General features: G+C 56.4%; 53 protein-coding genes (1 of these 53 running past the window's edge). 3 read left to right on the forward strand and 50 right to left on the reverse strand.

Annotated features, from left to right (window positions below; genetic code table 11):
• Positions 1 to 99: 99 nt before the first annotated feature.
• A complete protein-coding gene (locus tag AC3WQH_RS09900; RefSeq protein WP_005836378.1) occupies positions 100 to 510 on the forward strand; it encodes a hypothetical protein in 411 nt (136 codons plus the stop codon).
• Between the two features lie 341 nt (positions 511 to 851).
• Here the strand turns inward: AC3WQH_RS09900 and AC3WQH_RS09905 are convergent, their stop codons facing one another.
• From AC3WQH_RS09905 to AC3WQH_RS09975, 15 genes are all read right to left on the reverse strand, one after another.
• Complete coding sequence (locus AC3WQH_RS09905) at positions 852 to 1,523, reverse strand: TetR/AcrR family transcriptional regulator (protein ID WP_005836380.1); 672 nt, start codon at positions 1,521 to 1,523, stop codon at positions 852 to 854.
• Between the two features lie 17 nt (positions 1,524 to 1,540).
• Complete coding sequence (locus tag AC3WQH_RS09910) at positions 1,541 to 2,680, reverse strand: ABC transporter permease (RefSeq protein WP_005836381.1); 1,140 nt, start codon at positions 2,678 to 2,680, stop codon at positions 1,541 to 1,543.
• Complete coding sequence (locus AC3WQH_RS09915; protein ID WP_025848357.1) at positions 2,677 to 3,438, reverse strand: ABC transporter ATP-binding protein; 762 nt, start codon at positions 3,436 to 3,438, stop codon at positions 2,677 to 2,679. The genes AC3WQH_RS09910 and AC3WQH_RS09915 overlap by 4 nt, the downstream gene beginning before the upstream one ends.
• Positions 3,435 to 4,625, reverse strand: coding sequence for an HlyD family secretion protein (locus AC3WQH_RS09920; RefSeq protein ID WP_327944549.1), 1,191 nt, complete (start codon positions 4,623 to 4,625; stop codon positions 3,435 to 3,437). The genes AC3WQH_RS09915 and AC3WQH_RS09920 overlap by 4 nt, the downstream gene beginning before the upstream one ends.
• 395 nt (positions 4,626 to 5,020) lie before the next feature.
• On the reverse strand, positions 5,021 to 5,350 hold the full coding sequence (locus AC3WQH_RS09925; protein WP_492332027.1) for a PrpF domain-containing protein: 330 nt from the start codon (positions 5,348 to 5,350) through the stop codon (positions 5,021 to 5,023).
• 21 nt (positions 5,351 to 5,371) lie between these two features.
• A complete protein-coding gene (gene yyaC / locus AC3WQH_RS09930; protein WP_492332008.1) occupies positions 5,372 to 6,013 on the reverse strand; it encodes a spore protease YyaC in 642 nt (213 codons plus the stop codon).
• A 110-nt stretch (positions 6,014 to 6,123) separates the two neighbouring features.
• Positions 6,124 to 8,322, reverse strand: coding sequence for a DNA topoisomerase III (locus AC3WQH_RS09935; RefSeq protein WP_290426230.1), 2,199 nt, complete (start codon positions 8,320 to 8,322; stop codon positions 6,124 to 6,126).
• A 195-nt stretch (positions 8,323 to 8,517) separates the two neighbouring features.
• Positions 8,518 to 9,252 (reverse strand): UMP kinase, encoded by a 735-nt coding sequence (gene pyrH, locus AC3WQH_RS09940; protein WP_310669982.1) that lies wholly within the window; start codon positions 9,250 to 9,252, stop codon positions 8,518 to 8,520.
• Positions 9,253 to 9,453: 201 nt separating this feature from the next.
• Entirely contained in the window at positions 9,454 to 9,972 is a 519-nt protein-coding gene (locus AC3WQH_RS09945; protein ID WP_007783978.1) for a ribonuclease FAU-1 family protein, read from the reverse strand.
• A 108-nt stretch (positions 9,973 to 10,080) separates the two neighbouring features.
• On the reverse strand, positions 10,081 to 11,490 hold the full coding sequence (gene bcaP, locus AC3WQH_RS09950) for a branched-chain amino acid transporter BcaP (RefSeq protein WP_026558002.1): 1,410 nt from the start codon (positions 11,488 to 11,490) through the stop codon (positions 10,081 to 10,083).
• 331 nt (positions 11,491 to 11,821) lie between these two features.
• On the reverse strand, positions 11,822 to 12,283 hold the full coding sequence (locus AC3WQH_RS09955; RefSeq protein WP_492332009.1) for a DinB family protein: 462 nt from the start codon (positions 12,281 to 12,283) through the stop codon (positions 11,822 to 11,824).
• A gap of 244 nt (positions 12,284 to 12,527) precedes the next feature.
• Positions 12,528 to 16,358 (reverse strand): helicase-exonuclease AddAB subunit AddA, encoded by a 3,831-nt coding sequence (addA, locus tag AC3WQH_RS09960; protein WP_492332010.1) that lies wholly within the window; start codon positions 16,356 to 16,358, stop codon positions 12,528 to 12,530.
• A complete protein-coding gene (addB, locus tag AC3WQH_RS09965) occupies positions 16,327 to 19,824 on the reverse strand; it encodes a helicase-exonuclease AddAB subunit AddB (RefSeq protein WP_429779516.1) in 3,498 nt (1,165 codons plus the stop codon). Before addB ends, addA begins: the two co-directional genes overlap by 32 nt.
• 15 nt (positions 19,825 to 19,839) lie before the next feature.
• Positions 19,840 to 23,490, reverse strand: a complete 3,651-nt coding sequence (locus AC3WQH_RS09970; RefSeq protein WP_492332011.1) for an AAA family ATPase — start codon at positions 23,488 to 23,490, stop codon at positions 19,840 to 19,842.
• On the reverse strand, positions 23,487 to 24,728 hold the full coding sequence (locus AC3WQH_RS09975; protein ID WP_197186751.1) for an exonuclease SbcCD subunit D: 1,242 nt from the start codon (positions 24,726 to 24,728) through the stop codon (positions 23,487 to 23,489). The genes AC3WQH_RS09970 and AC3WQH_RS09975 overlap by 4 nt, the downstream gene beginning before the upstream one ends.
• 169 nt (positions 24,729 to 24,897) lie before the next feature.
• On the opposite strand from AC3WQH_RS09975, the gene AC3WQH_RS09980 reads away from it, so the two are divergent.
• A complete protein-coding gene (locus AC3WQH_RS09980; RefSeq protein ID WP_492332012.1) occupies positions 24,898 to 25,623 on the forward strand; it encodes a hypothetical protein in 726 nt (241 codons plus the stop codon).
• Positions 25,624 to 25,710: 87 nt separating this feature from the next.
• On the opposite strand, the gene AC3WQH_RS09985 is transcribed toward AC3WQH_RS09980, so the two are convergent.
• The 32 genes from AC3WQH_RS09985 to coxB all read right to left on the reverse strand — a co-directional run bounded on the left by AC3WQH_RS09985 (position 25,711) and on the right by coxB (position 54,367).
• Positions 25,711 to 26,625 (reverse strand): COX15/CtaA family protein, encoded by a 915-nt coding sequence (locus AC3WQH_RS09985; protein WP_026558007.1) that lies wholly within the window; start codon positions 26,623 to 26,625, stop codon positions 25,711 to 25,713.
• A gap of 136 nt (positions 26,626 to 26,761) precedes the next feature.
• Positions 26,762 to 27,697: a heme o synthase gene (cyoE, locus tag AC3WQH_RS09990; protein WP_025848327.1), complete on the reverse strand. Its 936-nt coding sequence runs from the start codon at positions 27,695 to 27,697 to the stop codon at positions 26,762 to 26,764.
• A gap of 111 nt (positions 27,698 to 27,808) precedes the next feature.
• Positions 27,809 to 28,267 carry a DUF420 domain-containing protein gene (locus tag AC3WQH_RS09995; protein WP_005830753.1) on the reverse strand — a complete coding sequence of 153 codons (459 nt, stop codon included), beginning with the start codon at positions 28,265 to 28,267 and terminating at the stop codon, positions 27,809 to 27,811.
• Positions 28,268 to 28,301: 34 nt separating this feature from the next.
• Positions 28,302 to 29,192: a cytochrome c oxidase assembly protein gene (locus tag AC3WQH_RS10000; RefSeq protein ID WP_005830751.1), complete on the reverse strand. Its 891-nt coding sequence runs from the start codon at positions 29,190 to 29,192 to the stop codon at positions 28,302 to 28,304.
• Positions 29,193 to 29,556: 364 nt separating this feature from the next.
• Entirely contained in the window at positions 29,557 to 30,999 is a 1,443-nt protein-coding gene (locus tag AC3WQH_RS10005; RefSeq protein WP_005830750.1) for an NAD-dependent succinate-semialdehyde dehydrogenase, read from the reverse strand.
• A 25-nt stretch (positions 31,000 to 31,024) separates the two neighbouring features.
• Positions 31,025 to 31,528 carry a 1,2-phenylacetyl-CoA epoxidase subunit PaaD gene (gene paaD / locus AC3WQH_RS10010; RefSeq protein WP_005830748.1) on the reverse strand — a complete coding sequence of 168 codons (504 nt, stop codon included), beginning with the start codon at positions 31,526 to 31,528 and terminating at the stop codon, positions 31,025 to 31,027.
• A gap of 15 nt (positions 31,529 to 31,543) precedes the next feature.
• On the reverse strand, positions 31,544 to 32,377 hold the full coding sequence (gene paaC / locus AC3WQH_RS10015; RefSeq protein ID WP_025848321.1) for a 1,2-phenylacetyl-CoA epoxidase subunit PaaC: 834 nt from the start codon (positions 32,375 to 32,377) through the stop codon (positions 31,544 to 31,546).
• Between the two features lie 17 nt (positions 32,378 to 32,394).
• Complete coding sequence (gene paaB, locus AC3WQH_RS10020) at positions 32,395 to 32,742, reverse strand: 1,2-phenylacetyl-CoA epoxidase subunit PaaB (RefSeq protein ID WP_005830744.1); 348 nt, start codon at positions 32,740 to 32,742, stop codon at positions 32,395 to 32,397.
• Positions 32,743 to 32,752: 10 nt separating this feature from the next.
• Positions 32,753 to 33,721, reverse strand: a complete 969-nt coding sequence (paaA, locus tag AC3WQH_RS10025) for a 1,2-phenylacetyl-CoA epoxidase subunit PaaA (RefSeq protein WP_005830742.1) — start codon at positions 33,719 to 33,721, stop codon at positions 32,753 to 32,755.
• Positions 33,722 to 33,836: 115 nt separating this feature from the next.
• A complete protein-coding gene (locus AC3WQH_RS10030) occupies positions 33,837 to 34,664 on the reverse strand; it encodes a methyl-accepting chemotaxis protein (protein ID WP_005830740.1) in 828 nt (275 codons plus the stop codon).
• Positions 34,665 to 34,766: 102 nt separating this feature from the next.
• Positions 34,767 to 35,966, reverse strand: coding sequence for an ABC transporter substrate-binding protein (locus AC3WQH_RS10035; RefSeq protein WP_005830738.1), 1,200 nt, complete (start codon positions 35,964 to 35,966; stop codon positions 34,767 to 34,769).
• A gap of 36 nt (positions 35,967 to 36,002) precedes the next feature.
• Positions 36,003 to 36,746, reverse strand: a complete 744-nt coding sequence (locus AC3WQH_RS10040; RefSeq protein WP_005830736.1) for an ABC transporter ATP-binding protein — start codon at positions 36,744 to 36,746, stop codon at positions 36,003 to 36,005.
• 11 nt (positions 36,747 to 36,757) lie between these two features.
• Positions 36,758 to 37,525 (reverse strand): ABC transporter ATP-binding protein, encoded by a 768-nt coding sequence (locus AC3WQH_RS10045; RefSeq protein ID WP_005830734.1) that lies wholly within the window; start codon positions 37,523 to 37,525, stop codon positions 36,758 to 36,760.
• Positions 37,522 to 38,550: a branched-chain amino acid ABC transporter permease gene (locus AC3WQH_RS10050; protein WP_005830733.1), complete on the reverse strand. Its 1,029-nt coding sequence runs from the start codon at positions 38,548 to 38,550 to the stop codon at positions 37,522 to 37,524. The genes AC3WQH_RS10045 and AC3WQH_RS10050 overlap by 4 nt, the downstream gene beginning before the upstream one ends.
• Positions 38,551 to 39,429, reverse strand: a complete 879-nt coding sequence (locus tag AC3WQH_RS10055) for a branched-chain amino acid ABC transporter permease (protein ID WP_005830731.1) — start codon at positions 39,427 to 39,429, stop codon at positions 38,551 to 38,553.
• A 137-nt stretch (positions 39,430 to 39,566) separates the two neighbouring features.
• Positions 39,567 to 40,394 carry a phenylacetic acid degradation operon negative regulatory protein PaaX gene (gene paaX / locus AC3WQH_RS10060; RefSeq protein ID WP_005830729.1) on the reverse strand — a complete coding sequence of 276 codons (828 nt, stop codon included), beginning with the start codon at positions 40,392 to 40,394 and terminating at the stop codon, positions 39,567 to 39,569.
• Between the two features lie 165 nt (positions 40,395 to 40,559).
• On the reverse strand, positions 40,560 to 40,973 hold the full coding sequence (locus AC3WQH_RS10065) for a thioesterase family protein (protein ID WP_025848315.1): 414 nt from the start codon (positions 40,971 to 40,973) through the stop codon (positions 40,560 to 40,562).
• A gap of 30 nt (positions 40,974 to 41,003) precedes the next feature.
• On the reverse strand, positions 41,004 to 42,203 hold the full coding sequence (locus tag AC3WQH_RS10070; RefSeq protein WP_025848310.1) for a thiolase family protein: 1,200 nt from the start codon (positions 42,201 to 42,203) through the stop codon (positions 41,004 to 41,006).
• A gap of 36 nt (positions 42,204 to 42,239) precedes the next feature.
• On the reverse strand, positions 42,240 to 43,439 hold the full coding sequence (locus AC3WQH_RS10075) for a thiolase family protein (RefSeq protein WP_005830724.1): 1,200 nt from the start codon (positions 43,437 to 43,439) through the stop codon (positions 42,240 to 42,242).
• Positions 43,436 to 44,191, reverse strand: a complete 756-nt coding sequence (locus AC3WQH_RS10080) for a 3-hydroxyacyl-CoA dehydrogenase family protein (protein ID WP_007782935.1) — start codon at positions 44,189 to 44,191, stop codon at positions 43,436 to 43,438. The genes AC3WQH_RS10075 and AC3WQH_RS10080 overlap by 4 nt, the downstream gene beginning before the upstream one ends.
• Positions 44,175 to 45,032, reverse strand: coding sequence for a 3-hydroxyacyl-CoA dehydrogenase family protein (locus AC3WQH_RS10085; RefSeq protein WP_005830720.1), 858 nt, complete (start codon positions 45,030 to 45,032; stop codon positions 44,175 to 44,177). Before AC3WQH_RS10085 ends, AC3WQH_RS10080 begins: the two co-directional genes overlap by 17 nt.
• Before the next feature lie 23 nt (positions 45,033 to 45,055).
• On the reverse strand, positions 45,056 to 45,832 hold the full coding sequence (locus tag AC3WQH_RS10090; RefSeq protein ID WP_025848308.1) for an enoyl-CoA hydratase-related protein: 777 nt from the start codon (positions 45,830 to 45,832) through the stop codon (positions 45,056 to 45,058).
• 9 nt (positions 45,833 to 45,841) lie between these two features.
• Positions 45,842 to 46,615: an enoyl-CoA hydratase-related protein gene (locus tag AC3WQH_RS10095; protein ID WP_026558012.1), complete on the reverse strand. Its 774-nt coding sequence runs from the start codon at positions 46,613 to 46,615 to the stop codon at positions 45,842 to 45,844.
• Positions 46,616 to 46,663: 48 nt separating this feature from the next.
• Positions 46,664 to 47,992 carry a phenylacetate--CoA ligase PaaK gene (paaK, locus tag AC3WQH_RS10100; RefSeq protein WP_221842465.1) on the reverse strand — a complete coding sequence of 443 codons (1,329 nt, stop codon included), beginning with the start codon at positions 47,990 to 47,992 and terminating at the stop codon, positions 46,664 to 46,666.
• A gap of 46 nt (positions 47,993 to 48,038) precedes the next feature.
• Entirely contained in the window at positions 48,039 to 48,821 is a 783-nt protein-coding gene (locus AC3WQH_RS10105; protein WP_238502991.1) for an enoyl-CoA hydratase-related protein, read from the reverse strand.
• Positions 48,822 to 48,861: 40 nt separating this feature from the next.
• A complete protein-coding gene (locus tag AC3WQH_RS10110) occupies positions 48,862 to 49,251 on the reverse strand; it encodes a PaaI family thioesterase (RefSeq protein ID WP_005830712.1) in 390 nt (129 codons plus the stop codon).
• Positions 49,252 to 49,347: 96 nt separating this feature from the next.
• Positions 49,348 to 49,809: a hotdog fold thioesterase gene (locus AC3WQH_RS10115; RefSeq protein ID WP_005830711.1), complete on the reverse strand. Its 462-nt coding sequence runs from the start codon at positions 49,807 to 49,809 to the stop codon at positions 49,348 to 49,350.
• 3 nt (positions 49,810 to 49,812) lie between these two features.
• Complete coding sequence (locus tag AC3WQH_RS10120; protein WP_005830709.1) at positions 49,813 to 50,112, reverse strand: EthD family reductase; 300 nt, start codon at positions 50,110 to 50,112, stop codon at positions 49,813 to 49,815.
• A 382-nt stretch (positions 50,113 to 50,494) separates the two neighbouring features.
• Positions 50,495 to 50,812, reverse strand: a complete 318-nt coding sequence (locus tag AC3WQH_RS10125) for a cytochrome C oxidase subunit IV family protein (RefSeq protein WP_005830707.1) — start codon at positions 50,810 to 50,812, stop codon at positions 50,495 to 50,497.
• A gap of 3 nt (positions 50,813 to 50,815) precedes the next feature.
• Positions 50,816 to 51,442 (reverse strand): cytochrome (ubi)quinol oxidase subunit III, encoded by a 627-nt coding sequence (locus tag AC3WQH_RS10130; RefSeq protein WP_005830705.1) that lies wholly within the window; start codon positions 51,440 to 51,442, stop codon positions 50,816 to 50,818.
• Complete coding sequence (gene ctaD / locus AC3WQH_RS10135) at positions 51,442 to 53,289, reverse strand: cytochrome c oxidase subunit I (RefSeq protein ID WP_005830704.1); 1,848 nt, start codon at positions 53,287 to 53,289, stop codon at positions 51,442 to 51,444. The genes AC3WQH_RS10130 and ctaD overlap by 1 nt, the downstream gene beginning before the upstream one ends.
• A gap of 58 nt (positions 53,290 to 53,347) precedes the next feature.
• Complete coding sequence (gene coxB, locus AC3WQH_RS10140; RefSeq protein WP_005830702.1) at positions 53,348 to 54,367, reverse strand: cytochrome c oxidase subunit II; 1,020 nt, start codon at positions 54,365 to 54,367, stop codon at positions 53,348 to 53,350.
• Positions 54,368 to 54,703: 336 nt separating this feature from the next.
• On the opposite strand from coxB, the gene AC3WQH_RS10145 reads away from it, so the two are divergent.
• Complete coding sequence (locus AC3WQH_RS10145; protein WP_007782948.1) at positions 54,704 to 55,570, forward strand: SDR family oxidoreductase; 867 nt, start codon at positions 54,704 to 54,706, stop codon at positions 55,568 to 55,570.
• A gap of 94 nt (positions 55,571 to 55,664) precedes the next feature.
• Here AC3WQH_RS10145 and AC3WQH_RS10150 read toward each other — a convergent pair whose 3' ends face one another.
• The 3 genes from AC3WQH_RS10150 to AC3WQH_RS10160 form a co-directional block, all read right to left on the reverse strand.
• Positions 55,665 to 56,000, reverse strand: a complete 336-nt coding sequence (locus AC3WQH_RS10150) for a hypothetical protein (RefSeq protein WP_237716631.1) — start codon at positions 55,998 to 56,000, stop codon at positions 55,665 to 55,667.
• A gap of 94 nt (positions 56,001 to 56,094) precedes the next feature.
• A complete protein-coding gene (locus AC3WQH_RS10155; RefSeq protein WP_005830697.1) occupies positions 56,095 to 56,322 on the reverse strand; it encodes a hypothetical protein in 228 nt (75 codons plus the stop codon).
• Between the two features lie 20 nt (positions 56,323 to 56,342).
• On the reverse strand, positions 56,343 to 57,419 hold the 3' portion of the coding sequence (locus AC3WQH_RS10160; RefSeq protein WP_005830696.1) for a Ger(x)C family spore germination protein. Its footprint extends 105 nt past the window's final position; only the last 1,077 of its 1,182 coding nucleotides appear in the window; its start codon lies beyond the right edge, outside the window; the stop codon is at positions 56,343 to 56,345.

Consider the following 57,419-nt stretch of genomic DNA (forward strand, 5'->3'; position numbering starts at 1 on the left):
TCTTTGAATCATGCTCGTTGCTCCATTCGTTTTTCCTAAATCATACCACATTTTCTTTAGTTTTCAGACACGTCCTAAAATAGAAATGAGGAGATATTGATGAAGTTACAGGCTCTTTGTCTAATATTACTCTGTTTAATTGGATGTGAAACGAAAGATAACATCCATTCTTTGTCCTCTTCCTCCATCGTGGACCGTGATAAACTTGTAGATCAGTACCATCTCATTCACGATTTTAATTCTGGTGAGGAGTTCGACTCACAGAAACTAAGCGAAATACAAAATGATTCAAATCGGCAAGATTATAAAAAAGTGCTCGATGATTTCCTCACCCACCATTTAGAGAAAGAGATGGAGTCATTTCAAACGATTCATAAAAGCGAGCATGAACGCCACATTCTTGTTATAACAAAAGATCAGTGGTTATTCAGAGTGAGTTTAAAACAATGGCCAGATTATAAGAATATTTGGACAGTAGATATGTATGGTGGGTTCCCGTTGTCCCAGTAAAACGGTTCCTTTTGCTTGTTAGTTTACCTCCACTAATTCAGCCGGACCTGTACATAATTAATATCAAAATTGGTAATCCAACAATTTCCAAAGTAACGGCATTCACCACAAGTCCCGTATCAGCTGCGGAGGTTCCTCCACTTGGACGGCGACCGAGATCACAACAGCTTTCCGCTTTAGTGCCAACAAGCTTCCCCGGGCAGGGAAGCTTGTTGGCCTATTCACACACGGTTTTCTCTCCTCCACCAGCAAACAGCAGCAAGTTGGTTGGCGTTATACCATTCCTTCGCGGATTTTCACCAGGCCCTTCCGAAAGAAAATGCTCGCTTCTCTATAAACATTTATTTCCCAATCCCGTTCAGCAAAATATCGACGGTCATAGCAATTTGCTCTTCATCGCTGTAGGCTGCATAATCGTCCTCGTCCAGCACCTGGCGAAACAGCACCAGGCCGATCATCGCAGACAGCACGACGCGAAAGACCGCCTGGCTCGGCAGCGGACGCAGCTCGCCCTCAGCCACTTTTGCTTCGATCAGCTTTTGCGCCATCAGTTTGGCATCCTTAAAGACAGTCGCGATCAGCGCTTCCCGAATCTCGTCGTGGAAAAACGCCTCCTGGAGCAAGATGCGAATGTGCTTTTCGTTGGCGACGACCAGGTTCAGGCGATTCCGGTACAGCTCCGTGACGATTTCGCCAAACGGCTTTTGCGCCTGCTCCTTGAAGATCTCGCGCACGTCCTTCAGGATGAACGGCGCCGCGAATTTCACCAGCACGGGTGCCACGACGGCGAGCAAAATGTCTTTTTTCGATTTGTAATGGCGGAAAATCGTCCCTTCAGCCACTCCCGCCTCTTTGGCGATTTCCGAGGTAGAGCTGGCATGGAAGCCTTTTTCCGCGAACAGCTTGACGGAGGCCCGCAAAATATTGCGCTGCTTTTCCGTCATCTCGCTCTCGTCTTTCAGCTCTTCCACATATTGCAACAGGCCCTCTTCAAACGACGGCGGCTTGTTCATACGACGTTTACGCTCCTCTATTCGATCTTTTTGCGGAATCTGCCGATGGCAACGGCCAAAATGACCAGGCTGAATGCGCCCATCCCGACGATCTCTTTCCAGAGTGCCTCGGCGCCTACGCCTTTCAAAAAGATTCCCCGCAAAATTTCCAGAAAATAGGTCAACGGGACAAGCCCGCCTAACCATTGTATCACGACCGGCATCGAATCGCGCGGGAACATGAACCCGGACAAAAGCACGCTGGGCAGGATGAGCGCGAAGGCCATCTGCATCGCCTGAAGCTGCGTCTTCGCTACGGTCGAGATCAAAATTCCCAGCAGCAGCGTGGTCACGAGAAACAGGACGGACAAGGCGACCAACAGGCCGATGCTGCCTTTGACCGGAACCCCGAACCAGGCAGTCCCAACGAAGAGCACGAGGCAAAACGAAAACAGCCCGACGCCGACATACGGCGTAATTTTGCCAAGCATCAGCTCCAGCGGGCGAATCGGCGTCACGACGAGTTGCTCCATCGTGCCCCGTTCTTTTTCACGGACGAGCGAAAAGGCGGTCAAAATCATCGTGACGTTTTGCATAATCAGCCCGATCAGGCCAGGGATATTGAAGACGATGCTCTCCATATTCGGATTGAACAGCACGCGCGTCTCCAGCGCAAGCGGCAGCGTCAGCTCGCCCATTCCCTGCTTTTCCAGCTTCTTTTCCTGCAAGCTGATCGCCTGGTGCTGCACGATCAGTTGGGCGTTGGACACAGCCGTGCGCGCGATGTTCGGATCGGAGCCGTTGACGAGAAGCTGAATATGCGCTGGCTCGCCGCGGTCTTTTTGGCGCGTGTAGTCCGGCCCGATCACCAGCCCGACATCTGCCGTTCCCTCGTCCAGCATCGCCTCCAGCTCCCGGTAGCCGCCGACACTCGCCGTCGCCTGAAAAATTTTCGTGTGCACGAACTGATCGACCAGCTCCCGGCTTGCGGCTGACGGACTCTGGTTCCAGACCGCCATGCGGATGTCGTTCACATCCGTGTTGACTGCGTACCCGAACAAAAACAAAAGCATCAGCGGCATGACCAGCGCAATCGCCAGGCTGGGCCGATCGCGTTTGATCTGGATCACTTCCTTTTTGACGATGGACCAGTAGCGCCCCCAGACAAACCGTCTCATCGCGCTCCCCCCTCCGCTACCTGCCGCGCTTCTTCGCGCCGCACCAGCTCGATGAACACGTCCTCCAGATTGTCCGCGCCCATCTGCTCGATCAATTCCTGCGGGGTTCCTTCCGCAAGCAGGTTGCCGAAAAAAATGAACCCGATCCAGTCGCACGTCTGGGCCTCATCCATGTAGTGCGTCGTCACCAGCACGGTAATTCCTTGCTCAGCCAGCTCGTGAATTACTTCCCAGAAAATGCGCCGCGACACCGGGTCGACTCCGGCCGTCGGTTCGTCGAGAATCAGCAGCTCCGGCTTGTGCAAAAGAGCGCAGGACAAGGCGAGACGCTGCTTCCAGCCGCCGGACAGCGAGCCTGCGAGCTGCTTCTCCCGGCCTGTCAGCCCTGCCATTTCGATCAGCTCCGCCTTTCTTTTCCGCCGCTCTGCTGCGCCAAGCTGGTAGACGCCCGCGTAAAAATCGAGGTTTTCTTCCACTGTCAAATCTTCATACAGGCTGAACTTTTGCGACATGTAGCCGATGCGTTGCTTGATCTCTTCGCTCTGTGTCATGACGTCATAGCCGAGCACCGTTCCGCTGCCCGTCGTCGGCGTCATCAGCCCGCACAGCATGCGAATCGTCGTCGATTTTCCCGAGCCGTTCGGGCCGAGGAAGCCGTAAATCGAGCCTTTTGGCACCGTCAAGGTCAGGCTGTTGACGGCGACCCGCTCTCCGAAGCGCTTGGTCAGTTGCTGGCACGTAATGGCGGCGGCGCTCATCGGCCTCCCTCCCCGTCTGGCAGCAGCACATCGGCAGGCATGCCCGGCTTGAGTTTGTCCTGGCCTTTAGCGACGTCAATCGTGACGGCAAACACAAGCTTGGTCCGCTCGTCTTGCGTCTGCACATTGCGCGGCGTAAACTCCGCTTTGTCCGCGATGCGGCTGATCGTGCCTGTAAACGTCTCATCCGGGTACGCATCGACCTTGATGCCGACCTCCTGCCTTTTTTGCACCCGATTCAACTGCGCTTCCGGGATGTACACCACGAGCTTGAGCTGGTCTGCCTTCATCATCGTAAACAACGTAGCCCCCGGTTTGGCGACCTCTCCCTGCTCGATGGAGGAGCGCAGCAAAACGCCGTCTTCTGCGGCGACAATCCGCGTCTTTTCAAGCTGCAGCATCGCCTGGTCGAGCCTCGCCTGCGCCTGCTCCTCCGCTGCCAGCAGTGCCCGGATGGCGTAGTCCGTACTGCCTGCCCGCACCAGATCAAGCTCGGCTTGCGCTCCTTGCTGCTGGGCTTTTGCTGTGCCGACCTGGGCAGCCGCCGCAGCCGCGTCCTCCTGGGCAAAACGGTACGCCGCCTTGGCCTGCGCCACCTGTGCCGTCCACTGGTTCAACTGGGTAGTCGCCTGGCTGACCGCCTCTTTTTGCGTATCCAAATCTTTTTGCGAGATCGCCCCTTTTTCATACAAGGCCGTCGCCTCTTGCAGCCGCTTTTGCTGGTAGCGCAGCGTCTCCTCCGCTCCCGCGCGCTGCGATTCGGCCTGCGCCAGTTGCTCCTGCGCCCGGGCAATTCCAGCCTCTGCCTGGCTTTTTCTCGCCTGCGCCAAACGGATGCTGGCATTCGCCTGCTGAACGGCGGCCACTCCCTTCTGAATCGTCTGGTCGCGCGAGCCTGCCTTCGCTTCCTCCAGCCTGGCCCTCGCCTGCTCCCATGCGGCCTTGGCCTCCGCCACGCTGATCTGGTAGCTGCGCGGGTCGATTTCCGCCAGCACCTCGCCTTTTTTCACCTCGCTACCTTCCTCGGCGATCACCTTCGTCACCAGCCCGCCTACCTCGGCCACGATCGGCCATTCATCCGCCTCGATTGTCCCCGACAGTGGCTGCTGCTTTTCCCCGAGCAGGCCGCAGCCTGACAGAGCGAGAATCAGGCTGCCGATACTTACAGCGCGCAAGACACGTTTCATGCAGAACCTCTCCCATCTGTAATGAGTGAGTAATCACTTTATTTTTACGGCCAAAAAACGGGCAGTTTGCCCTCTTTGTGCAGATCATGATGCACGTCGCCGGATGAACTTCACGAAAAGCGAGTGATTACTCACTTCTTACTGTGAGTATATGCCCCCTGCGCCTAACTTGCAATTTTTATTTTGTGAACACGCGTCAACAGCCAAAAACGCTCCCGCCAGAACCAGGGATTCATCCCCAGTCCGACCGGAGCGTTTTTGGCTGGCGGAGGTTTTTTGGTAGTGGAGCGTTCTTTGTTGCTGCAGTGCCGGGACCTGGGATGCCACTCGACGAGCGCATCCGTCAGCGGCTTTCGCTGGCTTTCGGCGGCGTTCCGCGGGCTGCTCTCCCCCCATTACGCCAACTGGGACTGGGAAGCAAGCGCGTAATGGCTTTTCGTGTACACATTCCCTTCCAAAATCATCCGCGCCGTGCGCACGACTTTGATCGCGCTGATATGGCCCGCGACAAATTCGGCCTTCGTTTCGATGATGCCTCCGGGATGCGCGAGCCGCAGCACCTCCCGCTTGATGTCGATCAGCTCGGAGAGGACGGTGTCAGGCAGAAAAGCGGCCGCCGTGGTACAGATCGCTCCCGTGATCGCCAGCGCCTGGTGCGGCTTTTGCATCGACATCATGCGAATGGCGAGATCCATGTCCGCCGCTTTGCGACAAGTGCCAGTCAGATCGGTTTGAGACTCCCACGGCTAAAGCCGCAAGCCTTCCAGCTTGCGGTGTACGGGTGGGATTCTTGAATGACTAAGCGTTCGCAGTCCATTTCTGGGAATGTAAATTTTTTTGTGTAAATGGGTTTTTAACAGGCGGATGGTTACGTGGGCGGCTTTACATGGAGGGGCGGGCATGATAGGCTCGTTTGCCATGCGATAGTCCCCTACAGGCGGCAGCATTTTTTGCAAAGCCCGCCCCGGAAGCAGCGGACCTTCCTTCAAAATGACCGCGCCAACCTGCTCCTTCTCCCCCAGCCCGGCGTCAATGCCAATGATGAGCGGCTGCCGAAACTGCCGCTTGATCGCCTTCAAGGTCGGCTCCAGATTGAAGGCATGAACCGGCTCCTCCAGCGTTCCGTAAACGCGGTGGGTGACGCCCGCCTCCACCAGCATCGTGCCGACCAATGGCCCCAGCGCATCGCCAATCGAGCGGTCCGATCCGATGCACAAAAAGACAACCTCTTTTTGTTCCCGGATCGCTTGCTGGATGAGCGTGTTCAGAAACGCAGCCATCGCGGCGGTCTCCTGCCGGATGGTTCGTTCGTTGTCATGGACAGTCAACAGGACGCTTGCTGTTGCTTTTGCGTCTGTTTCTTCTTTACGGCTGCCGAAAAATCCCATGTCCATCCTCTTTTCTTTCACGAGCCTAGGCGCAGACTGGTTCGGAGCTGAAAAGCCCCCGGCCAAAACGGCTGGCCAGGGTTTTCGTCAGTTGCTGCGCACGTGCTTCCCTACTCGAATTTGAACTTGGAGAGCGCGTCCTTCAGCGCGAAGTTGATACCTTCGTCGCTCTCCTTCTCCTGCGATTTCAAATACTTGGCGACTTCCTTCTTGGACACTTTGCTGCCCTTTTCCTTCTCTCTGCGCTCCTTGAACGTCGAGAGCTTTTCCCTGTGCCCGCAAGCGCAAACGAACATTTGCCCTTCGCCCTCGCCGCGCATTTCCAGCCGCTTGTGGCATTTCGGGCAGCGGGCGTTCGTCTGCTTGGCAATGCTTTTGCGGTAGCCGCATTCGCGGTCCTGGCAGACGAGCATCTTGCCGCGCTTTCCGTTTACCTCCAGCAAAAGCTTGCTGCACTCCGGACATTTGCTTCTCGTCAGGTTATCGTGGCGGAACGTCTTGTCGCTGTTTTTGATCTCCTGTACGACTTCTCGCGCGTACGCTTTCATCTCTTCGATAAAGGCGCGCTTGTTCAGGCTTCCTTTGGCGATGGCGGCGAGCTTTTGCTCCCATTGGGCGGTCAACGTCGGTGATTGCATCTCGTCGGGAACAAGCTCCAGGAGCTGCTTGCCTTTTGCCGTGACGAAAATATGTTTGCCGCGCTTCTCCAAAAGGAAGCTGTTAAACAGCTTTTCCATGATGTCGGCGCGCGTCGCCACAGTACCGAGTCCGCCTGTCTCGCCGATCGTTTTGATTAGCTCCTTGCTTTCGTTTGCCATGTATTTCGCCGGATTTTCCATCGCGGACAACAGGCTGGCCTCTGTAAACGGCTCCGGCGGCTTCGTCTCGCCTTTCGTTTGCGCGATGCTCTGGATAGCGAGACGATCGCCTTTTTCGATCTTCGGCAGCCACTGCTCCGCCAGTCCGTCCTGTCCTTCCTCGTCTTCGACATCGTGGTCGTAGGCTTCCCGCCAGCCTTGGGCCAGCACGGTCTTGCCTCTGGCCAGGAACAGCTCGCCGCCGATTTTCGCCTGGATAGTCGTCTGTTCGTATTCAAAAGGAGGCAAGAGCACAGCAAGGAAGCGCTTCACGATCAGGTCGAAAATTTTGCGCTCCTTGTCGCTCAAATCTCCGAGAAACACCGCTTGCTCCGTCGGGATGATGGCGTGGTGGTCGGAAACTTTGCTGTCGTCCACAAACGACTTCGCCGCCTTGATCGGCGACCGCAAAATTCTCGCCGCGAGCGGCGCATACGGCTTCATCTGCACAGCCTTGATCCTGTCTGGCAACGTCTCGACGATATCGGACGAGAGGTAGCGGGAATCGGTCCGCGGATACGTCACTGCCTTGTGGTGCTCGTAGAGGCTTTGCATGATGGACAGCGTCTCTTTCGGCGAATAGCCAAACATCCGGTTCGCGTCCCGCTGCAACTCGGTGAGATCGTAAAGTTGCGGGGCGTACGTCTTTTTGTGCGTGCGGGTCACATCCACGACCTCTGCGCTTTTTTCCTGCTTCAAGGCAGCGAGAAGCTGGTCCGCCCGCTCTTTGGAAAACGTTTTGACGTCCTTCGTCTTCTGGTCCTGCCATTGCAGCGAAACCGACTGCTCTGCCACGGCGCGCAGGCCGAAAAACGGCTTGGGCGTAAAGCGGCGAATCTCTTCTTCTCTCGCCGCGACGATGGCCAGCGTCGGCGTCTGGACGCGCCCGCACGAGAGCTGGGCGTTGTGCTTGCACGTCAAGGCGCGAGTAGCATTGATTCCGACGAGCCAGTCCGCCTCGGCGCGGGCGGCCGCAGAAGCGTACAAGTTTTCGTACTGCTTGCCGTCCTTCAGGTTGCGGAAGCCGTCGCGAATCGCCTTGTCGGTGACAGACGAAATCCACAGTCGCTTGATCGGCTTTTGCACATGCGCCATCTCGATGATCCAGCGGGCGACCAGCTCGCCTTCGCGCCCGGCATCTGTCGCAATCACAATCTGGCTGACGTCGCTGCGCCGCATTTGCTGCTTCACGGTCTGAAACTGTTTATTGCTCTCGCGGATGACGACGAGCTTCAACGGAGACGGCATGATCGGCAAATCCTCGATTCGCCACGAGCTGAACTGCTGCCCGTAAGCTTCCGGATCGGCCAAGGTCACGAGATGCCCCAAGGCCCACGTCACAATGTATTTATCTCCTTCCAGAAAGCCGTTCCCTTTTTTCTGGCACTGCAATACTTTCGCGATATCGCGGCCGACGGATGGCTTTTCCGCCAGCACAAGCGTTTTGCTCATCAGTGACACCACCTTACATCTGCTTCACATTCCTGCTATGTGTTCTCATCCATTGTAGATGAGAACGCGGGTTACGCCAAATCTTTTGCAGCATTTGGCAATGGCGGCGGCTGTGACCCGCTGTCGCTTTCGGGCAAAAAGAAGAGCGGCTCTGCGCCGCGCCCCAGTAAGCGGTTGGGCCAAACTCATCCGCTTTTATTTGAAGACAGGTTCCAGCTCCCGGCTGATAAAAGTCCCTGTCTGCTCCCCACGGCAAATTTGCGCCATCGCTCCGGGCTGGTCGAAGTTGAACACATGCAGCGGCAAGCCGTGGTCCCGCGCCAAAATCATCGCGGACTGGTCCATGACGCGCAAGTCTTTTCTGACCACCTCGTCAAAGGAAACCTCCACGTACTGTCTCGCCGTCGCGTCCTTGCGCGGATCGGCCGTGTAGACGCCATCTACCCCGTGTTTCGCGACCAAAAGAGCGTCGGCCTCCACCTCCAGCGCCCGTTGCACAGCCGGATAGTCTGTCGTCACATACGGCTGCCCGTTTCCGCCCGCGAAAATGACGACGTAGCCCTTTTCCAGATGGTGCACGGCGCGCAGGCGAATGTACGGCTCCGCGACGGCATTGATCGGCACGGCTGTCATCACTCTGACTTCCCGGTTGACGCGCGCCTTCAGCACGCCTCGCAGCATCAGGCTGTTGATGACAGTCGCCAGCGTCCCGATGTTGTCTGCCTCAACCCGCTCGATCCCCCACTGGTCCGCCATGTTGCCGCGAAAAATGTTTCCCCCGCCAATGACAATCGCTACCTCGACGCCCATGTCGAGCAAGGAAAGAATCTCCCCCGCGATATGCTCCAGTTGTCCCGGGTCAAATCCAAACCCGTTCTCCTGCGCGACAGCCCCGCCGCTCAATTTGACCAACACCCGCTTATACTTCATGGCGCCTCCTCCTCGATCGTTGTCTTTTACGTTTTCGAAATCTTTGGTTCCCTCTACCAAAAAAAGAACGAGGGCAGCAGTTGCCTTCGTTCTTGAAAAAACAGGGGAAATCGGCTGGCATCCTCTTTTTTTGCATCCCGCTTCCCCTCCTGCATGTGGATTCATTCCAAACTCTTCCTCATTTTATGCAAAGCACCCACTTTATGCAAAGAAATTTGGAAAGTCAAAGGTATCCCGCTTGCCTGCCAAAATATCCCGCAGGAGCTGATCGGCCACCTCCGTCGCGAAGCTGTGCTCGTCGCTGTCGATGACTCCTTTTTGCAGCGCTTCGTCCAGTTCGTCCTGGTCGAGCAAATAAACCTCGCCCTGCGGCAGCACCACAATGTCGAGGTAGAGATCGTCATACCAGATATGGCCGTTCTCATCTTTGCCATGCGCCTTGCAAATATCAATGTACCACTGCACGGTGTTGCCAAGCTCGTCCATCATTTTCGTGACGGCATAAGGCTTCTGATCCGGAAAGTATTGCAGGTACACATACCCTCTGTCGCCTACGCACAACAGTTTTTCACCAACAGGCATGTAGGCGGGCTCGGTTACTTCGTCCAGGGTCAAACGGACAGCGTACCCGGAAAAAGACAAAGCCTCTACCCACTTTTCCTGATAGCCCATTCGCTTGACGCGTCTCCACCCAGGTCGGTCTGCTCGTTTTCGCTTCATGGCCTGTTCTCCTCGTCAGTTTGGTTCCTTTTACTCTACCATGAATTGGATGGTTTTGTCAGATGCAAACAAAGACATGTCCCCAGGAGAACATGCCTCGTTTTTTTGCTATTTGCCGTATTCGCCATCCCGCAAATGGCTGTGCCTGCGTCCGTACAGGAAGTAGACGACAGCGCCTGCAGCCAGCCAGCCGAGAAACCCGATCTTCGTGACAGCAGGCAAGCTGTAGACCAGGTATCCGCAGAAAAGCACGGCGAGAATCGGGACGAGTGGAACGAACGGCGTGCGAAACGCACGGCGCAATTCCGGATTCGTCCGGCGCAGTACGACGACGCCAATGGAGACGAGAATAAACGCAAACAGCGTCCCGATATTCGTCAGCTCAGCCAGCTTGTTCAACGGCAGCAATCCGCTGAAGATCGCAACCAAAATGCCGACGATGAGCGTACTTTTTCGCGGCACCTGCGTGGTCGGATGCACCTGCGAAAAAACGGCGGGCAACAGACCATCGCGGCTCATCGCGAAAAACAGCCGCGTCTGTCCGTACATCATCACGAGCAATACAGTGGTGATGCCCACGATGGCCCCGAGGGAAATGAATCCCGCTACCCAATCTTGTTTCACGTAGTTGAGCGCAAAGGCAACCGGATTTTTGACATTGAGCATGTCGTACGGAACGATCCCGGTCAGCGTCAAGGAGACGGCGATGTAGAGCAGCGTGCACACCAGCAGCGATGTGATGATGCCAATCGGCATGTCGCGCTGCGGATTGCGCACTTCTTCTGCGGCCGTGGAAACCGCGTCAAATCCGATAAAAGCAAAAAAGACTGTCGCAGCGCCCGTCGCGACCCCGGCAAAGCCAAACGGCATGAAGGGACTCCAGTTTTCCAGCTTCACATAACCGATCCCGACGATGAGAAACAAAAGGATCACCGCGACCTTGATAATGACCATCAGCGTGTTAAAGCGGGCCGACTCCCTTGTCCCTTTCATGAGCAGAAGCGTAATAACAAAAATGATGACAACAGCAGGCAAGTCAATGATCGTTCCTTTAGAAGCGTCGAACGCATTCGTCAAAGCGACAGGCAGATGAATGCCGAAGCCTGCAAGCAAGCCTTGCGCATAGCCCGACCAGCCGCTCGCCACCGCTGCGGAAGCCACCCCGTACTCCAGGATCAGGTCCCAGCCGATCATCCACGCCACCAGTTCGCCAAACGCGGTGTAGCTGTATGTGTACGCACTTCCGGACACGGGGACGGTGGAAGCAAACTCTGCATAGCACAGCGCCGCAAATACGCAAGCGAGCCCCGACAGGACAAACGACAGCACCAGCGCAGGCCCCGCATGCTCGGCCGCAGCGACTCCAGTGAGAACGAAGATGCCCGTCCCGACAATCGCGCCGATGCCAAGCATGGTCAAATCAAAAGCGCCCAACGTTTTTTTGAGCTGCCTGCTCTCAACCTGTGCCATCAAGCTGGCAACCGATTTTTTTCTCAACAACTGTTCTTTTAACGACATATTGTGCGTACCTCCCGCCCGGACATTCCAACTCCAGCAGCTTCAATCGAAACAGTCGGAGTATGGGCAGGCAAGAGGAAAATTATGCATGGGGGATCAAGTTGGATGGTTGCAGTCGCGCGAAGGTGTGGACGGCGTGGCCTTTGTTGCGGACTGGCACTGGCAGGGGCATGTGTTGCTTTGGTGCACACCAGCGAAGACGCGAATCGCGTTGCCTTGTTACAAACTGACTCTGGCGTGGCGGTTCCTTTTTGCCGTGCCTGCATTCCGGTGCAAAATTACAACGAAGCAGTCCTGGGTGATGCGCCCTGTCCGCGCAAAACTCGCTGCCTTACACCAAGTTCCTGCCAATAAAATTAGCGGAGACTGGCGTATAGCCAAGCTCCCTGGCCCAGATCGACAGTTGCCCCATATGGTGAATCTCGTGCGCGATCACATGCCGCATGATCTCCCCTTTGGCGTACTCCTTGTCGCTCCATGCCACGCGCACAGGCTCCCGCTCCCAGTCGTCTGTCCAAGCCTCGATAAAATCGCGCAGCTCTTCCCGCCATTGAGCCGCCAGCGCCTTTACCTGCACAAGCGACTGGTGTTCCTCGTAAGGCACTTGCACATCCGGCTTCCCCTGTACGCCCCGCAGCCAACTGTACTCCACATCTGCAATATGAAACAGCGTGTACAAAATCGTCCCGGCGCCTCCCACTCTCGTTTTCAGCAGTTCTTCTTCCGGCAGCTTTGCACACCAGGCAAACCATTCATCCCGCACCATCCAGTTGTACGCCAACAGCTTTTTCACCCTGAATCCTCCCATAGACTGAAATGTCAATATTTTCTATACATTAACACGTACGTTCGCCATTATCCAGCCTGCTTGCCGCTTTTGTTATCTGTTGTCCTGAACTTCACCCGCTCTCCCACAACTTCATCCATTCCCCCGACTTTGCAGAGGGAGCGTTAGCGTGTTTTCGCACATGACAAAGAGCGCCGTTTTCGATTCGCTTCAAAAACGGCGCTCTTATGCTCGGCAGTCCTGTCTGCCTTTACGTAAACCGGATGGAGAAGCCGCCGGAAAGCAAATACAGATAGCTCTCCACTTCCTGAGACGGCTTGATGATCTGCCTGATCGCCCGAACGTACAAGCTGATCTGGCCGCTGTACCTGCGCTCCATCTCTTCGATTGCTTCGGCTGAGGCTTCCTTGGCCATCCAGTCAGTCTTGAAATCAATCAAGACCAGCCGATTGTCGTCTTCCTCCAGCAAACAGTCAATCACACCCTGGACGATAATCCGCTCCGAAGTTGCTTCGCCCAGCTCCGGCTCCACTTCATGCGCGGGCAGCACCAGCGTAAACGGCAGCTCGCGGTGAACCGCCTTGGCCCTTTTCATCCGCTGCCCCAGAGGGTCGGCAAAAAACGTGGCAATTTGTCCGGCATCCACCGCCTGCACCTGCTCCTCTGTCAAAAAGCGGCGCGCCGCAAGCTCTGCCACCTGCTCGCGTATGTCGGCCTCATCCAGCGGACGCTGCAAATCGAGATGCTGGAAGACCAGGTGCGTGATCGTGCCTTTCTCGGCTGCTGTCAGGCGGTGCGATTTTTGTTCCGCCAAAAACTTCGGCTTTTCCGTAATCGAAGGCAGTGTGAGCGCCTGCCCGCTTTTGCTGACCTTGGCATGCCGCTTCAGCTCGCTGACGCTCCATTTGGCCGCCACGCGCGAGGCAACCGGGTGCGGGTCGGTCCAGCCCAGTCTCGCTTCTACCAGCTTGCGCAGCGCTTCGTCGCCTGGCCGTTCTGCAATCTCCTCCCGCCTGGTCGCGCGCTCCCACAGTGCCATGTCATCGCTCATGGCCTCCTGCTGCGCCTTCAGCTCGTCCGCCTGATGAAAATGAAACGACCAGACGGAGTCATCGGGAACGGTTCTGACTCGCACTTCTTCGCCTGCGCCTTGCTTCGCAGGATACGCGCGCAGTTCGCCTGCTGCCGGATGTCGCAGCAAGGCGCGGCCTACCCAGTCAAAATAGCCTTTGGCCTGGATCAGATCCTCGTCGCTGAGCCGCTCGCCATCACCTTGTCTGCCCCAGTCCATGACGCTCTTCGCCAAGTCTTTGGCTGAACCGACGAGAATCAGCTTCTCGCGCGCACGGGTCAAGGCGACGTACAGCACGCGCATTTCCTCTGCCAGCATATCCCGGCGCAACTGCTGCCGAATGCCCAGCGCCGCGATGCTCGGGTAGCGCAACTGAATGGACGGCTCCACGGCCATCGGCCCGAAGCCCAGGTCCTTGTGCAGCAAAAACTGGCTTTTCAAATCCATCGTGTTGAACTGCTTGCCCATGCCCGCGACGAAAACGACGGGAAACTCCAAGCCTTTGCTCTTGTGGATCGTCATGATCCGCACGACATCCTCGTTTTCCCCGATCGTGCGCGCTTCGCCCATGTCATTGCCCGCCTCCTGCAGCCTGTCGACGAAGCGCAGGAAGCGGAACAGCCCGCGATAAGAGCCTGCCTCATACTGTCTTGCCCGGTCGTACAAGGCACGCAGGTTGGCCTGCCGCTGCTGTCCGTTTTCCAGGGCAGCGACGTAGTCGAGATAGCCCGTCTCGCGGTACAGCACGGAAAGCAGCTCAGACAGCGCTCCCCTGCGCGCATGCGTCCGCCACCCTTCCAGCTTCGCGAAAAACTGGCGCAGCCGTTTTTCCCACGACTCCTGCGGCGGGCGCTCCTTCACGTACTGGATGACAGCGAGATGAAAAGGGCCCATCGGATACTGGATGCGAATTTGGGCAAGCTGTTCCTCGCGCAAGCCGACGATAGGCGAGCGCAGCACCGCAGCGAGCGGAATGTCCTGCAACGGATTGTCGATCACCCGCAACAGCGAGAGCATCGTCTCTACTTCTGTCGCCGCAAAATAGCCTGCCGTCTGCTCGGCGTACACGGGGATTCCCGCCGCATGCAGTTCCTCCTGCATCGTCTGCCCCCAGCCGGACGTAGCCCGCAGCAAAATGACGATATCCCGGTAAGCGAGCGGGCGCATTCCCCCTGCCTTTTTATCGAACACGAGCAGCGGCGACTCGCCCTCGCCCGGCTCCATCCAGCGGCGAATCCGGCTGGCAATCAGGCGCGCTTCCAGTTGCGCGACGCTCGCTTCCTCGCCCGATTCGCCCGTCGCCTCGGGGATTCCCGCCAGCTCTGCCTCTTCCGTTGCCTCTGCAGACGCCTCCTGCCCCGCTTCTTGCTCAACGTTGCGGTTAATCAGGTGCACCTCTGCCTGCAGCCTGCCCGGCTCTGCCTCGGGATAAGAGGCGCGGTTAATCAGCTCGGCCGACGGATCGTAGTCGATCTCGCCCACGCCCGGCGACATGATTTGCCTGAACAAAAAGTTGACCGCATCCACAACCTCGCGTCTGCTGCGGAAGTTGGCGGCAAGGTCGATCCGCCGTCCCGGAGCGTCATCGTCCGCATCCTGCTCGCCTGCCGCGCCTTTTTGATAGGTCAAGTACTTTTCCAGAAACAGCTTCGGCTCCGCCAGACGGAAACGGTAAATACTCTGCTTCACGTCACCGACCATAAAGCGGTTGGCGCAAGCACCGTTCGTTCCGTCGCGGGAAACCATGCGCAAAATCGTCTCCTGCACCAGATTGATATCCTGATACTCGTCGACCAGCACTTCTGCGAACTGTTCGCGAAGCTGCTCCGATATCGGCGAAGGAACCGCCTCGCCCGCTTCGTCCGCTGCCGTCAAAATGCGCAAGGCCAGATGCTCCAGATCGCCAAAGTCGACGATTCCGCGCGCCCGCTTTTCCAACTGAAACGCGTCGGAAAACTCGGTAACGAGCCGGGCCAGCGTCTTCATGTGCGGGGCCAGTCGCTGCAAATCAGCGGCATATTGCTCGGCCGTCATCGAAAAATACTGCTCGATCTGCTCCGCCAGCTCCTTTTTCACGCCGTTTCTGAGCGCCTGAACCTGCTCCTTGATCTCGGGATCGGTTCCTTTGACTGGCGGCAGCTTGGCAAAAGCAACGCCACGGATAGCCTGGCTCGCTGCCTCCCAACCTTCCTTGCAAGCCGCAGCGGCCTGCCTCAAAGCCGCTGCTTCCGCTTCCAACATCGGCAAATAAGCCGCCGGACCTTCCGGGGAGGCTGCCAGCTCTGCCGCCCTCTGCAGCTTGCCAGCCATGCCGACGAGCAAAAGCTCCACAGACCGCAGCACGCTTTTCGCCCAGACGAGCCCGTCCAGACCGGCCCCAGCGCGAATGTCAAACATGTCGGCTGCTTCCGCAAGCCAGCGCTCAGGCGACGGATGACTGCGGGAAAACTCGTACAGCCGCAACAGCAAAGTCGCCAGCGCCTGATCGTCCTGTCCGTCCAGCATGATGTCGGCCAACGCCTGGAAGTCCGGGTCGCTTTCGTACCAGCCCTCCAGTTGCTCCTCCAGTACGTCCTGCCGCAGCAGCTCGCCCTCCATCTGGTCGGCAATGCGAAACTCCGGGTCGAGGTCGATCAGGTAGTAATACTGGCGCAAAAGGCCCAGACAAAACGAGTGCAGCGTCGTAATGGTCGCTCGCTGGAGCAGGGCGAGTTGCCGCCGCAAATGGGCAGAATACGGGTTTTCTTTCAGCGCTTTGCTCAGCGCATCGCCAATTCTGTGCCGCATCTCTGCCGCCGCCGCATTCGTAAAGGTCACGACCAGAAGCTGGTCGACGCCGACAGGCTCGCTCTCGTCCATGATGCGCCGGATGATCCGCTCGACGAGCACCGACGTTTTCCCGGAGCCTGCCGCAGCCGCTACCAGCAAGTTGCCCCCGCGCTGAATAATCGCTTGCCATTGTTCATCCGTCCATTGTTCAGGCTTGGCCTGCACTTGTTGCTCCGCCATCGGTAGCACCTCCCTCTCCTGCCAGTTGCTGCTCGGCCAGCATGCTCCAGATTTGTTTGTTGTTCCATTTGGAAAGCTGTCTGTGCTCGTTGCCGCCTGTCTCCCCGTCGAACTGGCACACAGGCTTGTACGAACAGTAATCGCAGGCAGTCATCGTCCCGTTGGAATACGGCTTGATCTGGATTTCCCCTTCGGTCATGCGCGTGCTGATTTGCTTCACCGTGTCGCGCACATACGTCGTCAGCGTCTGGAACTGCTCGGCTGTAGCGACAGAGGAACGCGAAGAAAGCGTCCCGTCCTTTTTCAGTTCAAACGGAACCAGCTCGGACGGCCCCTGCTCTACATACCCGTCCATCATTTTCGCCAACTCGGGATCGGCGAGCATCAAGCCTTTCATCCGCAGGCGCTTCGCCCGCTCCTTGGCTGCCTCGTCGGACGTCAGCAGCCGCTTCGCCGTCACAAACGGATCGGCCACCTGATAGTAAAAGACGCCGCCCATCTCGGCTTTTTTGCCCAGCCATTCCTCCGCGTTTGCCACGACGACGTCCAGGTAGACGAGCAGTTGCAAATTCAAGCCGTTCCACACGTCTGACAGCGACAGTTGCTTGGGGCTTGACTTGTAGTCGATCACGCGCAAATACGGAACCTCGCTGTCCAGCGACTGGTCCACCCGGTCGATGCGGCCGATCAGTTGCAGCTCCACGCCGTTGTCGAGGGTGAGCACGAGGCCCGGCAAGTCGGAGTTTGGTCCGAAAGAAACTTCCAATCCAACCGGAGCGAAGCGGCTGCGCTTGGCGTGCTCGCCCAGCACGTAGATCGCCCGGCCAACCGCCCGCATCAGCTTGCCCGCCAAAAAGCGATAGCGCGCTGTTCGCGTGAGAATGCTGCTTCTGGTCTGCGGCACCAGCTCGGACACTACCTCGCTCGCCAGTTGCATGCTGTGGTCTTCCGTCAGCTTGCTCCACTCCAGATGTTCCTCGTTCATTTTTTCGACCGCGCGCTTGAGCGAGGCGTGGAACAGCTCGCCCACATCGAAGCGCTCCAGCTTGTACATCGTTCTCTCCGACAGCCTCAGCCCGTGCGAGGAAAAATGCGAGAACGGGCACGCCTGAAAGCGCTCCAGGCGCGACACGCTCATTTTCAGTTGCTTGCCGTACAAGGTCGTGCTCGTCTGCCTGTCCAGCCCGTCCGGGAGATTCCGGTAGCGCAAGCCGGACAGCAGCCATTTTTCCCGCAATGCTTCTGGGGAGGAACGGACGAACCAGTCGTACACCTCCCACCAGAACACCGGCAGCTCGCCTGTCTTTTTCATCGCGCGCAACAAGGTCAGCAAGTGGCGGAACACCCTTCTCGGCTGTCCGAGCAAAAAGGCATCTGTGTCCGCCTCGCCCGTCGGCTCGTTGTAAAACATCTGGTGCGAGATGTCTGGCAGCACCTCCTTGATGCGCGAAAACACCGAGGAAGGAAGCAGCGCCTTGCCTTCCTCATCGGCCAGGGCACAGCTCAGCATCAGCCGCTCGGACGGCCGCGTCAGCGCCTGGTACAAAAGGTACGGCTCCGCCATCAGCTTCTGCTTGGCGCTTGGCGCGAGCACCTGGCCCATCTCCGCCAGCCGCTCGCGCTCCGCCTCGTCCAAAATGCCTTCTTCCTTCGGGCGCAGAGGAATGATGCCCTCGTTCACCCCGAGAATAAACAAAGCTTTGACATCAGGCTGACGGGAGCGCTCCATCGCCCCGACCAGCACCTGATCCAAGGCCGGAGGGACAAGCCCAAGCTCAATCGTTTCCAGACCGCTGTCGAGCACGCGGGCAAACGTAGCCAGCTCCATGCTCTCGTCGCCCATGACCTCCACGACCTGGTCCATCAGCTCGACCAGACCCGTCCACACCTGGCCGTGCACCTGTGCCGCATCGAGGTCGCCCTCCTGCTCTGCCTTGCGTTGCCAATATTCCAGCTTGCCCGGCACGTCCAGGGCGATCAGCAGATTGTACAGCGCCACCGTCATTTCCCGCACGTTTTTGCCTGCCGCCTGCTTCATCTCTTTTTCAAAAGCGAGCAAGGGAGCCGCGTATTTGCGCCTCAGCTCGTCTGCTTCCGCATCCTCGGCGGCACCGGACGGCCCGCGAAAACGCCAGGCCGATTCCTCCGCCCACTGGTAGCCGAAGACGCCGTGAGCCAGCACGTAGTTTTCCAAGCGGTCGATCTCCTGGCGGGACGTGCGCTCATGGGCGAGGTCTGGCGTAAGCAGGTCTGTCTTCAAACAGCGAAATACTGCGTCATACCGCCATCTGGTGACGATGACCTCCAACGCCGAGCGCACCAGCTCCACCAACGGATGGTTCATCACGGTCCGCTTCTGGTCCAGGAAGTGCGGAATGCCGTAATCGGTAAAAACGGCGGAAATCTCATCGGCATAGGTGCCAATTTCCCGCAGCAAAATTGCCATGTCCCGCCAGCGGTAGCCTTCCTCTCGGGCAAGGGCGAGAATTTTCAGCGCGACGGCCTCTACCTCAGCCCGCCTGTTCACGGCAGAGAGCAAGGCAACCTCATCATTGCGACGAGGCTCGCCGACTGCGGGCGGCGCCCCCCATTGAAAATAAACCTGTTCGAGCTGACGCAGCCACGGGCTGTCGGCAAAACGGCGCGTCTCGGTCAACAGCAGCGGCTTGGCAACGGAAACGCCCGATTCCCGCGCCATCAGCGACAGCGCCTGGTACGTGCGCAAAGTCGGGTGGAACAACCCAAGCTCGTCGACAGACGCGTCGCGCTCGTCCGGGTCCAGGGTGAGCGCAATCGTCACCTGTTTGGCGTGCAGCATCAACTGTTCGATCAGTCGCAGCTCCTGGTTGGTGAAGCCCGTAAAGCCGTCGATGAAAATTTCCGCCTGTCTGATGTAGGCCGAGTCGCGCACCATGACAGCGACCCGGTTCAAAATATCGTCAGCATCGCAGTACCCTTCTGCCATGTACCCTTCGTAGGCGTTCATAATCAGGCGCAGGTCGCTGATTTTTTGATTGAGATTGGCTCCGCCCCAGTCCACGTTTTCCGAATCGGCAAAAGAGACGCCGTACGACTTGCACTCGCTTATCAAACGTCCAAGCTGAGAGGCGAAGCCCGGCTGCATGGCCGAACGGCCAAACACTTGCAGCTCTTCCTTGTGCCGCTCCAGAAGCATGCGCAGTACCATGTGCTTCCCGAGATCGTCGACCACCACCGTCGTCAAATCGCCCAGCTCCTGCAGCAACCGATGAGCCAGCCGGCCGAAGCTGAGCACTTGGGTCCCTATCACGCCGCCCAGCCCGGGCAGGTTGGCGAGGGCGTATTCCTCCTGAAAGCTGGCCTGCTCCGGCACGAGCAAAATCATCGGGGAGCCGAGCGGCGTATCGCGCAGCCGCTTTTGAATCTGCTGATGAATCTCCTCCGTTTTTCCCGTGCCTGCCCGTCCCAGTATGAATTGGACTGCCATGTTTTTTCCCCTTCCCTACTCCATCTCCAGTTGCAGCGTGCTGCCTTTGCCCATCGGCTCTGCCGGCGTCACGACCAGGCGGCGCGGCATGCGCACGCGTATTTCCGGGACGTGACTGATGACGCCGATCGTAAAATCGTCCATCCGCAGCCGCTCCAGCGCGTCCATGACGACCTCCAGAAGCTCCGGATCGAGCGTTCCAAAGCCTTCGTCCAAAAAGAAAAACTCCAGTCGGCCGCCGCGCATCTGTATCTCCATCGACAGGGCGAGCGCAAGCGCAAGCGAGGTCAAAAACGTTTCGCCGCCGGACAAGGTGCTGACCGGACGGCGCATCCCGCCCGCGCCTTCATCGCGCAGTACGAATTCGCCCTCGTCGCCGATTTCCAGACCGTAGCGATTTGCGGTCATCCGCTTCAGGTGATAGGATGCATCCCGTGCGATGGACACGAGCTTTTCTTCTGCAATAAACTGGACGAACGCCTTCGCTTCGAACAGCTTTTTCAATTCTTCCAGGCGGCTCTGCTCGTCTTGCAACTCGACGATTTGCTGATGCAGCTCCTGCCACCTGCTATGGTTTTTCTCCATGCGCTCGACGTGCTCTTTGGCGACGGCGACTTGCTTCTGCGCCTCCGCAAAAGACTGCTCCCACGTCTCCCACGCTTCTTTGGCGCTCACAAGCTCCTCGTGCGAGATCGTACGGCCTGCAATGGCTTGCAGCAGCCTGTCTTCCTCGTAGCGAAGCTGTCCCAAAACGCGCGCATACGCCTCGACCTGCTCCTTCGCCTGAGGCAGCTTGCCGCGCTCTGCGTACTTTTCACGCACTTGCTCCAAGGCGGCAAAGCCCGTCTCCTGCAGCCCCTGATACAAAGCCTCATGCGCCTCTGTGCGCTGTCTGGTCAAAACGGCCAGCGTCTCCGAATGCTTGACCAAATCGTTTTGGGCTGCCTGTCTCGCCTCTGCCGCTGCCTTGCGCTTCGCCTCGGCCTCTGTCAGCGACTGGCGCAGCGAGTCTAGCGTCTGTTCTATCTGAGCCAGCCCCTCCTGCGCAGGAATGCCGCCGGTCCGCTCCAGCCACTGGGCATGCTTTTGCTCCCACATCCGTTTTCGGTCGGCCAGCTTTTCCCCGAGAGCGGATTCACGCGATTTCCAATCGGCTTTTCGCGATTTGGCAGCCTCTACTTGTGTCATAAGCTGGCTGCGCAAAGCTTCCTGCTCGGCGCGCATGCGCTCTAGCTCTGCCAGCTTCCGGTCCAGGCGGCCGATTTCCTCGTAGCGCTGTTCAATTTCCTCGATCAACATCTCTTGGCGCACCGCATCCAGCTCTTCGCCAGACTGCTTCGCCGCTGCCACAGCAACGGCAACGCGGGCAATGCTCTCATCCAGTGCCTTTTGCGCATGTTCGAGCAGCAGGCCGCTTTTTTCCATCAACCGCTTCTTCTCGGCTTCTTCCTCGCGCAGCACTTCCAACTGCTTTTGCAGGCGCTCCCGTTCTTCCCTGGCCTGCTCCCGCTCGGCGTGCTTGGCCGCCAGCTCCTTTTCCTCGCGCTGGTAGACGGCAATCAGCTCTTCAAACGTCTCTACCAGCCAAGGCTGCCCATGTCCGTGACACTCCGCCTTGACGGCGGCCAGCCGCGCTTCCAGCTCTTTGTACTCGGCCTGCGCCGCGGCTGCTCTCTCTTCGGCAGCAGCCAGTGTCCCCCTGGCCGTCACCCACGCTTCTTTCGCCTGCGCTGTCTTTTGCTCGGCTGCCTTCACGGCTTCTTCGGACGCTTTGATCCGGGCGCGCAGGTCGTCACCCGCCGCTTTTGCTTCGCCGTCTGCCGGATGACCCTGGCCGTCCAGCGGATGATGCAGCGAGCCGCACACCGGGCATTCCTTGCCTTCTTCCAGCCGCTCGCGCAAGTAGCGGGCCATGTTTTCCTGCTGCCAGCGCTCCCACTCCTGGCGCAGCCCTTCGCGTTCGGCAAGCCGCGCAAGAGCCTCGGCTTCGCACGCCTGAACCGTCTCAGCCAGCTCCTGGTAACGCTTCGCCGCTTGCTGCCGCTCCTGCTCGATCTGCTGCCACTTTTCCTGCCAGCTCGCGATCGCCGTCAAGCCTTCGCGCCATTGGCGGCCTACCTGCTTCATTTCCGCCAGCACATTGCGCGACCGCTCCCATTCCTCGTCGCTCATGAGCGGTTTGTCCACCGCTTTTGCCAGCCGTTCTTTGAGCTCGGCCAGCCGGTTTGCGGACTGTTCCCAATCGCGTGTGTCCACACTGGCTCTATCCGTCGCCGCCTGCAGGCGAGACACGGCCGTTGCCTGCTCCGCTTCCAGCTCGCGCAGCTTCTTTTCTTCCCGCTCCCACTGCTGCTTCGCTTCCCGCGCCCGCGCGACGCGCTCTCGCCACTCCGGAGCCACCATCGCCTGCCTGCTTTCTTCCGCAAGCTTGTTCCACTCCTGCTCCCACTTTTGCAGAGCGGCTTCGTCCCGCTCAAGCTGCACCTCTGTCTGCGTCAGGCCAAGCGATACTTCCTGCCATTCGCGCTCCAGCACAGACTGCTCTTCGCGAATCGCTTTCAGCTCTGCTTCCCATTCCTGGGCCTGAACCAGCCTGCCTTTTTGCTGGATCAGTTGCGGCTCCTGCGCCGCCAGCTCCGCCTGCGCCCGCGCGTACTCGGCTTCTGCCGCTTCCAGGGCAAGCCGTGCTGTCTCCTGCTGTTCCCGGCTTTGCTCCAGCGCCTGCCCGGTCACGCTCCATTCCTGATCGAGCCGCTCGTACTGCTGCACCAGCGGCCACAGGCGAATGCTCGCCTCCCACTCGCGGATGTTTGCCGTGAGCAGAGCGATTTCCGCCTCCTTCGCTGCCTGCTGCTGCAACTGCTGCTGGACTTGGGCAAGCTCCCCTTGCCACTGGGCGAGCTGCTCCAGTTCCTTGAGCTTTCCGGCCAGCTCCTGCTTTTGCTCCGTGAACGACCGCTCCATTTGCGCTGCTTCCTCAAAAGTCTGTCGCGCCTGCTCCAGCGCTTCCGGCCCCGCTTCTCCCAACGCCGCCGTCTCGAGCTGCAGACGGTGCATCTGCTCCTTTGCCTGGTCGAGAGCGTGCCGCACGCGCTCGCTCAGCTTTTCCCCGTAGATGTGCAGCCGGAACATCCGCTGCAGCATCTCGTTGCGCTCGCTGCCTTTGAGCGTCAAAAAGCGGGAAAACTGCCCCTGCGGCAAAACAACCGCGCGGGTAAAATCTTGCAAAGTCAGGCCAATCAGTTCCTCGACCGCCGCAGTAGCTGCCGTCGCCTTCGATTCCAGCACGACATCCGGCTCTCCGCTCAACGCGCCGGACTGAATCAGTCGCACCTCGGGTTGGCGTTTGTTCCCTTTTTTATCCAGACCAAATTCCCGTTCAATCGTATATCGCTTGCGCTCATTACCTGTGCCCAGCTCAAACGTAAAGGAGACGAAGACGCGCCGCTCCAGTTGATTCAGCACTTCCTTGGGATGGTTCCCGCCGCCGAGCCGGACGACCTGTCCGTACAGCGCCAGCGTGATCGCATCCAGTATCGTCGATTTGCCGCTGCCCGTCGGTCCGAAAATGCCAAACAGTCCCGCCTGGCACAAAATTTCGAAGTCAACCTCTTGCATTTCCCGATAGCTGTGCATCCCTGCCAGCTTCAATCGAATCGGCCTCACGCTTCTTCCCCCTCTCCCCCGGTTTCCGCCAGCAGCCGCTGGAACAAGGCAACGAGCCGCTCATCCGGCGCCGCTCCCTTTTTGCGCTCATAAAAACGCCGAAACAACTGATCCGATGTCAGCTCCGTCAATTCCACCCGCTGCGCCTCTTCCTCGTCGCGCTCTTCGCGAATGACGACGCGCTGGATTTTCAAAAAGTCGTCCGAGAGCTTCCGTACACGCTGAAACTCCGCCGGGTCGATCACGTCTGTCACGTGCAGTTCCAGGTCGATCCAGGAGCCTGCGTCCCGTCCTTCGGCAAGCCAGCGCTCGACCTGGGCGATTCCTTCTGTCGCCTTCCAGCGCGCCAACGGACGGCCGCTCGTCAAATAAATGATTTCCTCCCGCACGTCCTGCCCAGGCTCCACCTCGACCAACACCACCGCCTTGCTCTGCCCCGCCTCGGAAAAGCTGTACGAGAGCGGCGAGCCGCTGTAGCGCACGAGCGGCTTGTCGCTGAGCTTTTGCAGGCGATGCAGGTGGCCGAGCGCCACGTAGTCGGCGTTTTTCGGAAAAGCTTGCGGAGACACCGTCAAAGCGCCGCCAATTTGAATCGGCCGCTCCGAATCCGTCTCCATGCCCCCCATCACAAACAAGTGGCTCGTGACCAGATTCACAGTGTCCTCGCGAAAATGGACGGACAAATCGGCAAACAACCGAGCGATCCGCTCTGAAAAGGCGAGCTGCATCTGCTCCTGCGTAAAGCTCTCGCTGAGCAGCTCCTTCAGCCGCGACTCGGAAGGGTACGGCAACGCGAGCACCACCGCATGATGCTCACAGCCCGGCACCTTCAGCTCCAGCCAGGAAGGGCCTCCCTGGACGACCTGTACCCGGTCCGGGGACGGTGACTGTGCGATCAAAGGCGCTTCCTTCGGCAAGCCGAGCAAAACGATTCCGTGCTTCGCGGCAAGCGGCGATGCTGCCCGGACCCGCTCAGGCTGGTCGTGGTTGCCCGCGATCACGATAACCCCCCGGCGGCCTTCCGCGGACAAGCGCTCCAGCACCTCGTAAAAAAGCTCCTCCGCCCACGCTGGCGGGTTTACCGAATCGTACACATCTCCTGCCACCAGCACCAAATCCACTTCCCGCTCTTCCGCGATCCGGCAGAGCTCGTCCACAAAAGCCGTCTGCTCCGCCCGGCGGTCGCGGCCTTCGAGCTGCCGCCCGAAATGCCAGTCGGCCGTATGTAAAATGCGCATGACTCCCATCCTTTCTCCACGATCATGTGTTTGCTTTTTATTGTAACAAAAGACAGAGCGGTGCGTGGTTGAAATTTACGGTACTTGCCGGTAACTTTTGCGCTCTGCCTGCGTCTTTCTACTAGATCCCTGTTCTTTCCAACCATCCGCCGAAAGGAGCTTGTTACCCTTGTTGGTTCGCCGCCTGCTGTTTTTCACTTTCACCGGACTGGCTCTTCCCTGCCTGGTCCACGCTGCCGCTCCCTTGTCGCCCGCTTCCGTCCCCCCCACACCTGAGCAGGTCATCAACTGGATCAATGCAAGTGCCCATGATCCTGTTGACCTGCCTCACTTTGATTTTGAACTGGTCAATCTGGATGAAGACGCTGATTCGGAGATTATTGCCAAGCAAAATGCAAGCGTACATATCGGCTCGTTTTACGTCCTCGATCAAAAGCCAGACCGCACGTATTCGCTCATCGCAGAAAAGCGGTGGAACGTCCCGCAGTTGCAACCGGAACGCTGGGATTATGCACAGGAGGTAAACCATCCCGAGCTCGACCCGTATTATTTGGACAGCCGCATCGAGCTGACAGGAACGCGTCTGCTTGAAACGGTTGACCATACGGGAGGAACCGGACTGAGCGTCTACGAAGCTCACCTCTGGTACTTGGAAAAAGGCAAGCTGGTGGAAGCCTGGAGCGGACTGTTGAAGCAAACCTCCTCCGTTCCCGGCGGTCAGCTTTTCCAGACGCTCGGCAGCTACCAGATTATAAGCGGAGAGATCCCGCAGCTATACTACTGGACGACAGAGCAAGAGCTTGACCCGGACAGTGGAATCCCCCTCCCCGGCAAGACCGCAACCAAGCTTGTGGTCTACCAATTTGACCAGGGCGTCTTCACCCCTGTTCCGTAAAGCCAGTTCGCAAACGTAAAATGCACAAAGCCGCACCCCCTGCACAAAAGCGGGAGTGCGGCTTTTTTCAAGCGCGAATCACTGTCTCTATCTTCTCAGCTTGCCTGCTTGCGGCGACTTGTGCGACTGCAAGCACATGTAGCTGATGACCCCGAAAAGAATCGTAATAATCATCGAGTGGAGCAGCGTAGCATAGAGGTGAAGCTGGAACAGAACCACGAATCCGCCGCTGAACACCTGGAGGATGACCAGCACGAAGGCGAGAATGCTTGCGCCGTACAGATCGCGGCGCTTTTCCTTGAAGTGGCGCATGGCATAAATCATCGTTCCGAGCAGCAAAAACACGAGAAGCAACGCGCCCAGCCGGTGGGCAAAATGAATGCCTGTCTGGCCGGAGAGCTGAGGAATCAGTTGCCCCTGGCACAGCGGCCAATCGCTACAAGCCATGCTCGATCCGGTATGCCGGACGTACGCTCCGAGATAGACCACACCGTACGTATAGGCCGCCACGGCCCACATCCAGTTGCGAAAACCCGTCGATGCCGTATCTTGCACCATGCTCTCCATCTTGTCCCGCTGCAGCACGAACCCGGTCAAGAGGAACACGCCGGTAAAAGCCAGCAGGGAAAACCCGAAGTGCAGAGCCAGCACGGATGACGATTGCGGCCAAATGACCGCAGAAGCGCCGAGAATGGACTCCAGAACGATAAAAAACAGACCGAACAGGGCGAGATTGCGCACTTCCTGGTTGCCCCGATAGTGGCGCCAGCACAGCACGGAAAAAACAACCACAACGATGCCAGCCACACCTGTAATCAACCGATGCATGTATTCAATAATTGATGCCAATGTATATTCCGGGACCCACTTGCCATTACAGAGCGGCCAGTCGTTTCCACAGCCCAGACCGGAATCCGTTTTGGTCACAAGCGACCCGGCGATCATGACGATAAACATGACGAGAGTAGCAAGAACGGCTAGAGGTTTCAGCCATTTTTCCATAGTGAATACACCCTGTTTCCTGTGATGTTTGAGACTCACGGTGAAGCAGCCTCTTAACTGTTGCCCTCTCTTACATTAATGAAACATCCCCTGCTAAGCAAGGGATGTTCCGTGAACATTTCGTGAGTGTTTCGTGTCAATAATGGTACACCATTGTGCTGATGACAATGACGGCACAAAAGATCGTCAAATACAGGATCGAATAGCCGAACAGCTTGCGTGCCCAGGCGAGATCATCCTTGGCCTTGAAACCTTGGAACAGCAGCACCATGTACACGATGCCCATCAAGCCCATCACAGCCAGGTAGACGTAGCCTACGCTGCCGTGGATGAAGAGCAGGAGCGAAGCCGGGAACAGGACAGAGCCCCACAGCACCATTTGCCGCTTCGTTTCGGCGAAGCCTTTGACGACTGGCAGCATCGGCAGATTGCCTGCGCGGTATTCTTCTGTTTTCAGCATCGCCAGCGCGAGGAAGTGCGGTGGCTGCCACAGGAACAAAATCAGGAACAGCAGCCACGCTGCCGGGTCCATGCTGTTTGTGACGGCTACCCAGCCGATGACTGGCGGAGCCGCACCGGAAATCCCGCCAATGACGGTGTTCAAGGTAGTCACGCGCTTGAGCGGCGTGTAAATCAGCACGTAGAAAATATGGCCGATCAGTCCCCAGACAGCAGCCAGCGGATTCGCGAATACCGCCAGCACGGCCAAACCTGCGAGCAGCAAGCCGATTCCGAGCAGAATCGCGGTGCGCGGAGAAATCCGCCCTGCTGCGAGCGCGCGCCCTTTGGTCCGCTTCATTTTTTTGTCCAGATCGCGGTCATAGTAGTTGTTTAACGTCGCACCCGACATAATCACCAAAGCTGTACCGAGCATGGTGAAAATCGCCAATTTCCAGTCTGGAAAACCGTAAGATGCCAGCCATAAAGCAGCGAAAGTGGTCATCAGGTTGGACATCGTAATTCCAGGCTTTGTCAGTTCTACGTAGTCCCGAAAAGTTGCCGGCTCTCCCGGTTGTGCGTGCAGGGGCGTCTCAGTATCAAGCGATTCCTGCATTGTCACTTGCTGGTCCACGTTTTGTACCTCCTGTCTGAATCTATCTGAACATGCGAATATCCAATTGGAAAAACTAACTTTCATTGTATCGAATGCCAAAGAAGCTAGTCAACTTGAAAAGCGCACGCCCTACTTGCCAAAAATAACATCCAGAACGCCGGCTGTCTCGCCGCCCGGATAAATGATGTAGAGCAAGGTGTACACCGTAGCTCCGGTAATGGCGGTGACAAACCAGACAATCGACGTCCACGGCCCGATTTTTCTGTGGGCGGCAATGTTGTTTTTGTAGGCGTGTCTGAGCGTCACCAGCCCCATTACTCCCCCTACCGTAGCCAGTACGATATGAAAGATCAGGAACGTCTGGTAGATTGGCTTCAAGCTGTCAGGCCCACCGAAATGCGTGTTTCCGACAAAAGCCGTTCTGGATACATACGTGATAAAGAAGATCGTTGCACAGATGGCAGCCCATTTCATGATCTTCATGTGTTTGTCAATTTGTTTCTTCGCGACCGCATACCAGCCACAAGCGACAAGAATACCGCTGATGACGATAAACGATGTGCTTATCGTAGGCAGCAAGATGGACATTTCTACACCTCATTCGAATAATCTATCTATAATTCTATACCCTGCCTTCATCCGTAGCCGGCGTTTTCATCAGCAGGGCGCCTGGCTGTTCATCCATGGGCAGGTCGTCCTGCTTCTCCTGCTTATACCAGTGGTAGAAGACATAGGCGAGTACAGAGCCGTACACAAGCTCCTGCACCAGCTTCATGATGATTCCGCCAAGCCGCTGGTCGCTGAAAGTGCTGAGGCTCGGGAACAGTTGCGGAGCCGAGATGTACGTCGCATACAGCGGATCGGACGCGAAAATAATCAGCGCACAGGCGGGCGTAATCAGCACGCCGTTGACGAAGATGTACACCAGCTTTTTCAATCCGGCCAGTTGTCTCTTGCTGTCGGACAACGGGCTGACAATCGGCCACCACATCGCAAAGGCAGCCAGGATCAAAATAACGTGATAGACCGTCATCCATTGATGATGAAGCGCCGCCGCGTCAAAAATAAACGGGATGTGGTAAAACGAAAACAGCGTATTGAACAAAAGCGCAGCCACTAACGGATGTGTAAAAGCTCGCAGCATCGCGTTGAGCGGCCGTGGCTGAAAGATTTTTTCCAGAAGCCACTCAGGCATCGCCAAAAGCACGATGGGAGGCAGGGCAAAGTATAAGATCGATTGCTGCAGCATGTGCAAGCTGAACAAGTAATGATGGCCGTAATAGCTGATCGGGCTCCCTTGTGCTGCGTAAAACAGCAACAGGGCAAAAACAAACAGCAGCTTTTGCCTCGTGGTTGCCATCGTGGCATTTTCAAAACGTTTATGCATGGGACCTGTCACCAGGAAATATACCGTAGCGATAAGCAGAGTGAAAAGCATCACATCGGGACTCCACAAATCTGAAAAGGATGCCGTCGCGTTCATCGCTGACAGCTCGTGTTGATGCTGACCCATTCAAATCCTCCCTTCCTAATAGTAAAGCCTGGGGCTTCGCCACGTCAGTCGTTGCGGGGCCAGCGCTCCCAACCGGGCGCAAGTCTTGCTGCCCGCTTCGTTTTACAATCTGGCCGAGCTGCGCGCTATGTCGATTGGAATTTTTTAAATTCTAATCTACCTAATAAGGGTGCCCTCTATACAATCTCCATTATACCGCTGATTCTCTTCTTCTTTGATAAGAAAAATGAACAAAGTGTTGACAAATGCGCTGACATTAGAAAACTTGGCTGGGCCAAGCCGTTGGCGCAGCCTTGGTTGTCCTATCTTATCTGTAAAAAAAAGAGACCAGATTCCTCTGGTCCCGTAAAAAAACTCGCTTGGCTTACACTCCGAAGGAAACGAATTTCGTCTCCAAATACTCATCCATGCCGTAGCGTCCGCCTTCGCGTCCGATACCGCTTTCCTTGAATCCGCCGAACGGAGCTTGCGTCTGGGTCGGCGAGCCGTCATTGATGCCGACAATGCCGTACTCCAACTGCTCGGCCATGCGGAAGCAGCGCTGGTTGTCGCGCGTGTACACGTAGGCAGCAAGGCCGTAGCGCGTGTCGTTTGCTTGTCGCACCACGTCTGCTTCGTCTGTGAAGCGAACGAGCGGAACGACAGGGCCAAACGTTTCTTCGCTGGCGATCTTCATCGCTTCTGTCACACCCGTGATGACCGTCGGCTCGCAATAGAAGCCGTTCGCGTATTCGCCTTCGGTCAGTCGGCTGCCGCCGTACACGACCTGACCGCCTTTTTCCTTGGCGTCCTCAATGTGCTCCAGCACTTTGTTCAGCGCGCGCTCGTTCACCAGCGGACCGATTTCTGTCTCCTTCAGGCGTCCGTCCCCTACTTTTGCCCGTTTCAGGCGCTCGACCAGCTTTTCGGTAAAGGCGTCTGCCACATCTTCGTGGACGTACAGGCGGTTTGTACAAATGCACATTTGCCCGGAGTTGCGGAACTTGCTCTCAAACAGCCCTTTGACCGCCGCGTCCAGATCCGCGTCCGGGAACACGATGAACGGCGCATGTCCGCCCAGCTCCATGCTGACGCGCTTCACCTGCTTCGCTGCGCCCTCCATCAGCAGCTTGCCGACGCGAGTAGAGCCTGTAAAGCCGATTTTGCTCAGTTTCGGATTTTCGATAAACTCCTGGCCGATCGATTCCGGCTTGCCGATGACGAGGTTGACGACGCCTTTCGGGAAGCCAGCCTGCTCGATCAGCTCAAACAGGCGAATCGCAGACAGAGGAGTAGACTCCGCAGGCTTCAACACCACTGTGCAGCCTGCCGCCAGAGCGGGAGCGATTTTGCGAGCGACCATGTTCACCGGGAAGTTCCATGGGGTGATCGCCCCGACCACGCCTACAGGCTGGCGGAGCACCATGATCCGCTTGTTCGGCACGGACGAAGGAATCGTCTCGCCGTAGACGCGCTTCGCTTCTTCCGCGTACCAGACGAAGTTGTCGGCCGCGCCCAGCACTTCGCCTTTTGCCTCGCCGAGCGGCTTGCCCATTTCGGCTGAGATGATGCCAGCCAGCTCATCGCGGCTTTTTTTGACCAGTTCGGACAAGGTGTACAAATATTTGGAGCGCTCGCGAGCAGTCAGGCGAGACCAGCTTCCAAACGCCTCATGTGCGGCATCAATCGCTTTTTTGGCATCGCGATCATCCCCAAAAGCGGCGCTTCCCACGACTTCGCCAGTAGCCGGATTGACGATCTGAATCGATTCGCCGCCCTCGGCGGAAACCCATTCCCCATTGATATACATTTGCTTGTACTCTCCCATGACTATCGCTCCTCTCAATCTCTCTTCAATAGATTGGCTTTAGGGCCTCAAACGGATTTTTGCAATGCCGGCAGTACAAAATGCTGCGGCATGCGGCAGGGCCAAACAGGTTGTCAATCTGTGTATATGGGGAGTCGCAGTAAGGACAGGTTACCTCCCAGACATCTCCCGGTTTGAAATCGATTGGCGGCGGTGCGATGCCAAAGCTTTTCAGCTTACCTCTCGCCTCTGGCGCGATGCGATCGGACGTCCAGGCAGGGTCGTAGACAAACTGAACTTCTACTTTGCTGATGCCTTCCGCCTCCACCAGTTTTTCTGCGATGTTCTTTTTCATGATCTCAAGCGCGGGACAGCCGACGAAGGTAGGGAGCACGTCGACATGCGCGACATCGTCCTCTACCCGCACCTGGTGGATCATCCCCATCTCTACCATGCTTATGACCGGAATCTCCGGATCAGTCACTTGCTGCAGCAGTTCCCAGCATGTCGCTTCCAGCCCATCGTGTACGTGCATTCCTTCTTGCGCCATGCAGATCACCCCTTTTTACCAGCTCGCGGCCGGATCGATGCGATACACTTCCGACAAGGTAGCCAAAGCTTGCGCCAGCTCAGCCGTATGCTGTCCATGACGGCCGCGCTCCGCCGGCACTCCCGGCTCTCCCGGCCAGACAAGTCCCGCTTTTTCGAAAATATCTTGCGTAAGCGTCAGCCACTTCTGCTTCAGCTCGCTCTCAGCGGCAATCAGGCCACAGCGGACGATGCTGTCCGCGTTCGGACCGAGCTGGCTAAGCTCTCCAGCATCCTGCCATACTTTTGCAATCGCCGCTTCCAGCCGTTGCCGCGCTTCCGGCGTGCTGTTCGCAAGCTGCTTCAGCCACACTTGCCAGTGCATCAGATGGTAGCGATGCTCGGTCAGCATTTTGCGGCTGACCAGCGTGAGCGGCACATAGGACGATTGCAGCAACGCCTCGAGGCGCACTTGCTTGTGCAAGCCGTACACGTAGCTGCGGACAATCGCATACGCCCAGTCGTAGTGTGGATCGCTGTTGTAGTCGCCTTCCCCGTTTTTGCGTTCGACCAGAATCGCGTTGCGGAACGCATCCGCTTCGCGAAGCTGCGCGAGATCGTCTGCCTTGCCCACGCCAAGCTGCTCCAGCATTTCATAAAACATCACGGCATGGCCCATCATGTCCTGCGACATGGAAGAAAACGCGACGTCCTCTTCGATATGCGGGGCAAGCCCGAGCCATTCCGAGCCCCGGTACGCGAGAATAAAATCGTCGTCAGCCAGTTGGAACAACAGATCAGTCAAGGCTTGCGCGTATTCTGGATTCTGCTTTGCCGCTTCTACTGTCTCTACTCGTGAAAAGTCGCCCATGATTGTTTCCCTCCTGCTTAGCTGCCGCTTTCCGCATGCTTCTGTTTTTCTTCGTACTTCTCCCGGTGATGGCGCCATCTCGCCTGCAAGTCCCCGTAGCCTCTCGTCTCCCGGTAGCTCTTGTTGTCGATCCGCTCCAAAAACGGGCGCTCCTCCGGCGACAAGCCGTAAATATCGTCGCGCTTGACGACCCAGAGATTAAAACATGTCTCGCGGCGCAAGAAGTTCTCGCGCGCCATCGCCAAAGCCACTTCCTTGTTCGGAGCCAGAAGGCTGAACTGATGGACAAACGAAGAGTTTACGCTTTTTTGGCTGAATACCTCGTATATGAAAAAGTTGTTTTTGGCTTCTGTTTCGTTGTTCATATTCATTCACCTACCCTACGTGGCGGCCGTACGACATAATCGCATCGCGCACCCATTTTGTTTCTTCATACGATGTTTCCCGAAGGTTCAGACGATGAGCAGAGCGAGGGCCGTTGCCTTTGACGATCTGCTTGAACGCTTCCCAGTCAGGCTGCTGATACACCCACTCATCTTTTTCTTCGTCGAAGTGAATCGTATCGTCCGGAACCGTGAAGCCCAGGTGGAAAATGCGCGGCAAATACTTTTTCAAAAAGACCTGACGCAGCTCTTCGTTGGTCTGCGTGCGAATCTTGTAGCGCATGTTGGTCGATTGGTTGCTCGTGATCGTGCCGTTCTCAGGCGGTCCGAAGAACATCAACAGCGACGGCCACCAGCGGGTAATCGCCTCTTGCAGCATCTGGCGCTGTTCCTCCGTGCCTTCTGCCAGCTCCAGCACGATGCTCTCGCCATGCTGCGCATGGAATTTTTCCTCCGCACAGATGCGGTGCAAAGCCCGCGCATACGGCGCATACGATGTATCGAGCGACATGGACTGAGTGATGATCGCGGCTCCGTCAACCAGCCAGCCGATCACCCCGGCATCTGCCCAGGTCGGCGCTTCCATGTGGAACACATTGTGAAATTTCAGTCTTTTCGCGAACAAATCTTGCATCAAGTCTTCGCGCGTCTTGCCGAGCGGCGCCAGCAAATCTTCCGCTACGCGCAGCAAAAGCTGTCCGTGTCCCATCTCATCCTGTACCTTCGCCATGATCGCCAGCTTGCGGCGCAGTGTCGGTGCCTTGGGAACCCATTCCTTTTCCGGCAAAGCGCCCATGATCTCGCTAATGCCGTGCATCGAAATCAGCTTAATCAACTGGTTCCGATAATCGTCTGGCATCCAGTCATCCGCTTCGATCTTTTCTCCACGATCGATTCTCGCTAAAAACGCTTCCATTTTTTCGTTTTCCGTCAAATCAGAACGTTCCATCTGTGTTTGCATGGAGAAAACCTCCTTTTACCCGTTGTCCATTATGATAATTTTATAATACGTTTTTATAACGTTATAATAACATAACGTCATACGTTTTTGCAATACGCTTCCGTCGTGAACCAGCTCATTCCAGCCGTCCGGACAGGGCAGCCGCCTTCTTCAACTGCTCTGCCATATGCCGCAGCTCCTGCATGACCGCATCCAGCTCCTGTATGCGCGTAGACTGCTGCAGGCTGTGGTTCAGCGTCTTTTCCATCTCCCCGGACACTGTGGCGACGAGTTCGTTCATCTCAGCCAAAATGCGAAAAATATCCTTCGCCGACGTCGAAGTCGTTTGCGAGAGCTGGCGAATCTCCTCTGCGACGACGGAAAAGCCCCGCCCGGCCGCTCCGGCACGCGCTGCTTCCAGCACAGCATTCAAGCCAAGCACGTTCGAACGGGTGGAAATGTTGCGAATTAGCTCGTTGATTTGCGTCGTCTCCGCGATCTTCACTTCCATCTGGCTTGCTGCGTCGCTCAGCGTGTGGCTGGCCTGCGCCAGATTTTCCGCGTCTTTCGCCAGGCTCACGGTATGCAGGGCGATGTTTTCCAGTGCGCTCGTCAAATTTTCCGCCAGGTTGCGCAAACGGTCTTCCTGGTCAGTCGTTACGCCAGTTGCCAGGCAGCCCACCACTTGTCCCTTTTCGACGATGGGATAGCCGACTGCTATGTACGGAATGCCGTAAATTTCCTTGGGGATCTTCTTCACGACCCGCTTGTTTTCTGCAATCGCCGTCGCATTGATGCTGCCCGGACGCAGCGGGTCCCCTGTTTTGATCCCGAGATTCAGCCCTTGGGCCGGATAGTAGGCGAGAAATTTTTCCCGGTCGGTGACCCCGACCATGCAATCGAACAAAAACGCTTTTTGCAAAATGGGCGCGACCGTAAGCAAGCTGTTTAAAAGCTGCGACATGTTTCTTCCCTCCTGGCGCGGGGACGAAAACGGCTATTCTCCCCGCCATCGTCAAGTCTGCGGAAAGAACAGCCATCGTCTCCTACTGCCTCATCGATTTTGCTACTTTACAATCTGGAATTTGCCATCCTTCACTTCGACCATAATCATGCTATCTTCCGTCAGGCCGTTGTGATCTTCTGCCGAGAACGTAAATTCCCCGGTAACGCCTACGTACTTCACTTTTTCCAGGACTTCACCCAGCTTGGAAGCATCGCCGCCTGCCTGCTTCAAGCCTTCCACGAGCAGGTTCAAGCCGTCATAGCCGTATCCGGCAAAGCCGTCCGGCTGCGTGTTGTACGCCGCCTGGTAGCCTTCTGTGAATTTTTTGATGATAGCCGCTTGCGGGTCGTTCGCATCGACCTGATCGGGCACGAGCAGCTTGCCCGCTACCATCAGGACGCCTTCGCCCGCGTCGCCAACCAGCTCAAGAAACTTGCTGTTCGCCGACCCGTGGCTGCTGATGATCGGAATGCCGAGGTTCAACTGCTTCGCTTCCTTCACAATCGTCGCCGGGCCAGGGTTGGTACCTGCCACGATCAGCGCCTGTGCATCCGTGCCTTTGATTTTGGTCAACTGGGAGCTCATGGACGGGTCCTTCGTCCCGTACTTCTCTTCTGCCACAATCGTAATGCCGTACTCCGGCGCGTACTTTTGCAGTTGGGTCGTCCAGCCGCTACCGTACGGATTGCTGTCGTTGAGCGTTGCGATTTTCGTAATGCCTTTTTCTTTCAAATATTTAAAAATGCGCTTCGTGCCGTGCACATCGGTATGCGGTGTTTTGAAAATGCCTGCGCGCACAGGGTTGGTAATCTGGTCCGCGGCTGCCATCGAGATCAGCGGCAGCTTCTCGGCTGCGGCAAACTCCGCCATCCCCAGGGAAGGGCCGCTGCCGGACGAGCCGAGCACAGCGACTACTTTTTCTTTGGAAACGAGCTTCTTGATCGCTTTGACCGCTTCGGTGTTATCCGACTTGTCGTCTTCGAACACAACCTCTACCGGACGGCCATCCACACCGCCTGCTCCGTTGATTTCCTTGACCAACAGCTCAACTGCCTGCTTTTCCGGTACGCCGAGCGGGCTGTTCGGACCAGTCAGGGAGAAAATCGCCCCTACCTTGATCGGTTCTTTGCTCTCTGTCGCTGCAGTCTGCCCGCCGCCGGATTGTTGTGCTTGCTGCCCGCCGCCGCCACAGGCGCTGAGCATGACGAGAGAAGCAATCGCAACCGGGTACAGCCACTTGCCAAACGTTCGTTTTTTCATCGTAAAACCCCCTTCGATTATCTATCTTCTATAATGTCAAACTGCCTGATGGGAGTGACCCAAATAAGCAGATTGCACTCGCGGATCGTTACTGATCTCTTCAGCGCTACCTTCGAGCATGACCTCTCCCGTACTCAGGACGTAGGCTCTGTCGGAGATGGCCAGCGCGGCGCGAGCGTTTTGCTCGACCAGCAACACCGTCGTGCCCCACTGGGAGCGAATCTCCTGCACGATCGTCAAAATTTCCTTGGCAATCAGCGGAGCGAGGCCAAGCGACGGCTCGTCCAGCAGCAAAAGCTGCGGTCTGGATAAAAGCGCCCGGCCAATCGCAAGCATTTGCTGCTGCCCCCCTGAAAGCGTTCCCCCCAGTTGCCACTTCCGCTCCGCCAGGATCGGAAAGCGCTCGTAAACTGTCTGCATTTCTTTGGCGATTTCTTTTTTGCTCGTCTTCGGCATGCGATGAGAAGCGCCGAGCCACAAGTTGTCCTCTACGGTCAGCGTGGAAAAAATTTGCCTGCGCTCCGGCACGTGCGCCATCCCGCGCGGCACCACAAGCTCGGCCGGAATCCCCGTAATGTCTGTATCGCGGAACCAGATTTTCCCTTCCTTCGCGCTGTGCAGCCCGCAGATGCAGTTCAACAACGTCGTTTTGCCTGCGCCGTTTGCGCCGAGCAGCGAGACGATCTCCCCTTCGTTGACTTGCATCGTAATGCCGTGCAACACTTCTACGGGACCGTAGCGAGCCGTGATGTTGTCCACTTTCAAAATCGCTTTCTCCATCTGTTTTCCCCCTACTCTTCTTCCGTTCCCAAATAGGCCGCGATGACGCGCGGGTTCTCCTGGATTTCGCGCGGGGTTCCTTCCGCAATTTTCGTGCCCTGATCGAGAACGACGATGCGGTCTGCGATCGTCATAATCATGTCCATGTCATGCTCTACCAGCAAAATCGCCGTGCCGCTGTCGCGAATCTCGCAAAACATCCGGCTCATCTCCGCCGTCTCGGTATGGTTCAAGCCTGCCGCCGGCTCGTCGAGCAAGAGCAGCTTCGGTCCGGCGACCATCGCCCGGGCAATCTCCATCAGCCTCAGCTTTCCGTACGGCAGGCTTCCCGCAAGCTGCGGGGATTCCGGCGCCAGTCCGACACGCCCGAGCCAGGCGTGCGCCTTTTGTTCCATCATTTTCTCTTCTCTTTTCGCGCTGCCGAGGTTCATGCCGCAGGCAAACAGGCTGGAGCGCGTCTTCGTATGCATCCCGACCATGACGTTTTCGAGTACGGTCATATCGTCAAACGTCTGGAGGTTTTGAAACGTGCGGGTGATCCCCAATCCGGCGTATTCGTAGCCGGGGACTCGCGTCATCGGCTTGCCTTGGAAGCGAATCTCGCCTTCGGAGGGAGGAATGACGCCCGACACCATGTTCAGCACGGTGCTTTTCCCCGCGCCGTTCGGGCCGATCAGCGCCAAAATCTCGCCTTCCCGCACTTGAAAGTTCACCTGGTTGACAGCTCGTACCCCGCCGAAATCGCGGGACAGCTCCTGCACTTCCAACAGAGTTGTCATGTTGCCGCCTTCCTTTCTACCCGCTCGCCAGACTGCGTCTTCGCGGCCAGTTCTTTTGCCTTTTTCGCTTGCGCTTTTTCATAGGCGGAACGAATCCGCGGCACAAGTCCCTCTGGCATGAACATGACGATCAAGACGAGGATGCCGCCGAAGACGATCGTATCGACGTCGCCCTGCAAGCCTGGAATGACTTCGCTGAGCAGAATCAATCCTTCGCTGATAAAGCCGATCAGTACGGTGCCGATCAGCGCCCCCCATATACTCGTCATCCCCCCGATGACGACCATGGTGAGAAATTTGATCGATTCGTGCAGTCCGAACGGCTGCGGATCGAGAATCCCCATGTAGTGGGCGTACAAGCCGCCGGAAATTCCGGCGAACATCCCGCTGACCACGAAGGCGTTCAGCTTGAACTTGCGCACGTCAACGCCCATCGAGGTTGCGGCAATCTCGCTTTTGTGAATCGCGCGAAAAGCTCTGCCGACCCGCGAATGCATAAGGTTGAGCGAGAATAACAGCACACAGGTAACGATCGCCCAGATCAGGTAGTACATGGACAGCTCGCTGCCGCCGAACAGCGGCACCTGCGGAATGCTAATCATCCCGCTCGCCCCGCCAGTGACCGGCTCCCACTCGGTAATGCCGATCTGGACGATGTAGCCAAAGGCCAAGGTCGCCATGGCGAGGTAGTAGCCTTGCAGCCCGGCGATCGCCCTGCCGAGAATAAAGGCGAACAGGCCGGGAATGATTGCGGAGGCGACGAGGCCGACGAGCGGCGACAGGCCGTACTTCGTGGTCAAAACGGCGGACGTGTATGCACCGATTCCCCAAAAGGCTGCTTGTCCGAGCGAAATCTGTCCGGCAAGCCCCATCACCAGACAAAGCCCGATCGTCACGATGGCATGCAGCCCGATAATAATCCCGACGGAGCGGTAATACTCATCCGGCATCACGAACGGGAACACCACCATCAAGGCGAGATAAATGCCGAAGCCTTTTCCCCATTTCGTCAACAACCGCTTCATCTACAGCCCTCCTTTTCCTACGCTGCGTTCTCCAAAGAGGCCGGATGGCTTCACCAGCAGCATGCCGATCAGAACGAGAAACGCGATCGCGTCCTTCATCCCGGAGCTGACGTAGCCTGCTCCGAGCGACTCGACGATGCCGAGCAAAAAGGCGGCAACCGCTGCACCGAGCGGATTGCCCAGACCGCCCAGAATGGCTGCGGAGAATCCTTTGATTCCGAGCAGCACCCCGATGTCGTAGGAGGTCACGCTAAGCGGGGCAATCACGATTCCGGCAATCGCTCCGGTGGCTCCGCTGATTGCGAAGGCGAGCATGCTCATCTTCGTGGGTGAAATCCCCATCAGGCGGGCAGCCATCGGATTGACCGAACAGGCGTTGATCTTTTTCCCCAAAATCGTCTTATCCATCAAGTACCAGAGAAGAAACAGAATAATAAGGACAGCGGCCAAAATCCACACGCTTTGCGTAGCAATCGTCACGCCCCCGAACGAGATCGGCTCGTTGCTCGTAATCGGCTCCAGCGCAAATGCATCCTTGCCCCATATAAAGCTGGCGATGCCTCGAATCAAAGTGGAAATGCCTATTGTCAAAATTATCAAACTAATAGGACTGGCCTTTTTCACATAAGCGATGACATACTTCTGCATGATGATGCCGATTGCCGTCACTGCTATGATGGCGAGCAGCGCTGCTAATCCGTACGGCAGATTCATCCCGATCAAGGCAACCGTCACCATTCCGCCCAGCATCAAAAATTCTCCCTGTGCGAGATTAATGACTTTGCTCACGTTGTAAATCGTGATGAACCCTACCGCGACGATCGCATAAATACCGCCGCTGACGAGGCCGTTTGCGACATACTGCAACAGTTCCGTCATATTCGTGCTGTACCCCCTTTTATATCGCGTCCGAACAAAACTACCATCTAAAACGCTTACATTTTATTTATTGGAAATATTATTGCAGAAGAAATGCCCTAGCATATTGACTAGGGCGCTTTCTTCGTAGCAACCGCCTAATGTACGGGTGCAGCTTCATACACCGTCTCGAAGAATCGAACTGCCCCTGGATTCAAAAGTTGATAATAGTTTTGGAACAATTGATCCGCTTCTTTGCCCAGCCACAGATCCGGCAGCAGTTCCTGCGGCAAGTCCGGGTCGATAAACAAAAATTTGCGATATTCATGGACGAGCTTGGTCTTTTCCACGAAGCAATGGCTGTCGGCTACTTCCTCGCCGCTGCTGATCTTCGCGGATAGCTGCTCGAACTGCTCGCGATACGTATCAATAAATTCTTTGTACTTCGCGTTGATCTCGTCGATGTTCCAGCACTTCTGCACCAACTGCTTGGGATCGCTCCAGCCCAGGTGCCCTGCGCTGAAAATTTCGACGTGCTCCGTGATCTCGTGCGACTCGGTCAGTTCTTTTACCCGGTCGGCGAGGTCGTTCGGGCTGATCCACGTGCTCGTCGTCAGCATCCCGAAGCCCATCCAGCCCAGTTCCTTGCGCAGTTGGTCGCGCAGAGCGCGGCGCTCCTCCGGTATGTTGTAGCTGGCAATGCACCACTTGCCATCCCACACGTCTGTCTCGACTTTATAAATGCGGGCCGCCGCTTCCTCCAGCCGTTTTTTCCCACGCTCGGATACCGAATAATAGCTCTTGTTGCCTACTTTTCTCGACTCCAGCCAGCCCTGGCGGAGCATCCGGGAGATCGCTGCGCGAACAGCAGGCTCGGACAGGCCGAACTCTCCCATGAGCCGCGTCAGGCTGCCGATCCAGATTTCGCTCCCGTAATGACGGACGTATTCCCCGTAAATCGTAAAAAGCATGGATTGTGGCTTCACGTTTCTTCAACCCCCAGATCGATTCATACCTATTCGCTGTGAAATTGTACCATATTCTCTAGTGAGTGCGTGAATCGATTGAAAGTATGACGACAAAATGATATTACGTTATTTTAACGTAATTATATTAAAACATTTTAAAAGAGTCAATTTATTCTGGATGATTTATTTTTCAGCGCTGATTTCGGCTTGCAATGCCTCAAAACGCTGCCTGATTTCGTGCTTGTTGAAGATCGCCTGGGTAAACGTTCCGACCCCGACGCGATTGCGGGCGGTGTCCGCTGTCACCTCGCACACCACCCGTTTTTTCGTCACTTCCTGGCAAACCGCCTTGAAGGTCACTGTCTGGCCGACTACTGCGGGGCCGACATGGCGGATGTCCACAGCGAAGCCGGAGCCTTCCTCATCCTCTTCCAAATAAGGCAAAATCACCTGGCGTCCTGCCCATTCCATGTAGTAGATCATGCTGACGGTCGACATGACCGGATGCACGACCTCGCCTTCAAACTTAGGCAGCATGTCTTCGGTGACGGTCACCGTAAACTCGGCCGTCGTCCCCGGTTGCAGTCCTTCCTTCACACGCCTTCGCCTCCAGTCTCCCGCAAGCGCCTATACGCGCTCAATGATGGTCGCAATCCCCTGGCCCACACCGATGCACATCGCAGCCAGGCCATAGCGGGCTTCACGGCGCTCCATCTCATACAGCAAGGTCGTGAGGATGCGCGCGCCGCTTGCCCCGAGCGGATGGCCCAGCGCAATCGCTCCGCCGTTGACGTTGACCAGCTCCGGGTTGACCCCCAACTCGCGCACGCAGGCTACTGCTTGTGCGGCAAACGCTTCGTTAAATTCGAACAGTTCGATTTGCTCAATCGACAGGCCCGCCTGCTTCAACGCCTTGCGCGTTGCCGGAACCGGCCCAATGCCCATCACGGACGGATCGACCCCTGCCACTGCGGACGCGACGATGCGCGCACGCGGCTTCAGCCCGGCCGCCAAAGCCGCCTCCTGCTCCATGACGAGCAGGGCGCTCGCCCCGTCATTCAAGCCGCTGGAATTGCCCGCTGTGACCGTGCCGTTCGCCTGAAAAGCAGGTTTCAGCTTTTGCAGTTGCTCGATCGTCGTCTCCGGACGCGCGTGCTCGTCGCGGTCAAACAAGGTCACATCGCCTTTGCGCCCTTTCAGCTCGACCGGAACGATCTCCTGCGCCCATTTTCCTTCTGCGAGGGCGCGGGCGTAGTTTTGCTGGCTGCGCAGCGCGAACTCGTCCTGCGCTTCGCGGCTGATGCCGTACTGCTCCGCGACCTTCTCCGCCGTCTCTCCAAGGCTGATCGGCGGGTACAGCTCGTTCATTTTATCGTTGACCAGCCGCCAGCCGAGCGTCGTGTCGACCAGTTGCTGATTTCCGCGCTGAAAAGCAGTCCCCGGCTTCATCATCACCAGCGGAGCGCGCGTCATGCTCTCCAGCCCGCCTGCGATGTACACCTGACCTGCGCCTGCCTTGATCGCATTCGCGCTCTGATTGACAGCTTCCAGGCCGGAGCCGCACAAGCGGTTGACCGTCACGCCCGGCACTTCGACAGGCACTCCGGCCAGCAGCAAAGACATCCGCGCCACGTTGCGGTTGTCTTCGCCTGCCTGGTTGGCGCAGCCCATAATGACGTCATCAATCGTCTTCGGATCAATGTCATTTCGTTCCAGCAGCTTTTGAATGACCAATGCCCCCAGATCATCCGGGCGCACTTCTTTCAAGGCGCCGCCAATCCGTCCGATTGGCGTCCGCACAGCATCGATAATGACCGCTGTTTTCATCTTCCACTCCTCCAATGCAGTAGGACTTCTCTTCTGCTACAGCGCTTCTACCAGCGTCGCCAGCCCTTGGCCGCCGCCGATGCACAGCGAGACGATTCCGTATTTTTTCTGGCGGCGGCGCAGCTCGTACAGGATCGTGCCTGCCAGCCGGGCGCCGCTCATGCCGAGCGGATGGCCCAAGGCGATCGCTCCGCCGTTTACATTTGTCTTCTCCGGATCAAGCCCCAGCTCGCGCATGCAGGCGAGCGACTGGGAGGCAAACGCTTCGTTCAGCTCGAACAGGTCGATGTCCTCTACCGTCATGCTGACTTCGGCAAGCAGCTTGCGGATGGCTGCGACTGGTCCTATGCCCATGATGCGCGGATCGACTCCGGCGCAGGCAAAATGCACGATTCGCCCAAGCGGAGCGACTCCTGTACGCTTCACCATTTCTTCGTTCATGAGCAAAAGAGCCGCCGCGCCATCGTTAATCCCCGAGGAGTTGCCGGCCGTCACGCTGCCGTTTTTGCGAAAGGCAGGGCGCAGCTTCGCAAGCGACTCGACCGTGGAGTCGCGGCGCGGAAACTCATCTGTGTCAAACAGCGTTTCTTCCCCTTTTTTCCCGCGCAACAGGACGGGAATGATCTCGTCCTTGAACAAGCCTGCGTCAATCGCGGCGATCGCGCGGCGCTGGCTCTCGGCGGCAAACAAATCCTGATCCTCGCGGCTGATGCCAAACTGCTCCGCCACGTTTTCCGCGGTATCGCCCATGGTCAAATCGCCGTAAAGCGACACAGGCGCCGAGCGCGGCCCGCCAAACGATTCGATCAGCGCCTGGGCGCCGCGCTGGTACGGCTGCTCGAATTTTTCCATGATGTACGGGGAACGGGTCAAATTTTCTACTCCGCCTGCGAGCATGACCTGGCTGTGTCCTGCCTGGATGGACTGGGCAGCGAGATTGACCGCTTCCAGCCCGGACGCGCACACCCGGTTCACCGTCAGCCCTGGAATCGTCTCGGGCAGCCCTGCTTTGAGCAGACCTACGCGAGCAATATTGATAAACGGCCCCGCCGAAATGACATTGCCCATGATGACGCCATCGACAGCATCCCCGGTTTGTCCCGCTTGCGCCAATGCTCCGTTCAGCACGATGGCTGTCAGGTCATCAATCGGCGTATGCTTCAGACTGCCTCCCAGCTTGCCAATCGGCGTGCGCACGGCAGCCGTTACGTAGACGTCGCTTTTTTTCATCGTCATGCCTTCACACCCACTTTGCTCTCATAGGTATAAAAGCCCTGTCCGCTGCGCACGCCGACGCGTCCTGCCAGCACGAGCTTTCTGAGCAGTGGTGCCGGGCGGTAACGCTCCTCCGCCAGATCGCGCTGCAAGCCTCTGACAATGGCAAAAATCTCGTCCAGCCCGATGCGGTCCGCCCATTCCAGCGGTCCGTACGGATAGTTGGTGCCTTTTTTCATCGCGATGTCGATATCGCTGGCCGTCGCCGCCTTCTCCATCAGCGTGAACGCCGCCTCGTTAATAATCAGGGAGAGAATGCGCGGGAAAACCAGTCCCACCTCGTCCGCGACGATTTCCGTCTCTTTGCCGAGCGACTGGAAAAAGACTTCGGCCGCTTGAATCGTCGCTGGCGCTGTTTGCAGGGCAGGCGCGATCTCGATCAGCTCCCGCTCCGCGAGCGGCACGAGCGTCCCGAACCCGCACACCCGCTTTGGATGCTGCGCCCAGGAAGCTACTTCTGTCGCCGTGATCGCAAGCGAGGTCGTGAGGATCGGCACTGCCGGGGCAAGCAGGCTGTCCAGCGCGCGAATCAGCTCTCCCTTTTGCTGCAAGTCGAGGTTGCTCACCTCTACCGCGAGCGAAACCGCCGCAGGTTCTGCCGCCGCTTCCGCCACAGAGAGCACCTGGTATCCTTTTTCTGTAAAAAGCTGTTGAAGCTCTGCAAAAAGCGGACTTGTACCCGCGAGCACGACCGCCTTATTTGTCATAGTCATAGAAGCCTTCCCCCGTCTTTCTGCCCAGGCTGCCGGCCTGCACCATCCGCTGCTGAATCCGGCTGGGCTTAAATCGTCCTTCATGGAAGAAGTCGGTATAGACCGATTCGGTCGTGGCAAAATTGATGTCGATGCCGATCATGTCTTGCAGCTCAAACGGTCCCATTTTGAACCCGCCTGCGCGCTTCATGATCCGGTCGACCTGCTCTACCTCTGCGACATGGTCGCCCAAGATGCGCAGCGCCTCGTTGTAGTACGGACGCGCGATGCGATTGACGATGAAGCCGGGCGTATCCGTCACCAGCACGGGCACTTTGCCCAGCTCCGTTGCGAAGCGATACGCTGCCTGCACGTTTTCCTCGCTCGATTTTTTGCCGCGAATGACTTCCACCAGCGGCATGACGGGCGCCGGGTTGAAAAAATGAAACCCGAGAATGCGCTCGGGATGGGGAAGCCCTCCGGCAATTTGCGTGATGGAAATGGAGGAAGTATTGGTGAGCAACAGCGCATCTGCCCGGCAAATCCGGCTCAGCTCGCTGAAAATGCTTTTTTTCAGGTCGAGGCGCTCCGGCACTGCTTCGATGACGATGTCGCACTGCGCCAACTGCTCCATATCCGATACAAGCTTTGCCCGGGCCAGTGTGTCTGCCCGCTCCTGCTCGCTGATTTTGCCTTTTTCCACGTCCTTGCCCAAAATGGATTGCAAATAGGCGAGTGCTTTGTCCAAAACCGCCTGATTGGCGTCCAACAGCACTACCTGATGCCCTTTGCGGATACAGACGAGAGCGATGCCCGCTCCCATCGTTCCCGCACCGATGACGCCCACTGTTTTTGTATTCACTAGACTTGTGCCTCCCTTCGCTCCTAACGGCCGGTAAAACGGGGAGCGCGCTTTTCCATGAAGGCCGCGACCCCTTCTTTGTGGTCCGCTGTGCTGCCTGCGACCTCCTGTGCATACGCCTCGTAGTCCAACGTCTCTTCCAGTCCCATTTCAAGCCCTTTGTACATCGTGCGCTTGATGAGGCCAATGCCTCGCGTCGGGAGGGCAGCGAGTTTTTCCGCATAGGCTACCGCTTCTTCCATGAAGCTCTCCGCCGGATACACCTTGTTCACGAGTCCGATGCGCAGCGCTTCCTCTGCCGATACTTTTTCTCCAGTCATCGCCAACTCCAGCGCCTTGCCGATGCCGACGATGCGCGGCAGGAAGTAGCAGCCCCCCGAATCGGGCACAAGCCCGATGCTGACAAATGCGTTGACAAAAGACGCCTTTTCCGATGCCAGGCGAATGTCGCAGGCGAGCGCCAGGCTCATGCCTGCTCCTGCCGCCACGCCGTTTACGGCCGCGACAATCGGCTTTTCCGTCTTTTGCAACTGGAGGATCATCGGATTGTAGCGCTTGCGCAAAAATCCGCCAAAGTCGATGTCTTCGCCCGATACTTCGCCAAGGTCCTGTCCGGCATTGAACGCCCGCCCCGCTCCCGTCAGGAGAATGCAGCGCACAGCGTCATCCTTTTGCGCCTCTTTGAGCGCCGCAACGATTTCCTTGTGCATGACCTCGGTAAAAGCGTTGAATTTGTCCGGCCGGTTCAAGGTCACGACTGCTACGCCTTCCGCTACTTCATAAAGAATGGTTTCGTACATGGCCGCCTCCTAATTACCCGTAAACCGGGGTTTGCGCTTTTCCAGGAAAGCTTGCATGCCTTCCTTGCGATCCTCGCTGGCGAGCAACAAATAAAAGCCGTTGCGCTCGTAATCCATGCCTTCCCCAAGCGGCAAATCGTCTGCCTTGTGCACCGCTTTTTTGATCATCTGCACGGCGAGCGGCGGCTGCGCGGCGATTTGCTTCGCCAGCTTGCGGGCCTCCTGAAAGTACGCCTCTACCGGCACGACCCGATTGACCAGCCCGTAACGCAGCGCCTCCTTCGCCGAGATCGGCTCGCCCGTGAGCAGCATTTCCATCGCCTTGCGCAAGCCGACCGCGCGGGTCAGCCGCTGCGTGCCGCCTGCCCCCGGCATGACGCCCAGCTTGATCTCCGGCTGCCCGATCACGGCTGTTTCCGAAGCGATGACGATATCGCAGTTCATCATCAGCTCGCAGCCGCCGCCGAGCACGAAGCCGCTGACTGCGCCGATAATCGGCTTGGAAATGAGCGACATCCGATCCCAGACGGCGAATTGGTCCCGCTTCATGATCTCGATCGCGGACGCCTCGGCCATCTCGTTGATGTCGGCTCCGGCTGCAAATGCCTTGTCATTGCCCGTCAAAATGATCGCGCGAATGTCCGGGTCCCGGTCCATCCGCTCCAGCTCGGCAACCAGCTCATCCACTAATTGCAAATTCAGTGCGTTGAGAATCTTCGGTCGATTCAACGTAATAATCCCGATTCCATCCTCGCTGGCTGTTAGGATATATTCGTAAGCCATGCGCTTTTCACACCCTTTTTCGCAGGTAGTCGATCCGACAATCGCAAGCTAAATCGCAGCCTGAGCCTTGCCCCGATTGTCTACGATGCGGATTGCTTTTCCTTCGCTGCGCGTCAAGGAATTCGGCGGTTGAATGCGCAGCACGACGGATACGCCCAACGTATTTTTAATCATGTGCCCAATCTCTTTTACAAGATGCGACAAAGCAGCGCTTTCATTTCCGCTGATCTCGCTGGCGTACTCCTGTGTCAGCTCGCAGTGGACTTCAAACCGATCAAGCGCTCCGTCGCGTTCGATCACAACTTGATAGTGCGGTGTCAGTTGGTTGAAGGTCAGCAAAACAGACTCGATCTCTGTCGGGAATACGTTGACGCCGCGAATAATCAACATATCGTCTACGCGCCCTTTGATCCGCGACATGCGCATGGTCGTGCGGCCACACTTACAGGGCTCCGGATTGAGCGAAGCGATGTCTCCTGTGCGATAGCGGATCACCGGGAACGCTTCTTTGGTCAAAGAGGTGAAAACAAGTTCGCCTTCCTGTCCGTAAGGCAGCACTTCGCCTGTATTCGGATCAATAATTTCGGCGTAGAAATGGTCTTCTGCGATGTGCAGTCCATCCTGCGCTTCGTGGCACTCGATGGATACGCCTGGCCCCATGACTTCGCTCAAGCCGTAAATGTCCACCGCTTTAATATCGAGCGCTTCTTCAAGCTGTACGCGCATTTCCTCGGACCACGGTTCCGCCCCGAAAATTCCGTATTTGACGCTGGTTTCCCGCGGGTTGATGCCTTGTTTTTTCATTTCCTCGACGATGTTGAGCACGTAGGAAGGCGTCGCTGCGATTCCGCGCGGCTGGAAGTCCTCGATCAGCGTGATCTGGCGGGAAGTGTTGCCGCCGGATACAGGAACCGCTACTGCGCCGAGATACTCGATGCCGTTATGCAGGCCAAGCCCTCCTGTGAACAGGCCGTAGCCGTACGCATTGTGGAAAATGTCCCCTGGCTGGCCGCCGGCACAGCAGATCGCGCGGGCCACGATTTCCGCCCAGTTTTCCAGGTCTTTTTTCGTGTAGCCGACAACGGTCGGTTTGCCTTTTGTCCCCGACGAGCCGTGGATGCGGGCGACTTCGTTCATGTCTACCGCAAACAGCTTGAATGGGTAGTTTTCCCGCAGGTCTGTCTTTTTCATGAACGGCAGCTTGCGGATGTCTTCGATGGACTGGATGTCTTCCGGTTTTACCCCTGCTTCGTCGAACGCTTTTTTATGAAACGGCACTCGTTCGTAGACGCGTGCGGCCGTTTCCTTCAAGCGCTCCAGTTGGAGTTGAGTCATTTTTTCTCTTGACAGCGTTTCCATTTCCGTATTAAAGATCATGCCGTTTCCCTCATTCCATTACGTTATGTCTTTGCATGCTTGCTGCTTATTCGCCCTTGAATACAGGTTTGCGCTTTTCGCGGAACGCTTCCAGCGCCTCCAGACGGTCTTTGGTTGGAATAATGACCTCGTAGCACATCGTTTCTACATCCAGCCCTGTTTGCAAATCGACGCTGCTGCCGCGGTCGATGGCGGCTTTTGCCTGATAGACGGCGAGCGGCGCGTTGTCGAGAATTTCATGGGCCAGTCCCATTGCCAGCGCATGCAATTCTTCCTGATCGCGGGCTGTCCCATTCACGATTCCTAAGCGGTTGGCTTCCGTCGCCTGAATGCGGCGTGCCGTCAAAATCAGCTCTTTCGCTTTGGCCGGACCGATCAGCCGGGACAAACGCTGCGTCCCCCCTGCCCCTGGAATGATGCCCAGGCTCACCTCAGTCAGCCCCATCTTGGCGTCTTCCAGTGCGTAGCGGAAGTCGCAGGCAAGCGCCAGCTCGAAGCCTCCGCCAAAGGCAAAGCCGTTAATCAGCGCAATCGTCGGCTGTGGCAGCCGCTCCAACGCGGTGAACACATCGCGAATTTTGCGGACGTTGCGCCGTACTTGCTGCTCGTTTAACGTGCGGCGTTCTTTCAAATCGGCCCCTGCGCAAAACGCCCGGCCTTCGCCTTTTATCAGCAGGACGCGGATGTCTTTTGACTCCAGCCGCACCTGCTCGATCAGGTCACCCAGACGTTCCAGCGTATCGTAGTTCAGTGCATTCAGCTCATCCGGACGGTTCAGCGTGATGATCGCCACGTGGCCGTCTCGTTCAAAGCGAACGGTTTCCTCCATGCTCTGCGTCCTCCTTGTGCAGCCATTTCCTCCAGTGCGGTTAGCGGTTCGGGTTGACCCGCGCATACGTCCCTGTCGCAAAAGCAACCAGCTTCCCGTCGCAGGTCACGCGCGCTTCCATAATAATCAGGCTTTTTCCCTGCTTCAAAACGCGCGATTCGGCTTCCAGCCGCTCTCCGCGAGCAGGGTACAAATATTGAATCTTGCTCTCTACCGTGACGCATTGTTGCACACCGTCTACATGGGGAGCGGCTCCATGTCCCATCGCTACATCAGCCAGTGTCGCCGTTACGCCTCCATGCACGACGCCATCGATGCTATTGAACAGCTCAGGGCGAATTTTCAGCGCTACCTTGCAGCCCTGTTCATCTCGATGTACGACTTCTATGCCCAGGTAGTGGTTAAAACGATTGCGGATTTCCACTGTCATCCTCTCGCCCCCGTGTTAGTATCCTCGTGAAACAGTGAAAGGAGCCTGTGCTCCTCGCATTCGGCTTCCTTTCCCTGTCTGATTTTCGCATTTGGTTTAGTTCGGTTCGTCAATCGCGACGAAGTATTCGTTTTTCCGATACGCCAGGGCGTCCAATGTCGCTACCAGGCCATGCTCGGTTTCTACACGGATGCGGTACCAGGCTGTCCGGTTGTTCTTCTTCTCCTCCGTGGCAGTTGCCACCAGTCGGTTTCCTTTCATGGCTGCGGCCAAAAATCCGATGTTCATAGACAACGCCACGGATGTTTTGCCGTAGGAATTACAGGCTGCTGCGAAAACAAAATCAGCCAGGGAGAAAATGATCGCGCCATGCGCTGTGCCGTGTGCGTTCAGCATGTGTTCGGCCACGGTCACTTCCGCTGTCGCCGTCCCTTCCCCAAGCTCGATCAGCTTGACGCCTAAAAATTGGGCAAATTGGTCTTGCTTCAGCTTTTCGCAAATTTCATCGTAGTGCTTGCGATGAAGCTCTCGCTCGTCGACAAATGTTTTCCCGCTCATCGATTAGACCACTTCAGCAAAATGCATGGACACCACTTGGCCGGCAAATCCACGCAAGTCTTTTCCTGCTGCACGTCCCTCTGGAGATGACAACGCTTCCAACAGAGCCTCTTTTGTTTCAAAGTACATTTCTGCGATCAGGTGCAGATCGGACTCGCCCATTGGCGTGCCGTAAACCTTGCTCACTTCCATCTTGACCAGGCCAGGCATTTTTTCTGCGAGTGCAGCGTGCACTTCGAAATAGTGCTTGTCAAAAGCCTCGATATCTTCAGGCTTGCGATAAATTGCCACCAATTTCACCATTACGATCCCTGCTTTCATCAGTTTATTTCGCAAAACATGTGACGAGATAATGATATAACGTTATTTTAACGCATGTTTATATTTTTATTATATAAAGCCTTTCCGACAGGTGCAAGTATTTTTCAAAAAGCAAGAAAACTCTGTCGCCGGAATCTTCTGGTGCAAAACCTGCTACTATCATCATGCTTATCTTTGTTTTGCTTCGATAGTACAAAAAAATGGCTGCCAGAAATGACTTCCGACAGCCGATCAGAAAACTTGGCTGCGCCAAGCCATGGGCGCAGCCTTAGTTGCCCCTATACGGGATAAGAACCTTATCCATTCTTATCTGTAAAAAAAGAGGACAGACATGGCGTCTGCCCTCTTTGTCGCGCCTGGCGTTCTAAATCCACACCCAGTAAACGAAGACGATTATCGCAACCAGAATAAAGAACAACCCGGCGAAAATGCTGACTCGTGCAAACTCATGGCCTTTTTGGTCCATGTGCATCCAAACAAACAGTTGGAAGAGCGCCTGAACGAAGGCCAGTACGACGATGAACGGTACGGTGAAACCTGCCGGAACCACTTCATACGCTACTGCAATAAATGCCAGTGCGGTCAATACGAGAGATCCGATGAAAGCCACTACGTGTCGTTTAGGACTGTCGTGTTTTACTTTCGGCTTGCGTACCTCTTCATTTTGAGCATGTGCTCCCATAGATTACCCCACCTTTCCACCGATCATACCCATAAGATATACAACGGTAAAGATGAACACCCACACTACGTCGATAAAGTGCCAATACAAGCAGGCCAGGTAGAACTTCGGAGCCGTTACTACCGTCAGACCTTTTTTCACTGCCGACAACTGCAACAGGATGATCCACAAAATCCCGAACGCTACGTGGCCCCCGTGGAAGCCAACCAGCGTATAGAACGCGGAACCGAATGCACTCGTCGAGATTTTGTGGCCTTCATGCACGTAATGCACGAACTCGTAAATCTCCAGCGCAAGGAACCCGAGGCCGAGCAGTACAGTGATGGTCAGCCATACCTGAATCATCTTCAGGTTTTTCTTGTGCAGGGCGAGCGTAGCCATAACACTTGTCATCGAGCTGGTAAGCAGGATCAGCGTTGCGGCTGCAACCAGCGGCATGTCGAACAGTTGCTGCGATGTAGGACCGCCGTTTACTTGATCGCGGAGCGCGATGAATGTTGCGAACAAGGAACCGAAAAGAACTGTCTCCCCGCCAAGGAAGAGCCAGAAGCCAAGAATCTTGTTCTTGCCTTCAAGGGTGGCTTTTTCCGGTTCATCAGGTAATACTGCGTTTGCATGATGTGTAGCCATTAAGCCTTAACCCCTTTCTCTTCGATTTCGTCCTCATGAATATGATAACCAGGATCGTCTTTTACAGAACGGGCGAACATGCTGGCGAATGTCACGAGCAAGCCGATAACCACGACAAAGTAGTTGTGGTACATGAAGCCGTAACCCGCAACAAACAAGCCTACAGACATCAGGAAAGGCAGGAACGATGGCGACGGCATGTGGATGTCACCAAGCGGTTCAGCAGGTGTCATGCCTTTGTTGCCAGCCATTTTCTCAATCCAGAATGCATCCAGACCGCGAACCAGCGGTGTTTGCGCAAAGTTGTACTCAGGCGGTGGCGACGGAATCGACCACTCAAGCGAACGTCCATCCCACGGGTCTGCAGGAGCGCGTTTGCCTTTTGCGGAAACAACGACGTTAACCAGGAACAGGATGGTACCGATCGTCATACCGAATACCCCGATCGTACTGATGAAGTTCCCGACATCGAGATCCTGACCTTTCAGGAACGTGTAGACGCGGCGCGGCATCCCCATCAAGCCAAGGAAGTGCTGCGGGAAGAAGGTAAGATGGAAGCCGATGAAGAACGTCCAGAAGTTCCATTTACCAAGTGTTTCATTGAGCATTTTCCCGAACATCTTCGGCCACCAGTAGTACAGACCTGCGAACAGACCGAACACAAGACCCCCTACGATAACGTAGTGGAAGTGCGCTACTACGAAGTAACTGTCATGGTATTGGTAGTCAGCCGGCGGAACCGCGAGCATAACCCCTGTCATACCACCGATTGTAAACGTCGGGATGAAGCCTACTGCAAACAGGTTTGCGGTAGGGAAGCGGATTTGTCCGCCCCACATGGTCAAAAGCCAGTTGAAGATTTTGATACCCGTAGGCACCGCAATCAACATCGTTGCCAGACCGAACAGCGTATTGGCGATAGCGCCCAAACCGGTTGTAAACATGTGGTGAGCCCACACCATGAAGCCAAGGAAGCCGATCAGCGCGGTTGCGAATACCATGGAGCTGTAACCGAACAGGCGCTTTCTGGAGAAGGTGGAAATGACTTCAGAAATCACACCGAATGCCGGGAGAATCAGGATGTATACTTCGGGGTGACCGAAAATCCAGAACAAGTGCTGCCAAATGACAACATTACCACCAGCGTCCGGATTGAAAAAGTTACCGCCGAACAGACGGTCGAACATCAACAGAACCAGGCCGACTGTAATCGCAGGGAACGCGAACAGAATCAGGCCGGATGTTACAAAAGACGCCCAGGTGAACATTGGCATACGCATGAATGTCATACCTGGAGCACGCATGTTGATGATGGTAACCAGGAAGTTGATACCACCGATCAGCGTACCAAGACCGGCAATTTGCAGACCGAGAACGTAGAAGTCTACCCCGCGGCCGCTAAATTGGTTCAAAGCCAAAGTTGTATAAGATGTCCATCCGGCATCTGGCGCTCCACCAAGGAACCAACTGGTGTTCAAGAGCACTCCCCCGAAGAAGAAGAGCCAGAAACCGAGAGAGTTAACAAATGGGAATGCTACGTCGCGTGCGCCAATTTGCAGCGGAACGACCGCGTTCATCAGCGCGAAGATGACCGGCATGACTGCCAAGAAAATCATCGTGGTGCCGTGCATGGTAATCAGTTCGTTAAATGTCTTGGCACCAACCACTTGAGCTTCTGGATACATCAACTGCAAACGGATCAGCAGGGCTTCGAAACCGCCAGCCAGAAAGAAAATTCCGCCGGCAATCAAGTACAGGATCGCGATCTTCTTGTGATCCACTGTCGTGAGCCAATCCCACAGCCCTGAACGTTTTGGCGCGGGTGCGTGAGAAGCATGTGCAGACACAGGTTTACCTCCTTTTTAAGCGTAACTGCCTATGACGAATGTCATTTCATTACGGTAATTACTTCACGCTGAGTGTAGACATGTACTCTACAAGCGCTTTCACTTGTGCATCGTCGAGGTTGAGGTTAGGCATGTTGTTGCCCGGTTTCACCTTTTGCGGATCTTTCAGCCACTCTGCCACATTCTCAGGCGTATGGGCGAGAATACCTGCTACGCGCTCGCGATCCGCGAAGTTGGTCAGGTTTGGACCCAGTTTGCCGCCTTTGCCGGCAATGGCATGACAGCCGAGACAGCTTTTGTTGAAGATTTCTTGACCTTGTGCAGCACCTGGGGATGTTGCAGCTACCGGCTCTTTGGACTGAACGCCCTTCATGCCGTTTGCCCAGTTGTCAAATGCAGCCTGGTCCATTACTTCCACCTTGAAGTCCATCAAGGCATGGGACGCTCCACAGAGCTCCGCGCATTTACCGTAGAAAATGCCTGTCTTGTCTGCTTGCAGCCAAATCTTGTTTTCCTGGCCTGGGTTGGTGTCGATCTTGCCGCCCAATGCCGGAATCCAGAATGCGTGCATTACGTCAGCAGAGGTCACGTGGAACTGAACCTTTTTGCCAACTGGCAGAACGAGGTCTTGTGCGGTTGCTACTCCCAGATCAGGGTACTCGAACTCCCACCAGAACTGGTGAGCGATTACCTTCACTTGAAGCGCTTCCTCTTTTGGATATTCCTTGTGCAGAGCGAAACCGGTCGTAACGGTTGGAATCGCCATGACAATCAGGAGCAGGAAAGGAATAACCGTCCAAAGAATCTCAAGTGCATGATTGCCTTCGACCTGTTTTGGAACGCCTTGCTGTCCCGGGCGCTTACGATATCGAATAAGGACGTACGTAAAGATCAGCATAACGACAATGAAGACGCCGATCATGATAGCGGAGGACAGCTTCATCAGGTCATACTGCATCGCAGCCACCGGGCCGGAAGGCTTGAGCGCTGAGAGCTCATCTTTGCCACACCCGGTTAACACCAGCGCCAGCAGACCAAAAAGAGAAAGCTGACGCCAAAACTGTTGCCAACCCTTCATACCAATGAACCCCTCTTTCTTCGTGTTGGTAACGTTCTAGCCACGCTTACAACTAGAAGCTTACGTACTCTTTCATTTGCGTAAGAAATAGCTAGCTATACTTTCCCCAACTATCATACCCAATCAGGAAAAGGATTAGCAGTCATTTCTAAAACAAACAAAAAGAGTAAAGGCCAAGAAAGCAGACTTCTACCAGTGCGTGGTAACCATTTAAGTATACATAAATTTTCCTTAATCTAAAGGCTATTTGTTATGATTTTGTTAACAAATTTATGAACAAATTTGTGAACTTTCAAGAGAAATGTAACCAGTTCAGGGAAGTTAAAGGAGATTCGCATGCAAAAAAGACCAATAGCACTAATCACTGGAACCTCTAGCGGCTTTGGAATGAACGCTTCTGTGGCATTAGTCAAGGCCGGATTTTACGTAATCGCTTCCATGCGCGACCTGGAAAAAAGGGGCCCTCTTGACAAAATCGCAAACTTGCATATAGCAAGCGAACATATGGAAGTGATTTCCTTGGACGTCACTCGCCCCGCCGAAATTGAGCAGGCGATCACCAGCATCATCGAACGGCACGGCCGCATCGACCTGTTGCTCAACAATGCAGGCTGCGCCTACGGCGGCTTTGCCGAGGAAATCCCTCCCGAGCACTGGCGCAGCCAGTTTGCAGTCAACGTGTTCGGCCTGATCGACGTCACTCGCGCCGTGCTGCCGCACATGCGGCGACAACAAGCAGGAAGGATCATCAATCTGAGCAGCATCAGCGGCCGCTTCGGCTTCCCCGGCCTCTCGCCCTACGCCGCTTCCAAGCACGCAGTCGAAGGCTTCAGCGAGTCGTTGCGCCTGGAGATGCTGCCCTATCACGTTTATGTGAGCGTCATCGAGCCAGGCTCGTATCGCACTCCGATCTGGGAAAAGGCGTTGCAAACCCAGCAGCCTGTCCCAGACTCCGACTCCGCCTATGCCGGGCAAATGAAGCTGCTGCGCCAGCATGTGGAATCAATCATGCGGTCTGCCCCGGAGCCGGACGCCGTCATCTCCGCAATCGTCCGCGCCGCGACCAGCCCCGCTCCCCGCTTTCGCTATCCGGTCGGGCGAAGCACGGTGCTGATGCTCGCGGCAAAAACGCTGCTTCCCTGGCGCTGGATCGAGCGGCTGGTTGTCAAAAAGCTGTCGCCTTCCTCCCACCGCGCAGACTGAACGCCACCGCTTTTCTCGTAGACCCAAGCAACAGCAAAAAGGACAGCCTCCCGTCTTCTTTAGACGTCGGAGCTGTCCTTCATCATGCGCGGCTCTATTCATTTCCCGAACGGATGGCTCTAAGCAACCACGTATGCTGCAAATATTCGGCCACCCCGTAAAAGATCGCGACAAATCCCGCTCCTATCGGCGAAACCTGGGCCTCTGGCAAAAAGACGACGCTGCCGTAGACGATGAGAAAGCCGATGATGAAATCAATAGCGGTCGTAAGCCAAAGACTGCCGGGCGCGAGAATGGCCCTGTCCAGAAAAAAACCGGCGAGAGCGAGCACGAACCCCACTCCGACCGACTGGTACAAGTTCGCAAAATTCACCTCGGGAAAGAGCGCATCGGCCAAAACAACCAAGATCGGGCTTACAAGCAACTTCATCCAAAGACCGTCCACGTTTGTTCCCACTCCTTATGCTGGGGTCTTCTCAGTATGCCCCGCTTTTGGCCGACAATCCCCGCCATCCTCCCCCTTGTCAACGCAGCCAACTGCTAATGACATCGCTCATCGGCTTGAAAATCCATTCCATCACATACACAGGGTTGGCAAGCCGCCCGTATTGCGTGGCGGCGTACAGCCCGACACTGATGACAAGCATCGCGACGAAGACGGTCATTTCTTTTTTCTGCCTCTGGCGGATCAGTCTGGGCAGCTCATACAGGCAGACGATAATCGAGACGAGCACAACTGTCAGCGTAGACATTTATCCTCCTCCTCGCTCGGTCACTTTTCTTTGAAGGCGTTGCTGATCGTCCCCAACCGCCTGATTTTGACCTCCGCCTGGATATGCACCGGCAGCTTGGCAAATTCCTTGTCCCAGTTTTTCTCCAGTTGCTTCCACACTTTCGGGTATTTGCGGTGAATCGCATCGCCGAAGCCGAAAATGTCTACGCCTCTTTTTTTGGCGTAGGCGACAGCGCGCATTCCACTCTCGACCATCCCTTTTTCTGCGTCTTTTTCCACTTGCTCGATCGTCTCCATCTTCGTCAGATCAATATTGCACTGCACCTCGCCGACGTCATTTTCCAACTGGATCAGAACCGTGATTTCCGGCTTGCCGTTTTTCAGGCTGGCCTTGATCTTGGAATCGGCATTCATGACTTCCATCGTCATTCTTCCTCCGCCTTTGCACGGAAGGCTGCCCGCCGTACTTTTCACGTTTCCGGCAATGTAGTTGTACGCTTTGCTGTCCGCTTCGTTGAGCCAGCCGATCAGCTTGTCTCCGCGAAACGCCGCCAACGTGGAGTATTCCAGCAGCACGTTGGAATCAATCTGCTCCACATTGCTCCGCCGATCCCCCTCCACCGCCGGACCAGTCAAGCGAATGCCCGTCAGCACTGCCTGCTTACCGTTGTTCGTCAAATCCGCAATCAACTGATCCAGCGTCACCGCAACAGTCGGAGCCCATGCTTTAGAGGACGTTTCCAGCGAGGCGAACAGCTCGTTGGACGGGATTTGCTCAAGCGGCGTAATCACTTTCAAAATACTGCTCGCCGTCGTTCCGCGCGCCACAGCAATGTAAAAATCCGTGCGAAATTCATGGTCGCGCGACACAAAATCAAGCACGGGAGCAATTCCTTCCCGCGCCATCGCCTCGCCCAGTATCAGCATCCTTGTATGCGACATATAGATTTTGCGCGGAGAGACCGTCGTCATTTTTCGCAGCGCCTCAAAAACAGTAGGGGCATTCATGGAAAAAAGCGTGACAGGAGCCCTACCTGGCTTCCCTTTGTTGGCTGCTACTTCCCCCGGGTCCACCACCTGGACAGACACGGTATAGCCGTGCTCCGCCTTGTCGAT

Source organism: Brevibacillus sp. FW301-21C12A (assembly GCF_058788915.1).

Excerpts from the sequence above, each read along its gene's own strand:
- AC3WQH_RS09900 (WP_005836378.1), top strand. The coding sequence starts at position 100 with ATGAAGTTACAGGCTCTTTGTCTAATATTACTCTGTTTAATTGGATGT.
- AC3WQH_RS09905 (WP_005836380.1), bottom strand. The coding sequence starts at position 1,523 with ATGAACAAGCCGCCGTCGTTTGAAGAGGGCCTGTTGCAATATGTGGAA.
- AC3WQH_RS09910 (WP_005836381.1), bottom strand. The coding sequence starts at position 2,680 with ATGAGACGGTTTGTCTGGGGGCGCTACTGGTCCATCGTCAAAAAGGAA.
- AC3WQH_RS09915 (WP_025848357.1), bottom strand. The coding sequence starts at position 3,438 with ATGAGCGCCGCCGCCATTACGTGCCAGCAACTGACCAAGCGCTTCGGA.
- AC3WQH_RS09920 (WP_327944549.1), bottom strand. The coding sequence starts at position 4,625 with ATGAAACGTGTCTTGCGCGCTGTAAGTATCGGCAGCCTGATTCTCGCT.
- yyaC (WP_492332008.1), bottom strand. The coding sequence starts at position 6,013 with ATGGGATTTTTCGGCAGCCGTAAAGAAGAAACAGACGCAAAAGCAACA.
- AC3WQH_RS09935 (WP_290426230.1), bottom strand. The coding sequence starts at position 8,322 with ATGAGCAAAACGCTTGTGCTGGCGGAAAAGCCATCCGTCGGCCGCGAT.
- pyrH (WP_310669982.1), bottom strand. The coding sequence starts at position 9,252 with ATGAAGTATAAGCGGGTGTTGGTCAAATTGAGCGGCGGGGCTGTCGCG.
- AC3WQH_RS09945 (WP_007783978.1), bottom strand. The coding sequence starts at position 9,972 with ATGAAGCGAAAACGAGCAGACCGACCTGGGTGGAGACGCGTCAAGCGA.
- bcaP (WP_026558002.1), bottom strand. The coding sequence starts at position 11,490 with ATGTCGTTAAAAGAACAGTTGTTGAGAAAAAAATCGGTTGCCAGCTTG.
- addA (WP_492332010.1), bottom strand. The coding sequence starts at position 16,358 with ATGGCGGAGCAACAAGTGCAGGCCAAGCCTGAACAATGGACGGATGAA.
- addB (WP_429779516.1), bottom strand. The coding sequence starts at position 19,824 with ATGGCAGTCCAATTCATACTGGGACGGGCAGGCACGGGAAAAACGGAG.
- AC3WQH_RS09975 (WP_197186751.1), bottom strand. The coding sequence starts at position 24,728 with ATGCGCATTTTACATACGGCCGACTGGCATTTCGGGCGGCAGCTCGAA.
- AC3WQH_RS09985 (WP_026558007.1), bottom strand. The coding sequence starts at position 26,625 with ATGGAAAAATGGCTGAAACCTCTAGCCGTTCTTGCTACTCTCGTCATG.
- AC3WQH_RS09995 (WP_005830753.1), bottom strand. The coding sequence starts at position 28,267 with ATGTCCATCTTGCTGCCTACGATAAGCACATCGTTTATCGTCATCAGC.
- AC3WQH_RS10000 (WP_005830751.1), bottom strand. The coding sequence starts at position 29,192 with ATGGGTCAGCATCAACACGAGCTGTCAGCGATGAACGCGACGGCATCC.
- AC3WQH_RS10005 (WP_005830750.1), bottom strand. The coding sequence starts at position 30,999 with ATGGGAGAGTACAAGCAAATGTATATCAATGGGGAATGGGTTTCCGCC.
- paaD (WP_005830748.1), bottom strand. The coding sequence starts at position 31,528 with ATGGCGCAAGAAGGAATGCACGTACACGATGGGCTGGAAGCGACATGC.
- paaC (WP_025848321.1), bottom strand. The coding sequence starts at position 32,377 with ATGGGCGACTTTTCACGAGTAGAGACAGTAGAAGCGGCAAAGCAGAAT.
- paaB (WP_005830744.1), bottom strand. The coding sequence starts at position 32,742 with ATGAACAACGAAACAGAAGCCAAAAACAACTTTTTCATATACGAGGTA.
- paaA (WP_005830742.1), bottom strand. The coding sequence starts at position 33,721 with ATGCAAACACAGATGGAACGTTCTGATTTGACGGAAAACGAAAAAATG.
- AC3WQH_RS10030 (WP_005830740.1), bottom strand. The coding sequence starts at position 34,664 with ATGTCGCAGCTTTTAAACAGCTTGCTTACGGTCGCGCCCATTTTGCAA.
- AC3WQH_RS10035 (WP_005830738.1), bottom strand. The coding sequence starts at position 35,966 with ATGAAAAAACGAACGTTTGGCAAGTGGCTGTACCCGGTTGCGATTGCT.
- AC3WQH_RS10040 (WP_005830736.1), bottom strand. The coding sequence starts at position 36,746 with ATGGAGAAAGCGATTTTGAAAGTGGACAACATCACGGCTCGCTACGGT.
- AC3WQH_RS10045 (WP_005830734.1), bottom strand. The coding sequence starts at position 37,525 with ATGACAACTCTGTTGGAAGTGCAGGAGCTGTCCCGCGATTTCGGCGGG.
- AC3WQH_RS10050 (WP_005830733.1), bottom strand. The coding sequence starts at position 38,550 with ATGAAGCGGTTGTTGACGAAATGGGGAAAAGGCTTCGGCATTTATCTC.
- AC3WQH_RS10055 (WP_005830731.1), bottom strand. The coding sequence starts at position 39,429 with ATGACGGAACTGTTGCAGTATGTCGCAAACGGCCTCGTCAGCGGCGGT.
- AC3WQH_RS10070 (WP_025848310.1), bottom strand. The coding sequence starts at position 42,203 with ATGAAAACAGCGGTCATTATCGATGCTGTGCGGACGCCAATCGGACGG.
- AC3WQH_RS10075 (WP_005830724.1), bottom strand. The coding sequence starts at position 43,439 with ATGACGATGAAAAAAAGCGACGTCTACGTAACGGCTGCCGTGCGCACG.
- AC3WQH_RS10080 (WP_007782935.1), bottom strand. The coding sequence starts at position 44,191 with ATGACTATGACAAATAAGGCGGTCGTGCTCGCGGGTACAAGTCCGCTT.
- AC3WQH_RS10090 (WP_025848308.1), bottom strand. The coding sequence starts at position 45,832 with ATGTACGAAACCATTCTTTATGAAGTAGCGGAAGGCGTAGCAGTCGTG.
- AC3WQH_RS10095 (WP_026558012.1), bottom strand. The coding sequence starts at position 46,615 with ATGGCTTACGAATATATCCTAACAGCCAGCGAGGATGGAATCGGGATT.
- paaK (WP_221842465.1), bottom strand. The coding sequence starts at position 47,992 with ATGATCTTTAATACGGAAATGGAAACGCTGTCAAGAGAAAAAATGACT.
- AC3WQH_RS10105 (WP_238502991.1), bottom strand. The coding sequence starts at position 48,821 with ATGGAGGAAACCGTTCGCTTTGAACGAGACGGCCACGTGGCGATCATC.
- AC3WQH_RS10110 (WP_005830712.1), bottom strand. The coding sequence starts at position 49,251 with ATGACAGTGGAAATCCGCAATCGTTTTAACCACTACCTGGGCATAGAA.
- AC3WQH_RS10115 (WP_005830711.1), bottom strand. The coding sequence starts at position 49,809 with ATGAGCGGGAAAACATTTGTCGACGAGCGAGAGCTTCATCGCAAGCAC.
- AC3WQH_RS10120 (WP_005830709.1), bottom strand. The coding sequence starts at position 50,112 with ATGGTGAAATTGGTGGCAATTTATCGCAAGCCTGAAGATATCGAGGCT.
- AC3WQH_RS10125 (WP_005830707.1), bottom strand. The coding sequence starts at position 50,812 with ATGGGAGCACATGCTCAAAATGAAGAGGTACGCAAGCCGAAAGTAAAA.
- AC3WQH_RS10130 (WP_005830705.1), bottom strand. The coding sequence starts at position 51,442 with ATGGCTACACATCATGCAAACGCAGTATTACCTGATGAACCGGAAAAA.
- coxB (WP_005830702.1), bottom strand. The coding sequence starts at position 54,367 with ATGAAGGGTTGGCAACAGTTTTGGCGTCAGCTTTCTCTTTTTGGTCTG.
- AC3WQH_RS10145 (WP_007782948.1), top strand. The coding sequence starts at position 54,704 with ATGCAAAAAAGACCAATAGCACTAATCACTGGAACCTCTAGCGGCTTT.
- AC3WQH_RS10150 (WP_237716631.1), bottom strand. The coding sequence starts at position 56,000 with ATGAAGTTGCTTGTAAGCCCGATCTTGGTTGTTTTGGCCGATGCGCTC.
- AC3WQH_RS10155 (WP_005830697.1), bottom strand. The coding sequence starts at position 56,322 with ATGTCTACGCTGACAGTTGTGCTCGTCTCGATTATCGTCTGCCTGTAT.